The sequence below is a fragment of the Paenibacillus gorillae genome, from assembly GCF_000513275.1.
In the GTDB taxonomy this organism is placed as follows: Bacteria; Bacillota; Bacilli; order Paenibacillales; family Paenibacillaceae; genus Pristimantibacillus; species Pristimantibacillus gorillae.
Map to the genome: position 1 here is coordinate 1 of NZ_CBVJ010000089.1, position 55520 is coordinate 55520.

A 55520-nucleotide genomic window follows, 5' to 3' on the forward strand; every position below is an offset into this window, starting at 1 on the left:
CAAAATCCGTAAGGCGGAGGTATCTGACAATGTCAGCTGGTAATGATCAGACGCAAAACCCTTGGGCATCGTATTACGGGCCCAACCTTGGTTATGTGCAAGAACAATATGAATTGTACAAGCAAAATCCCGAATCGGTCGTAGCGGAATACCGCGATCTGTTCGCGCGCTGGGGCGAGCCGCCTCAATACGCCGGACAACAAAGCGCTCCAATTGGAGCCGCTTCTGAAGGCACTTCCCACATTAACGCTAAAGTATTGCAAAATCTCGTAGCCGCAGGCAAATTCGTATGGAACATACGTGCCTTCGGCCATTTGGCTGCGGACATTGATCCACTGGATATTAGTCCAAAGTCGAACACGAATATGCTGGATGCGGCAACTTACGGCTTAACATCAGCAGACCTCGCAGCGTTGCCTGCCGAGCTCGTATGGACAAAAGCCCCTTCCGACGTATCCAACGGTCTGGAAGCGATAGAGAAGCTTCGCAAAGCCTACACCGGCACCCTCGCTTACGAATTCAGCCATGTTCATAATGAAGAAGAACGCCTGTGGCTGAAACAAAAAGTCGAGAAAGAAATTCCGGACTTCTCCATGAAGGCAGAAGAACAGAAGCAGCTGCTTAAAAAGCTTTACGAAGCCGAGCAGTTTGAAGACTTCCTGCAGCGTACTTTCGTCGGTCAAAAGCGGTTCTCCGTTGAAGGCAACGACGTACTGGTCGCTCTCGTGGACGAAATGGTTCATGAGCTTTCCAATGACGGAGTCAGCCATATCCTGATGGGGATGGCGCATCGCGGCCGCTTGAACATTCTGGCCCATGTCCTTGGCAAGCCATACAGCAAAATTTTCTCTGAGTTTCACCATTCACCTAACAAAAAACTTATTCCGTCCGAAGGTTCCATCGGCATCAACTATGGATGGACCGGCGACGTTAAATATCACTTGGGCGCCAACCGCTCGTTCAAAAACGGCGAGACGGTCGAAACCCGTATTACGCTTGCGAACAACCCGAGCCACTTGGAGTTCGTCAACCCTGTCGTTGAAGGCTTCACTCGTGCGGCACAAGACGACCGCAGCAAGCCGGGCTACCCGCAGCAAAACCTCGAAGCAGCTGCTTCGATTATTATGCACGGCGATGCAGCCTTCCCTGGCGAAGGCATCGTAGCGGAGACGCTGAACATCGCGCAGCTGAAAGGCTACTCGCATGGCGGTACGCTTCACATTATCGTCAACAACCGCATCGGCTTTACGACGGAAAGCCACGACTCCCGCTCGACGCATTATGCGAGCGACGTTGCGAAAGGCTATGAAATTCCGATCGTTCATGTCAATGCCGACGATCCAGAAGCCGTTATCACTGCAGCACGGATGGCATCCGAATACCGGACGGTCTTCAAGAAAGACTTCTTGATCGACTTGGTCGGCTACCGCAAATACGGACATAATGAGACGGATGATCCAGAAACGACTCAACCGCTTATTTACCGCAAAGTGAAAGCTCATCCTACCGTTAGCCGCATCTATGCGGACAAACTGGTAGCAGCAGGCGCGATTACAGAAGCTGATGCTGAAGCTTTGAAGCAAAGCGTTATTGATACGCTGAAAGCCGCCTACGAGGAAGTGAAGGCACGCGACGGCAAAGAGCCTGTCCACCAAACGCCATCCTTGCCTCGCGATCAGGAATTCGGCAAGGATGTTAAAGCCGTTTCCGTCGAGACGCTTCGCGAAATTAATACCGAGCTGCTCCGCTGGCCGGATAACTTTACGGTCTATCCGAAGCTGCAGCGTATATTGGAACGCCGTGCAACGGCGCTTAATGATGGAGAGAAACTGGATTGGGGCCATGCGGAGACGCTTGCCTTCGCTACGATTCTCACCGAAGGCAAGCCGATTCGGATCAGCGGCCAAGACGTAGAGCGCGCTACCTTTGCTCACCGCAACCTGGTCCTGCATGACGCCGAGACTGGCAATACGTTCAGCCCGCTGCATCAATTGCCGCAAGCGAAAGCTTCATTCGCCATTCATAACAGCCCGCTGTCTGAGGCTGCCGTGCTTGGCTTCGAATATGGCTATAACGTTCACGCACCGGAGACGCTCGTAATCTGGGAAGCGCAATACGGCGACTTCACGAACGTAGCGCAAGTGCTGATCGATCAATTCATATCTGCGGGCCGTTCCAAGTGGCAGCAGAAGTCCAGCTTGGTTATGCTTCTCCCTCACGGCTATGAAGGCCAAGGACCAGAGCATTCCAGCGCGCGTCTGGAGCGTTTCCTTCAGCTTTCGGGCGAAGAGAACTGGACAGTGGCCAACTTGTCCAGCGCTGCGCAATACTATCACTTGCTGCGCCGTCAAGCCTCGATTACGGAGAGCGAAGCCGCTCGTCCGCTTATCGTTATGGCGCCGAAGAGCCTTATCCGCAACCCGCGCGTCGCTTCCAGCGTGAGCGAGCTTAGCGAAGGCAGCTTCAAGCTAGTTGTAGAGCAGCCAGGTCTTGGCGCTCGTCCGGATCGCGTAGAGCGTCTGGTGCTTGCCACAGGCAAAATGGCTATCGATATCGAAGAAGCGATTGAAAAAGATGAGAATGGAGACAAGGACTGGCTTCACGTCGTTCGCGTCGAGCAGCTCTATCCGTTCCCGGATAAAGAAATCAAAGCGATTATCGAGCGTCTGCCGAGCTTGAAGGAAATCGTATGGGTTCAAGAAGAGCCGCACAACATGGGCGCTTGGAGCTATATGGAGCCTCGCGTTCGCAAGATCGCACCAGCAGGCGTAAGCGTAAGCTACATTGGACGTCCAGAACGCTCCAGTACGGCAAGCGGCTTCCAGCAGGTACACGCTTTTGAACAACAGCATATCCTTTTGCAAACGTTGAAATATAATCCATCACTTACAACCAACTCGGGGAGGTAGTCGCATTGCAACAAATTATAGTTCCAGCCATGGGCGAATCCATTACAGAAGGAACAATTTCGAAATGGGTCGTTAAAGTAGGAGACGCAGTTAAACAAGGCGACGTGCTTCTAGAGCTTGAAACCGATAAAGTCAATATTGAAATTAGTGCAGAGCAAGACGGCGTACTGCAAGAAATTACACGCAACGAAGGCGACACCGTGCAAATTGGTGAAGTTATCGGCAGCATCGGAGCGGGCAGCGGCGCTGCTCCGGCTCCAGCTGCTGCACCGGCAGCTGAGCCTGCCAAAGCTCCTGCTCAAGAAGCTGCACCTGTTCCTGCTGCGGCACCAACAGCTCCTCCGGCTGCAGATAAAGGCGGTCAAGTAAACGCTTCTCCAGCAGCTAGAAAGCTTGCAAGAGAAAAAGGCATCGACCTGTCGCAAGCACAATCGTCGCTGAGCCGTGTTAGCTCGGACGACGTTCGCGGTTATGGACAACAGCCGGCAGCTCCTGCAGCTGCTCCTGCTCCAAAAGCAGCAGCTCAACCGGCCTTTACGTCGAACAAGCCTTACGAGCGCAAGAAAATGTCCCGTCGCCGGGCAACAATTGCCAACCGTCTCGTTGAAGCGCAAAGAACAGCTGCCATGCTGACAACGTTCAACGAAGTGGACATGACAGCGATTATGGACGTTCGTAAACGCCGCAAACAAGCTTTCTTCGACAAGCATGACGTCAACCTCGGCTTTATGTCCTTCTTTACAAAGGCTGTAGTTGGGGCATTGAAGGAATTCCCTCTTCTGAACGCTGAGATCGACGGCGACGATATTATTGCGAAGCAGTTTTACGATATCGGTATCGCGGTTTCCGCTAAAGAAGGCTTGGTTGTTCCAGTCGTGCGCGACGCAGACCGTCTAAGCTTCGCTGAAATCGAGAAGCAAATCGTTGATCTTGCCGGCAAAGCACGCACCAACTCGCTTGGTCTGGCTGAGCTGCAAGGCGGCACATTCACAATCACGAACGGCGGCACATTCGGTTCCCTGCTGTCGACGCCGATTCTGAATGCTCCGCAAGTCGGCATTCTCGGTATGCACAAAATCCAGCTTCGTCCGATGGCAATCGACGCTGAGCGTTCGGAAAACCGTCCGATGATGTACATTGCGCTTACTTACGATCACCGGATCGTAGACGGCTCCGAAGCGGTTCGCTTCTTAGTTAAAGTAAAAGCAATGCTTGAAGATCCAGAAACGCTGTTGCTGGAAGGCTAATTCCGCAACAATCTGTATAAAGTGAAAGCCCGGCGCAGATGCGCCGGGCTTTTCTTATTGCTATCACTCGCAATTATGTCCGGTAGTTACACGAACTTCCGGCTCGTCTTTTTCCCATCACAGCTAAATACGATTTTTTTATCCTCTACGATCGTCTCGAGATGAACCGATTTCCCCCAGAGCTGAACGACGTAAGGCAGCGTGCGCTCTACATATTTCAGATCCAGCTCTGTCCCCTCATAGCTATGCTTCAAATAAAGCTCACCTACCCGGTTAAAATCACCATCAAATACGACGATGTTCGGGAAACCTCCATTCACTTTAGAATAAACGAGCTGCTCCCGGATGTTTTCCCATGACTTATCGGTTATTTTCCACTCCGGTCCCTTCTTCTCAAAGATGTACAGGTCAAGATCATCCACCAACTCCTTGGTTAAATAATTGCGAAGGAATGAAATGTCGGAATCCGCTTCCCTCACTTCGAACATTTTGCTGCGTCCCTGCCCCGGAACGCGTCCAAAGCGTTCTTTCTCACGGGCAGTCGGATTATCCCAGCGGCGTTCGATGTCCTCAAATATTTTCAAGCCCAAGTAATACGGATTTAAGCTATGCCGGGACGGCACGACGACAGATGAATTCAGCTTGGCAAACTCGATCGTCTCATCACTAGTCAACGAAAGCTCGCGTATGATGCGTTGATGCCAGTACGAAGCCCAGCCCTCATTCATGATCTTTGTCTCGATTTGCGGCCAGAAGTAGAGCATTTCATCTCGCAGCATCGATAAAATATCACGCTGCCAGTCTGTCATTTGTGGTGAATATTCCTCAATAAACCAAAGCAGATCCTTTTCCGGCTCCGGAGGAAACCGCTTGGCGGCTGCCGCTGCCGCGATTGCCTCCTCTTCAGCAGCCTCGCTCTCTTCCTCATCCAGCGACCATAAATCCTCGTAGTCGGATACGCTGTTGATTTTCGAGGAGCGGTTCTTTTCTTTCGTCAAGAGCTCAATATAGCGCATTTTGTCCAACTGGTACGGTTTTATAATTGTTGGATCTACATGCTCCTGGATTGCAAGCACCGCATCGATAAATTTCTCAACCGCCTCCGAGCCGTGATCCATCTCATACTGATGAATGCGGTCAGCCGTTGCAGACATGCTTTCCACCATATTGCGGTTCGTCGCTCCGAAGCGGGCATTGTTTTTGAAAAAATCGCAATGGGCAAGTACATGCGCAACAATGAGCTTGTTCTGAATCAGCGAGTTGCCTTCCAACAGGAATGCATAACAAGGATTGGAATTAATGACCAGCTCATAAATTTTACTAAGTCCAAAGTCATATTGCATTTTCATCTTGTTGAAGGTTTTACCAAAGCTCCAATGGCTGAATCTCGTCGGCATGCCATAAGCGCCAAACGTATAAATGATGTCCGCCGGACAAATCTCATAACGCATTGGATAAAAATCAAGGCCGAACCCTTCCGCGATTTCCGTAATCTCATCAATAGACCGCTCCAAAGCGCGGATATCGTCCTGGTTCATCCGCCATCCCCCTGTACATGTTAATACCGTTCATACCATATGTATGCTTGGCTGAGCTGCGGTATGACGGCTTTGGTATGGGAATGTCAATCAGAGCGATTGCGATCCTTTATCTTTATTATGTTTATGGTAATCTAATCCTGACTGTTGTATTATTAACATAGATTGTACCAGATTGTTTACATATTATAGGTTTTAATTCATGATTTTTAGTCGAAAAGGATGTTGTCTGCTATTATCCCGATACTAACTTCTATTATTCATGGTCTAATGTATATTATGACGGCGGGGTTAATGTTAGTCATTATTACTCCGAGATTCTCTTATTCCCACAATCGCCGCAAGCTTCTATTCATCGCTATTCTAGGACTATTGTCTATCGTCTATTTAGGATTGGAACAAACCGATCCGCTTGTGTATGCGCTGCATCTAACGCCAATTTCGTTGACGCTGGCCGTTTTATACGAAGGAATGCTGCCTGGCATTGCTACTTGGGCGGCCTTCTGCATCGGCGGCATCTTTATTATGCACAATGATCCGCTCACGACCTTACTTTCGAGCGTCGTACTCTTTGCCTCTGGACTTTTATGTCACTATAAGCTCGAAACTGTCTCTCAGCTGCGAATGTCCTTAAGATTTTTTGCCCTTGTCTTCATCCATCTGACGATTTTTACAACGATTAGCCTATTGCAAGGCGGCTCATTCGAATTTCGTACTCTGGCCTTAATTGGCGCAGCAAACCTTCTTTCGTCCTTATTCATCAACTACATCTACTTCCACGTCAAGCATCAGGAACGCTTTCAACAAGAACTGATTATGTCTGAAAAATATCAAATGATCGGCCATCTAGCCGCTTCCATTTCTCATGAAATTCGCAATCCGCTCACAACAACGAGAGGTTTTCTTCAATTAATGGGCAAGGAGGATCTTGATCGTGTAACGCTGGACCGTTACCGGAAATATGCCTTCGAAGGGGTCGATCTCGCTAGTACGATCATTACCGACTATTTAAACTTTTCCAAGCCTAATGAAGAAAAAAGCCAGCTATTAGATGTGCAGATAGAGATCGACGGCATTATCCCTTGGCTGCAGCCCTACTCGGCACTGTCGAACATTGAAATCGATATCCAGCATTTATCACGGGAGAAGCTGCTCATACTCGGTGAGTCGAAAAAATTGCAGCAATGTCTGCTCAACGTGATGAAAAATGCAATCGAATCGATGCCGGACGGCGGCAAATTAACGGTGCAAACTCAGCTGGCACAAAATTCTGTTCATATTATAATCCGCGATACAGGCGCCGGAATGGATAAGTCACAAGTAAAACGACTGGGCAAACCTTATTTTACAACGAAAGAAAATGGAACGGGCCTCGGCCTTATGGTCGTCATGAGTATGATAAAAACGATGGATGGGAAAATTATGTTTCGGAGCAAACCCAATGAAGGCACAATCTGCGAGCTTCATTTTAAACGGGTCGAGCTGCAGTAAGAATTCAAAAAAAACAGCCTTTGAGGCTGCCGGTCGGTCAACCGGTGCTTCAAAGGCTGTTTTTATAATTCTGTTTGGCTGTATACATCGCTTGATCGGCATTGGCAATGAGCTGTCTCAGACTGACGTAGACACCCTGATTGGAGCTCACTCCGATGCTAGCCGTAATGAAAACAGGAACATCATCAGTAAGAAACGGAGCTTCAAACGATCTTTCGATCTTCTCCTTAACCGTGCGAATGCCGCTCTCCTCCGCCAATTGCGGAAAGCAGATCAGAAATTCGTCGCCTCCGTACCGGATGATACGATCGCTTTTGCGCAAATGGCTTCGCAAACGATTCGAAATTTGGATCAGCAGTTTATCACCGGTTTCATGGCCAAATTGATCATTAATCCATTTAAAATCATTCAAATCGATAAACATAACACCAGAAGGCGCTTCCCCATTATCAAACAGCTTATGAAGATAGCGGCGATTGTACAAGCCAGTCAAGCTATCCGTGACGGCCGCATTCTCCAGATCGATAGCATAAGCAATAAAAGCGGCCATCGATTGCAGCTGCATCAATTGCTCATCGGAAGGCTCAAACGGCTCCCTGTGTACGATATGAATCGTGCCGTACGTATGGTTGTCTGCCGTGACAATCGGCACGGAAAGGCGCGGATTGTCCGCTGTCAATCCCATCGTTACCGCATCCGGGTCGCCGGGCTGATCCTGCATAGCCGGCTCAAGGTGATTAAATGCTTTAATAATGCGGTTGTTGGCTCCATCGCAAGCGGTAATGAAAAGCTTGTCCGCCTTTAATAGACGTTTCAAATTATGGATAACGTACGCTAGCGCATCCTCTAAACTGGTGGTGGTGGCATTCATGCCGCTTTTCACTCCCGCTCTATTGATCACCCGCAACTCCCGCTGCTAGATCTAGTTTATTCGAAAAAGATACGATACTCAATAATAGATTATTGGGAAATCTCTGGTTTTGGAACTATTTCTAACCGGTTATTTGTTTACGTTTGATTGTGTTGTTTCGTTTCTATAAAAATACACGGGGTCGCTGCGCGTTTTGGTCCATGCTGCTATTCTTGATTCCTTTCTTCACCGCTAGCACGGTGATAATGGAGAGAATCTGCAAAAAATCATCATGAACTCAAAACGCTCCGCTTACCTCATTCTCACAGGTTCATTTCCATATTTTTAAACCTTATATGTTAGATGGGGTCGCTGCGCGTTTTGGTCCATGCTGCTATTCTTGATTCCATTCCCCACCGCTAACACGGTGATACTGAATAGAATCTGCAAAAAATCATCATGAACTCAAAACGCTCCGCTCACCCTATTCACACAATAAGTTGTTCAAAGAGCAGTGCCAGTCCAGTCCAGATCGAAATCAGCTTCATAAGCATTGACCGCCTATACCAAGTGTAAAACAAAATGTAAAAGTGCAAGTAGATGAGCCTCAAATAGCCGAAAACAGCGATCAAAATGCAAAAGTACATTTGAAATCGCCCTATTTAGCTCCATAGAGTCATTTTAGATCAATCAGCCTGCACTTTTGCATTTTGATTCGATAAATCGCCAAAAATACGGCTGACAACATGTACTTTTACATTTTGATTGGTGATTTGTGACACGCTACAGCTGCACGTCCTGCAAAGAGCCAATAAAACGGTTAAATCCTTAGCTCACCTGCAGGGAATAGAAGGTTTAAGGTGCATAGCACGGATGTGTTAGAAAACGTTAGCAAACATTTCCCACAAAAAAAGAGCCCCTTAATAAAAATTTAAGAGACTCTAACTATGACCGCATGCATACATGATGCATGCGATATTTCCTATTTCATTAGATCAGTTCTGCTGCTCGTGCGTTGGCTTCTACTTGAGCCGGGTCTTTGCAGCCTGGAATGACCGCCGTGACGACCGGATTGTTCAAGCACCACGCAAGCGCCCAGCTAGCCATGTCGACGCCCTGCGGCACTTCCTCACGCTGAATGCGCTCGACCTCCTCCAGCTTCTGCCGCGTATTGTCGGCATCATGCCGGTGGCGCACGTCTGTACTGCCGAATACAGCGCCCGGCTTATACTTGCCGCTCAGATAGCCGCTGGCAAGCGGCACACGAGCAAGGACGCCCAAGTCTTGGCGCTCACAGGAAGGAAATACGCGTTCTTCCGGCACACGGTCCAGACGGTTGTAGACCACCTGAATCGCCCGCGAGTTCACTTTAGTTGAAGCATCAGTCTGATGCAAGTTGTCGTTGCTGCCGATCGAAGTGCCTAGAAACCGGATTTTTCCCGCCTCGACCTGCTTGTTCAGCGTGTCCCACAGCTCGTCATTGTCAAACGCCGCATCAGGACCAGAATGAAATTGATAAAGATCGATATAGTCGGTCTGCAGCGCTTTGAGCGAAGCATCCAGCTGGGCAATGACACCTTTGGCGTCGAATACGTCTGTCCGGGAAAATCGTTCATGAAAATGATGGCCGAACTTTGTTGCAATGATCCAATCCTCGCGGCTGCGGCGGCCAATGTAGCTGCCGATCAGCGATTCAGACAGATGATCGCCATAGCATTCCGCCGTATCGATGAGGTTGATGCCGAGCTCCCGGCCTTTGTCGAGAATGGCGTCCGCTTCTTCCTGCGTATACTCCCGGCCCCACTCGCCGCCGAACTGCCATGTTCCAATCCCAATGACCGATACATTCAAATCCGTGCTGCCAAGTCTTCTATACTTCAACCTCTACACCTCTTCCTGTCGAATAGGTAACAGCTTTATTGTACGATATCGACAGAACATCTTCCAATCCACGCTTCCTTCTATTGGAACCCGGCTTTTTTCAAATTGCGGTAACTGATCGACAAGCTTTCGAACGCATCCGTCGGACCGCCATCCCGCTCCACCAGATACCATTTCACATCCGCTTCCTCACACGCTTTGAAGATATCCGGCCACTCCAGATTGCCTTCCAGCACCTCGGCCATAATCGTCTTCTCATCGACAATCGCCATGTCCTTCAAATGAATGGCTTCGATTCTTCCTTTCATCTTCCGGATCCAGCTGCTCGGATCGGCGCCACCCGCCTGTACCCAATACGTATCAAGCGTAAACAGGAAGCTATCCGGATCGGTGTTTTCCAGCAGCGTTTCGATACCGAGCTTACCGTTATGCTTTTCAAACTCGAAATGATGATTATGATAGCTGAATTTCAGCCCGTTTTGCGCCAGCTCCTTAGCGATCCTATTGAACTTGGCTGCAAATGCCACATATCCTTCTGCATTCCGATATTCTACAGGCAAGCCGCCGATGCCCGCCAAGCCGCAGCCAAGCGTGTGATGATCGCGGATAATGCCATCCAAGTCATCAACAAAGCGCTCATAAGGCATATGTGTCAAAACGATCTGCAATCCATGAGAACGAGCAATGGCAGCCAATTCTTCTGGCGGAATCGGTCCCAGCCCCGAGGCTTGAATCGTCGTATAGCCGATTTCTTTAATTTTGCGAAGTGATTGGTCGATCTCCTCCGGTGTTTTGACAAAATCGCGAATCGTATACAGCTGAGCTCCCGTTATTTTGGACATCTGAATACCCGCCTTTCCATCCTTCTGATTTGCAATCTACTAAAGCGATTATATCTGTTGAACTACCCTTTTAGTATAATAAAATAAAGGCTTTCTTCCATTGCAAATAACAGCATTCACATTGCAAATATAGCGGTATTCTTTTACACTAATAGCAAAGTCGAAGCAGGAGGGACCGTATGGGCAGTGTTCATGAATTACGCACTGATTCTATGATTTACCACTATAGCGTGGATCAGCAGCAAACGGAGGAGTACGCCCTGCATTGCCATCCTTTCTATGAGGTTTTCTATTTCATTTCCGGCGAAGTTAGCTATCTGATCGAAGGAAAGCGCTACGTGCCGACTCCCCATAGCTTGCTTCTCATTCCGCCGAATGTCTTCCACGGAGTGAAGATCGAGAGTACCGTTCCGTATGCGCGTTATGCGCTTCATTTTGTTCCCGGCCTGCTGCCTATCGAGGCGAGGACAGTGCTGTTGTTGCCTTTTCATTCACAGGGTGATTCCAGTAACTGTTACTTTCCGGGTGCTGCGGAATCCAGCATGACCGCCTATTTCGAGCAGCTAATGGATTGTCGTGAAATGGATGAGGACTTCAGAGAGCTTTCCACACGAATCCGGTTGGAGGCGCTGCTCTCGCAATTGCTATTCATGAGCCGTTCCCGCAAGGATCGGCGTACAGCCGAGCTTCACTCGCAGACTATGGCCCCGGTGCTAGCCTATCTGAACGAGCGTTTAACATCCGACATTACACTCGATGAGCTTTCCGCCCGTTTTTTCATAAGCAAGCATCATTTGAACAAAATGTTTCGCAAGGCGACTGGTACGACGATCGGCCATTATATTGTTCACAAGCGTGTCGTACTTGCCAGCCAATTCATGCAGGAGGGCCATCCAGCCAGTGCTGCAGCCATGAATGCGGGATTCCAGCATTACTCTTCTTTTTACCGCGCCTATAAAAACATTTACGGTCATTCCCCTACTGAGCGGAGCAGTAAAATTACATTGCGCTAATTGACGCCAATAAGGCCCGTGCCGTATCCTCTCAGCACGAGCCTGCATTTGATTACACCCGCCGTTTGTATTTGCCGTTATAGGCAATGCTAATATCCACTTCGATCTTCGCCAGCGAATGCTTATCCAGAAACATTGCCGTTCCATTATTACTGACTTCCTTCCAGACCTTCGGGTATTTCCGATACAGCTTATCCTCCAGTCCAAAGACATCGACACCGGTTTGAATGCCTGCTTCATAGGTCGTTTTAATATACTGCTGGATTTCTTTCTCGCATAAACGAACCATATCCTCGTACGACATCGGCTCGATATACTCATACAAGGCTGCTTTATATTTAGCCTTCACTTTGAAGGTAACGTCCGTTCCGTTCAAGACTGGTGTAATTTTCAAATTTGGATATCCCACACTTACCGAACCGTAAATTACACCCTGATCATCCTCTAGCAGCACCTGCAGCCGGCGCAATTTCTGCTGTAAAAAAGGAAAGCCGATGAGCTTTTTATGAGCAATATATTTGAATTTGCCCTCCCGTTCAAAAAAAGCCCCATCGATGCGATGCAAGCTCTGCTCTCGTTCATTAACCGTCCAGTCCTTCTTGTTAATTACAACGTTCGGAAGATATGCCCGGTTCTGCTTGCCATTCAATTCTGCAATAAAACGAAGGGCAAGAACCGGCGGATATAGCGATTCATCGTTATATGAGGGAAGCGGAGCATGCAGGATGGAAGACAACGGCGACTCGTTAAATATCGTATTGGTGCTCAGAAGCTCCTCAATTGAATCCCTCGTACCGTATACCCATGTCGTATATCGGGATTCCGGATAACGGCTGACCATATCCAGCACCTTATGCAAATTTCCGCTCTCAAGCAGCCTTTCGGAGAAAACGATTGAAGTAATATGCCCCCATGTAATGTGCATTTGAGAGGTCCGGTACAGCTCGTTAATTGCCATATCCAGCGTCTTTCCGCTTCCATGGCCCAGCCATATGTTAGGCACCTTCCCGCCTGCCCCTCCCTCGCCTTTCGCCACCGTAGAAAACTCAAGCATTTGCACATATACGGTATAAATACCATTGGAGTAGTCCAGTCCCAGTGCTTTCGCATAGCTGTTGCTTTGAATTTCCGTGGAACTCCAGCAGCCGGCTGTCATGATAATGAGCATAGCTGCAAGAAATACATGCACCATCCTTTTAAGCCTTGCAAGCTTCAATTGCCCTCATCCTTCCTCGGAGACTTCGTCTCAAGATAAAGGGGACGCCGTTTATTCCAGGTACGAGGCAGCTTGAATAAAGCAGCGTAGGCTTGCTTAATGTTAAGCGGACTAAGCGGAGCCAGGTAGGGAACGCCAAATGATTCCAGACCCGTCAGGTAGATCAAAAATAAAATCAGTGACAGAATGAACCCGTATATGCCAAGCGACGCGCTCAAAATAAACGTAACGAACCGGATAATGATCAGCGAGCTCGACATGACCTGATTGACGACCGTCGCTCCGGCAACGATTGTGACGGCAACAACAACAATCATGAGCGGGGAGACGATTCCCGCCCGAATCGCCGATTCACCAATAATAAGTCCGCCAACGACCGTAAGTGTCTGACCGATCGCCATCGGCAGCCGGACGCCCGCTTCGCGGAACAGCTCCATCAGAATCATGATCAGGAACATTTCCACCGCGGTCTCCATCGGAAGCCCCATTCGTCCGGTTGATACCGTGACGACAAGCGAGAACGGCACCTGATCCATATGAAACGTCGTCAGCGCGATATAGAATCCCGGCAGAAACAACGTAATGAACAATCCCATAAAGCGCAGAAGCCTGCCTATATTAACTGAAAACAACGGAAAGTTAGCATCCTCCGGCGATTTCAGAAGCAGGAACAAATTAACAGGTCCGATGATTGCGCTAGGGTTGCCGTCCACGATAATGACAAAGCGGCCGTTAATGAGACATTCAGCGGCAAAATCAGGTCTTCCCGTATAGTGGGTAACCGGGAAAATGGTAAATTGCAGCGGCGAAAGCAGCTCCTCCAGCTGATTGGAAGTTAAGAGTCTCTCGACCTTAATACTCTGAAGCTTCTGGTGTACATGCTGGATCATTTCGTCATTTGCGATATTACGCATATATAAAAAAGCCACTTTATTGGCGGTAAGCGTACCGATCACTTCAAACTTGCAGGCTAATTCAGAGGTCCGCAGACGTGTCCGAATTAAGGCTACGTTAATAGCGAGCGGTTCAATGAAGCCGTCGCCGGAGCCGCGAATCGTCACCTCAGTTCTCGATTCCTCTGGTGTCCGCGTAGGAATATTGGAAACATCGATGCTCCACATCGCTTGCAGCGAAGGAATGCAGAACAGCATATGTCCCTCGAAGACACGGACTGCCATCGCCTCCGCACCAAACTGACTCGTGTTGGGATCTACCTGCACCCATACGAGATTGGCTTCGTTCTCGACATCCACCACCCGCAGAAACTTCGTTTTCTCAAATATCCGGTTCAGCTCGGGAATAATGACATCATTGATCATATTTGTCTCCGCCATGCCGCAGTTATAGACGATTATGGCGGCTACAGGCGGATTGCCTACACGATGGCTATCGACAATAACATCGTCGCAATAAGAGAAAAATTGCTCCAGCGTCCGCTGGGACATATGAAACGGCTTCTGCCCCTGGTCATCCTTATCATTTCCGCTGACGTCGCTGCCGGTTCCCCCTTTGCTGCTGCCGCGGCGATCGGCTTCTCCGCTCTGGCTTATCGCATTATTCAATACACTGGCAGCTCTTGAATCCTCCGGCTTACCGCCCTTTGTATCATCGCTCGCTTGTTTACTCACACTGTCCTTTGTGTTTTTTTCTTTCATTTATGCCACCTCTTTATCTTCTTTGCGCCACCAGCAGAGGAGCGCTAGCAGAATGGTTAAGCTGTAAGCGTAAATAAGCACAGCAGGAAACTGAATATGGTTCACATATTCATAGACAAGATCAATTCGCCACCAAATAATGGAGAATCCGCACATAACGGCCGTAATACATGCGATAGCGATCATCCTTTTATGAGGACGGCGTATATCCAGTAAATCCACAATCAGGTACATCGCAATTGCGATTCGGGCAAAGGAGCCGCTCAGCCACTGGTAAATTGATAAAAAATCAACATGCTGCAGCAGCTTGCCCACGTTAACCAGCTTCCATTGATCATAGGGAGTAATCCGCTGCTTCATCGCTTCCTCTGGCCCAAATTCCGTTATTCCCCCAATGGTTGGACCGAGCGTAATACCGACCATGAAGATACCAAGAATGAGCAGATGCCATAGCTTCACCTTGCTCTTAATCTCATGCTGAAACAACAGCAGTGTCCATACCTCCACCATGCCGGCCAATGCATAGACCATCCCATGCCAGACAGGCTCAATACCATGCTCCAGCATCGGCAGCAGCTGATTATAGTTTTTATATTTCGTATTGGCTCCCATCACAAAATAACCGAGAAAAATTACAAAGGGGAGCAAAATAGCAGAGGTCATCGCAATCGTAGGCAGTCCCCTTAATGCAGCCAGGGCCGACACCAGCGCCCCCCCTATAACGACGACGGATAACGGTGTAAACTGCAAGTAGGTGGATACCGTCCAGTTGGAAGTCTCAAACAAGGTATGGGTTCCGAGGACGAGCAGCAGCAGCGCCGCTGATAAGCGAAGTATCCATGACGGTACGACGCCGAATTGACGGGCAACCCAATCCGTCAGCCTTTGCCCGTGAACCCTTTTCATCACCACATACATAAGGATCATAAACAAAATAAATAACGGGCCAGCCGCGATAATTGACAGCCAGGCGTCCCGGCCCGCAGCATCCAATATAGCTGGGATGGCCAATACATGGCAGATTAAGCCGGCGCCAAGCATGATAATCGAGAACGCGAGCCAGACCGAAATCAGCTTATTGCCATGATTCATGAGCCATCCTCCATATGTTGACAAGTTATTTCTTATCATTCCAAATTTTAGCTTGGCTATTCCTGCAAAAGAAAGAAGAGGATGCCTCCAAGCAGCAAGCTGCTTAAGAGACATCCTCTCCATATTGGGAACGATTCTATGATCTAATCCTCTACTTTCCGCACGTCGACAGTCACTTTAAGCTGCTGCCCGCCATTTCCTCGGTAGACGCCTTTAACTGGAACGATATCCATATAATCGCGTCCGTGGCCCAGCTTCACATAACGCTCGCCAACTGGCGCCTCGTTGGTGGGGTCGAAACTGCACCAGCCGAGGGACGGCACATACGCTTCAACCCAGGCATGGGAGGCTTGCTCGAAATCGGCGATTCCGCCCTGCAGATCGCCAACGAAATGGTAGCCGCTCACATAGCGCGCAGGTATGCCTTGCGCTCGGCAGCAGGCAATCATCAAATGGGCGAAATCCTGACATACGCCCCGTTTCCGCTCTATCATATCGCTTGCTTTCGTCTTCACCGTTGTCGCTTCAGGATCGTAAATAAACTGTTCCCGAATGCTGCTGGACAAAACGGACAACCAGCCTAATACGCTAATATCGGCCTCTTCCTTATCGCTAATGCTGGAGGCAAAGCTCTCCACTTCAGGCGTCACGCCAGTATATTCGGTCTCCAGCAAAAACTCCGCAAAACGGTTGGCTGCTTCCTCCGTTTCCAGCCAAGACCATGCTTCCCGTGCCAGCTTGCCATTCAGCAAGGCAGCTTGCTCCTCTGGGCTTGGCGAATTTTTCGTCACAACGGTCATTTGTGTCCGGATCGTAAGCCTACGGTGCAGCGCATTAACAGAAAAAGAATGGACCCGATTGCCGAAATAATCTTCATAGCTGAAAAGGGAAGCATTCGGCTCGATCCAAATCGCCTGCTGGTAACAGGACTGCCGCTCGTTAGTGCTTGGCGTCAGACGGATTTCATTGACACTGTCCGTAACTGGTGCCTCGTATTCGTATTGCGTCACATGTGAAATATTCAGCTTCATGCGCTTGCTTCCCCCATTCGAAAAAAGGTTTTCGCAAACGCTACCCCCATCGTCTCGCATGCATCCAGCAGATGATCGACAATGGAACCGTTGCGGTCCACGATCATATCATCATGCTCCAGACATGCCAAGTCGGCCTTCACCTTCCCGACCTGACGGATGACCTTCTCATGAGCGGCCCGAAGCTGCTTATCTTGCAGCTCGATCATGCGCATATGCTCGTCGAGCGAGTGGAAAGCGAAATGAACGGAGCGTGGAAAGACAGCATTCAATATGACGAATTCAACAATCGCTTCTACGGACATTCCGTCCGCGTAAAACCTGCGGAATGATTGATAGCCGCTCACCGACTTCAATACAGCTTGCAGGTAAGGGTAAGCGCCCGTATTGTTCCACCCTTCTCCGCTAGCGGCATTGCCGACCGCCTTAATAATGCGCAATGTATTTTCCGCACGCTCCAAATACCGTCCGCATTCGATGAAATGCCATTCATTCTCCCGCGGCATGACCGATTGGCAGAAGCCCTGAAACAGAGCGGTCCACTCCCGGATGCGGCCATAGAACAAATGCGGCGATTCGCGCATAAGATCGTCCGGCTGCTTCTCCCGCAGCCATAAGTAAAAGGCGTTAATCGTATCCCATAGCTCGCTTGGCACCTTCTCGCGAATGGTTCGCAAATTGCCTCTGGCATGGCTGACACAGGACACAAGGGAGTTGGCGTTGTCGCGGTCGAGCGTAATGTAATGGAGAACATCCTGTTCGCTATAGACGCCGTATTGTCCTTCATAGGAATTTCTGCTGCCCAGCGCGTCAACGATTCGCATCCATTTGCAAGGCGCATCCACGGCTTCGTCCCCGGGACCGCTTGTATCTAATCCGCGTTCATCCTCTGCTTGCAAATGGTAATGAACGTCAATCAATCTGGCGTGGTTTTCCGCACGTTCCATATAGCGTCCAATCCAGAATAAAGCTTCCGCATTCCGATTAAGCATAGCGACCCCTCCATTTCTTCGGCCTCGACCGAGGCTCCTTATTGACCGCCTATCGCGTTATCGGCTCAACACCCATGTATCCTTAACACCGCCGCCTTGCGAGGAATTGACGACGAGCGAGCCTTCTCTCATCGCAACTCTTGTCAAACCTCCAGGTATGATGTGTGTCTCCTCGCCCATTAATGCAAACGCCCGTAAATCAATATGACGGGGTGACATGCTTCCGTTAACCATTACAGGTGCCCTCGACAGCTTCATCGTGGTCTGCGCAATATATCGCTCAGGCTCACGTATAATTGCTGCTGCGAAATCTTTAATTTCTTTGGCCGAAGCAGCAGGGCCGATCAGCATGCCATAACCGCCGGACAAAGATGTTTCCTTCACGACCAGCTGTTCCAAATGATCCAGCACATAGTCCCGTTCTTCCTTGCGCGATAAAATATAGGTCGGAACATTATTCAGGATCGGCTCCTCACCCAAATAGTAACGAATCATATCCGGGACGTATGCATACACTGCTTTATCGTCTGCTACCCCTGTACCTGGAGCATTCGCAATCGCAACGTTGCCAGCCCGGTAGGCATTCATCAATCCTGGCACGCCAAGCAGCGAATCCGGCTGGAAAGCGAGCGGATCGAGAAAATCATCGTCGATTCGGCGGTATATGACATCAACTTGACGCAAGCCGCGCAAATCACGCAAATAAATTTTATGGTCCTTATAGACCAAATCTCTCCCTTCTACGAGATGGATGCCCATTTGCTGCGCGAGAAAGGTATGCTCGTAATAAGCGGAATTGAACGCTCCAGGCGTAAGAAGTACGATCAGCGGGTCACGCTTGCCGCTTGGAGCCAGTGAACGAAGCGAGCTCAGGAAATAATTCAAGCTGCGTTCGATACTTTGTACAGCTGAAGACAAATACAGCTCATGGAACAGCTCACTCATAAGCGTACGGCCTTTGAACAAATACGAGAAACCTGACGGGGAGCGCAAATTGTCCTCCAGCACGTAGTAACTGCCTTTCTCATCTCTAATTAAGTCTATGCCGGAAGCCGTAATATAAACGCCTCCCGGAACATCGAGTCCAGACATTTCCGGACGGAAATACGTGTTGGATACGATCATTCGTCTAGGGATAACACCGTCTGCTATGATGCGCTGACCATGGTATATATCATGGACGAATAAATTAAGCGCCTTGATACGCTGGCGGACGCCCCGGTCCACTGCATCCCACTCCTGCTTCGGAATGACTCGGGGGATATAGTCGAACGGTATCGTGCGCTCAAGCGGCTCGTTCTGATTAGGACTATAGAGGGTAAAGGTGATTCCCTCCTCCAGCATCCTTTGGTTGAGGGCATGCTGCCGCATCGACAACTCAGCGTGCTTCATCCGTCCGAATAAACGATGGACGCTTTCATAATGCGGACGAACGGACAAATCCTGCTTGAACATCTCATCGTAAAATGAATGCGAATCATAATACTGCGACTGCGTGGCTGTCGACATGCGAACCGCCTCCTCCATGATGGTGCAGCATCCTCAATCAATGTTCACATTGGACATCCCTTAATATATGTCATGTTTGAGTGAGGTAATGTTAGGAATCTGGATCATTTTTACCTGTAATTGTATCATTTATGTTAGGTTCATCATACTAAATCCGAATTTTAATGTCAACTTATATAACATAAAAAGCAGGGCTTCTATTGGAAGAAGATCCCTGCTTTTATCATATGCCTATTCTTTTGTTATGTATTCAATTCACGCAAATCTTTCGCCACCTGCTCCACCATTTGAACGAATACTGCCAATTCCTGCGAGCGGGCCGCTTGGTTACGGGCTTCTCCGGATGTTTGCTCCGATTCTTTCTGAACCGCTGAGATTTTTTTCTCAATCTCCTCCAGGTTGCGCTGGATCGTCTCCATCGCCGTCCGTGAAGAGGCTGCCAGCTTCCGAACCTCGTTGGCTACAACCTCGAAGCCTCGACCGTTCTCCCCTGCTCTGGCTGCTTCAATGGCGGCGTTCAACCCCAATAAATGCGTCTGATCGGAAATTCCGCGAATCAAGGTTCCCATCTCCGTGATGCCATCCAGCTCAACCTGCAGCTCGCCAAGCAGTTCATGGGCCTTGTCCTGCGACTGCGACGTGGATACTGCCGTTGCTGCGATCGATTGCGCTCCTTCATCCAGCTCGACCATGAGTCCTGCCAGCTTCTCCACGGCGCCTGTTACAGTCGTCAGCATTTCGGACCGTTCATCGGCCAGAGATTGAATTTTCGCCTGTTCGGATTGGTTATAAGCCTCCAAGACAAGCTGTGAATCCAAATTGAACATTTTGCTAAGTGAATGAATGATGCCGCTCCAGCGTTCCGGGATCACCCGCTGCATGACTTGCGTGGAAATATCGAGATAAGTCATATAAGTACCCAAATACCAGTCCGTCGTCAGACCGATCCGTGAGTGAACCAAGCCGATCTTAATCCGGTTCTCAATAAACGGCTCATCGATGACGCCGGAAGCCAGCGACAGCCAATAGACGCGCTGTGTTTCTTTCAGCCGCTCAATATTGCTGACCCGGTTAATGAGATCCATCATTTCAGGATATTGTTCGATGCTGGAGTAGAAGCGGTCCACCACTTCCTCCACAACCTGCTCGAATATCAGGCGGCAGGCCGACAGCCTGTCCAGGTCTTCTTGGGTTATTCTTGTATAGTCCAGCTGCCGTTGACGATGCGCCGAAACGTTAATCATGTTGAAGCTCCCCCTATGTTAGGCAATATTATTCTGCTTCCTATTATATCGACAAAATAGGGTATAAAGTAACCCTTATTTGGAAAAAGAAAACCAGCGGCACCATTCTCCGCTGGTTTTTGTTCACAATTTAGCGATTCAACAGGCTGCCTACATACCGGAGAAGCTCATTGGCGCATACCGGGCAGTAGCCGTGATCGTCAATCAGCCGCTTTGTTACTTCATTAATTCGTTTCAATTGGCTTTCATCCGGCGTTTTCGTTGACGTCGTAATTTTGACAATGTCCTTCAGATCGGCGAACAGCTTTTTCTCCACCGCTTCGCGCAAACGCTCGTGACTGGTGAAATCGAACTTTTTGCCTTTTCGGGAATAGGACGATATCCGAATAAGAATTTCCTCGCGGAACGCCTTTTTCGCATTCTCGGAGACACCAATCTGTTCTTCAATCGATCGCATCAGCCGCTCATCCGGGTCCATCTCTTCGCCGGTCAGCGGGTCTTTAATTTTCGCCCAGTTGCAATAGGACTCAATATTGTCGAGGTAGTTCTCAAACAGGGTGCGAGCAGACTCCTCAAAGGAGTAAACGAAGGCCTTCTGAATCTCCTTCTTCGCCAGCCCGTCATATTCCTTACGGGCCACAGAGATGAAGTTCAAGTACCGCTCCCGCTCCTCCTTCGTAATCGACGGATGCTGGTCGAGTCCGTCCTTCAGCGCCCGAAGCACATCCAGCGCATTGATGCACTGTGTATCCTGCTTAATTAAAGCGCTCGAAATCCGGTTGATGACGTAACGCGGATCAACGCCGGACATGCCTTCTTCAATATACTCGTTTTGCATTTCCTTCAGATCCGCATCCTTGAAGCCCTCAATCTCCTCGCCATCGTACATCCGCATCTTTTTGACCAGATCCATGCCCTGCTTCTTCGTTTCCTTCAGGCGGGTAAGTATGCTAAAGATCGCAGCCGAACGCAGCGCGTGCGGCGAAATATGAATATGCTTCATATCACTTTGGCCGATTAGCTTCGTGTAAATCTTCTCCTCCTCCGACACCTTCAGGTTGTACGGAATCGGCATGACGATCATCCGGGACTGCAGCGCTTCGTTTTTCTTATTGCTAATAAATGATTTGTATTCGGATTCATTTGTATGGGCAATTATGAGCTCATCAGCCGAGATCAAGGCGAATCTGCCCGCTTTAAAATTGCCCTCCTGCGTCAGCGAGAGAAGGTTCCATAGAAACTTTTCATCGCATTTCAGCATCTCCTGAAATTCCATCAGTCCCCGGTTCGCTTTATTCAACTCGCCGTCAAACCGGTAAGCGCGCGGATCGGATTCAGAGCCGAATTCCGTTATGGTGGAGAAATCGATGCTGCCAGTCAGGTCAGCGATATCCTGAGACTTCGGATCAGAAGGACTGAATGTGCCGATACCGATCCGGTTATCCTCAGAAATAAGGACGCGCTCGACGAGCACATTTTCGATCTCACCGCCATATTCAGTACGCAGTCTCATCTGGCAGGACGGGCAGAGATTGCCTTCAATACGTACGCCAAGCTCCTTCTCAATTTCCGGCCGGAGGTCATGCGGAATAAGATGCAATGGCTCCTCGTGCATCGGGCAGCCTTTAATCGCGTAGACAGCGCCGCGTTCCGTTCTGGAGTAGCGCTCCAGTCCTTTCTTGAGCATCGTCACAATCGTTGATTTGCCCCCGCTTACAGGGCCCATTAACAGCAATATCCGTTTACGGACATCCAGCCTTCTTGCAGCCGAATGGAAATATTCCTCCACCAGTTTCTGAACCGCACGGTCAAGCCCGAAAATCTCCTGTTCAAAAAACTTATACCGCTTGTTGCCGTTCGTGTCCTCCACACCAAATGATTCAATCATGTCATAGACGCGCGAGTGCGCTGTCATGGCCGGTGTAGGATCCTGCCTCAATGAATCGATGTATGCCTTGAACGTTCCTGTCCATTCCAGCTTCTCACTCTCTGTCCGGTACTCCGATATTCGCTTAAAAATGTCCATGCCGTGCCTCCTCCCATCGCTTCCGCAATCCGCATTTTTCACTCCGCCCGGGATTTTCTCTAGCCTATCTATCGAGGGAACAACTTTTTATTGAAGTATTACATTCCTATGCTTAGTCCTGTAGGAAATTGACCACTATTTTAGTCGGCAATCCATCAAATTGCGACAAGCGTGAACAATCCTTTGTTATAATAGGTGGAAGAAAGCGAGGGATTTTCCGTGGCCGTTACGAAGGAAGAAGAGCTGTACAGCCCTATTAAAGCTTACTATGAGCGGCTTGGATACACGGTGAAAAGCGAAGTTCTGCACTGTGACCTGGTCGCAATGAAACCGGATGCCTCCGATGCGGTTGTTGTCGAAATGAAAAAAACGTTCAACCTCGCGCTGCTGCTGCAGGGAGTTGAACGTTTGCGAATCAATGACAACGTCGTACTTGCTGTAGAACGCAACCGGAAAAAGAGCGGCGCCCATAACCAGCGCTTCAGCGATATTACCGAGCTATGCCGGATGCTGGGCCTCGGTTTTATGACCGTTACGTTCTTCAAGACAAAAGCGCCCGTTATTGAGTTTCTTTGCGAGCCAGGCGATGCGCCACAGCGCGGTATCCGGCGAAAAAAACAAGCACGGCTGCTTCAGGAATTCCGCGAGCGCAGCGGCGATTACAACGTTGGCGGCAGCACCGGCCGCAAGCTGGTCACGGCTTACCGTGAAAAAGCGCTTCGCTGCGCCTATGCGATGCAGCGCTACGGCCCGCTCTCCCCGAGCAAGCTAGCCGCGATAACTGGGTTTCCCAAGTGCGGTGACTTGCTCCGCAGCAACTACTACAACTGGTTCGAGCGGGTCAAACGAGGCAGCTATGGTCTGACGCCAAGCGGCGAGAAAGCGCTAGAGGAATACGCAAGCGTCATCGCCGAGTGGATAGCAAAACTGCCGCCCGACGCCTAATGCGTCGATGCGGCAGTAATTGAATAATGGCTGTACGCTACGCTGGAATGAATAGAATTCCGGCGAAGGGATGTTGAACGTTTTAGCTGCGTGCCGTGAATTCACGAATGGCATCCGCCAGACGCTGAACACCCTGCACCGTTTTTTGCCCTGTATTATGGGTGAAGTTAAGTCTGGCCGTATTTCGCTGCGGGTCATATGCATAGAACGAGCTGCCCGGCACAAACGCCACTCCTTTTCGCACAGCGGCTTTTAACAACACCTCCGCATCAAGCCCTTCCGGCAGCTGCGTCCAAATGAACATGCCGCCCTTCGGCTCGATCCAGCTGAAGCCCTCGATGTTTTGCTCCAAAAGCAAGCTCTGCATCTCAATCATTCGGTCCCTATACGAGCGGCGAATCGTTTGGATATGATCGTCTAATGGAAAATGCGCCAGCAGCTGGCTAAGAATTTGCTGATCCATTGAGCTGGAATGAATGTCAGCAGCCTGCTTCGCCTTCGCCATCATTCGAATGACCCGCTCATCTCCAATAGCCCAGCCGGTACGCAGCGCCGGAGCAACCGTCTTGGAGAAGGTGCTGGTGTAGATTACAGCTCCGCCTTGCTGCTGCTGATCAAGCGAGAACAACGTCGGATACTCTGCCGTTTCATCAAATTTAATTTCTCCGTACGGATCATCCTCCAGAATCGGAATACCGTTACGCAGACATAGACCCAGAATCTGCTGCCTTCTTTCCAGACTCCATACGTTGCCTGTCGGGTTTCCGAAGGTCGGAACCGCGTACAGCATCGCTGGCTTATGTTCACGAATGAGACGCTCTGCGTCTTCCGGAATGATGCCATGCTCGTCGCTTTCCACTGCAATGACACGCAAGCCGTACAGCTCAAATACTTGCAGGCAAGCAAGATAAGTCGGCTTCTCTACCAGGATAACGTCGCCAGGCTCTGTTAACACTTGCACGAGCAAGCTGATGGCTTGCTGTGAGCCTGTCGTCAGAATCATTTCATCCGGGCTAACATTCATCCCTTTTTGCGCCATACGAACGCAAAGCTGCTCGCGAAGCGGCAAATACCCTTCGGTCAATCCATATTGCAAAGCGCCGGTCCCAGCATCTAATACACGCTCAGCCGCCTCACGGACAGCTTGTACAGGAAACAGTTCCTCTGCTGGCAAGCCTCCTGCGAACGAGATCATATCCTTCCCTTGCGTCAGCTTCAAAATATCTCGAACAGCTGATGATTTCACCTCAGAAACTCGCGATGCAAACCGATAATCCATTACGTTTGCGCCTCCTCTTTGTTAGGTCTGAATCCTTTTATTTTAGCAAGGTGTCTGCAACTTTTAAAGTTTTCTTTTTGCGCATCGTTGGGTATAATAAAGAGGATGTAGCGGAATTAATCGGAGGTGTCTGCGCAATGTCTATTACCATGATCACCGTACTGACGGTCTTTGTTTTATTCGTGACAGCGATGTTAACGTCCTCTTACAACGAAGACAAAACAAAAGGTCTTTAATTTGGCCATTGTGCATCCCAGTACCCGGGGTTAAAAGAAGGAAGCTTCCTATACTAAGCGTGTTGGCGCTTGATACAGGAAGCTTCCTTCTTTTTGTTTCGCATGCTATGGATTAACGGCGAAGCTGATTCATCTCGCCTACGCATTGTCCGCATAAGTATCTGTCTTTAAATTCACGTACCTCTTCCATCGAACCGCAAAATACGCATCTCGGACGGTAACGCTCCAAAATAATGTGATCGCCTTGTACTAATATTTCAACGGGATCTCCTTCATTCATCTGATACCGTTTGCGAAGAGACTTTGGCAGTACAATTCGTCCAAGTTGATCTACTTTTCTTACCACCCCTGCTGGTTTCATCGTTTTCACCTCTTCTGTGTCTAGATTTGCAAGCTTTCCAGTGAAACCTTTGCTTTAATAGCTTTCGATGAGCAATCGGCAATTCCTTCTGACATTCTCATATTCTTAACATTCTGCAATTAATGAAGGGATGGGAAATGATTTTGCCGAAGCGCCTCGTAGATAACAATCGCTGCCGAGTTCGATAAATTAAGCGATCTGACGTCTCCAGTCATCGGCATCCGGATACAAGTATCCAAATTCGCATCAATCAGCTCTTGGGGCAGCCCTTTGGTTTCTTTGCCAAACACAAAAAAATCGCCGTCCCGATATTCGAATTCCGAATAAACCTTAGTAGCGCGCGTGCTGGCATAGAAAAAACGACCTTCAGGGTTCTTGTCCAGCACTTCCTGGAACGAATCATGGTACTCAATGTGAACCGCGTGCCAATAATCCAGACCCGCCCGCTTTAAGGTACGATCATCTGTTTGAAAGCCTAACGGCCGAACAAGATGCAAATGCGCTCCCGTAGCTGCGCATGTTCTTGAAATATTGCCCGTATTTGCCGGAATCTCAGGTTCTACCAATACAATATGGAATGCCACTCTCTTTCACACCTCTCATTCTTGCCTATACATTATACATGAAATGATAGATTTGCGCATTTTCTCGAAAAATTTTACACATCGTTAACTTACGGTTAATCTTCGGTTGAATGTACTCCTTCATAATGGAATCATTAATGGGAGTGTAAAGGAGAATTGTGCGATGAAGAAGAAAATATTAGTCGTCGATGACGAGCCATCCATCTCCATGCTCATCGAATTCAATTTAAAGCTTGCCGGCTATGAGGTTCGATGCGTCGGAGACGGCGAAGCCGTATTTGATATGCTTAAACCGTTTCGCCCTGACCTGATCGTGTTGGATCTTATGCTGCCGAAAATGGATGGCCTTCAAGTGTGCCGCGAACTGCGTAAACTCAACAATGCTGTACCGATCGTCATGCTGACCGCATTGCAGGATGTTACTGACAAAATCGCTGGACTGGACAATGGTGCCGACGACTATATGACGAAGCCGTTTAGCCCGCAGGAACTCATTTCCCGTATCCAGGCTATTTTCCGCCGCATACAGGCTTTGCCTAGTCATGTTGAAAGTTCTGCCTTCGACATCGGCCGGCTTTCGGTAAGGCCTGATCAACGCGAGGTTATCGTGGACGGAAAGGATATTGAGCTTACTCCGAAAGAATTCGAGCTGCTCTTGTTCCTATGCAAGCACAAAGGAAAAGTACTGAGCCGTCAGCAGCTGCTTCACGGCGTCTGGGATTATCATTTCCTCGGCGATACGCGAATCGTTGACGTTCATATTAGCCATCTGCGGGATAAAATCGAGAAAAACGCCAGAATGCCTGAATATATTATGACCGTGCGCAATGTCGGTTATAAGCTGCTTGGCCCGAACGGCATCGACGCCTCATCCCTGGCTTAACCGGTTGGAGTCAACTTAATTGCCATATTCACACAAAGAAAGGACAGCCGTCAAGCGCTGTCCTTTCTTTGTATTGTTGCATTAGCCGTTCCGTTTTTGGAAATCAGCCATAAATTCTGCAAGCGCTTTGCAGCTTTCAAGCGGAACCGCATTGTAAGTCGAAGCGCGCAAGCCGCCAACGTCGCGGTGTCCTTTCAGACCAACAAAGCCATGCTGCTCCGATTCCTTCACGAATTGCTTCTCCAGCTCTTCAGTGTGAATGCGGAACGTAATATTCATGACCGAACGGCTGTCTGCATGAGCCGCGCCGGTATAGAAGCCGCCGCTTTGATCGATCTGATCGTAGATCAGCTTCGTCTTATCGCGGTTGTACTGCTCTATTTGCGAAACTCCGCCTTTGCTTTGAATCCATTTCAGAACGAGATTAACCATATAAACCGAGAAGGATGGCGGCGTATTGTAAAGCGAGCTGTTGTTCGCATGCGTATCGTAACGGAAAATAGCCGGGATATGTTTAGGGCTTTCGGCAACGAGATCATCACGGATGATAACAACAGTTACACCGGATGGCCCAAGATTTTTTTGAGCGCCAGCATAAATGAGGCCAAATTGACTCACATCGACAGGACGGGACAAAATATCACTCGACATATCGGCAATCAATGGCACATTTCCGCCAATGACCGGATATTGCTGGAATTGCGTACCACCAATCGTTTCGTTGGAAGTCAAATGTACATAAGCTGCGTTGTCAGGTACAACGATTTCGCTTTGGCTAGGCACGCGCATAAATTTGTCGCTTTCCGTCGTCGCCGCAACTACAGTCTCACCGATCAGCTTCGCTTCCTTGATCGCTTTCTCCGCCCAGTTGCCCGTCATTACGTATGCGCCGGGACGTCCTTCGCGAAGAAGGTTCATCGGAATCATAGCGAACTGCTGGCTTGCTCCGCCTTGCAGGAAAAGCACCTTGTAATTGTCGGGAATTCCGAACAATTCGCGCATCAGCGCTTGCGTCTCATTATTTACATTCTCATAAAGGGCGCTACGGTGCGACATTTCCATGATGGACATGCCGGCACCTCCGTACTCAACAAACTGCTCTTGTGCCTGCTGCAGCACTTCAAGCGGCAAAGCGGCTGGTCCAGCATTGAAGTTATAAGCTCGTTTCATCTCCGTTACCCACCTTTTTGTTTGGTTACATCCGAGGTTAATCTCACATGATAACGCTAATGATAACAAGTTTATGGCGATGCTTCAAGTGTATTTCGATGAATATTGTTGACAAAAAGTCGAACGCTAAAGGTTTAGATTCTGTAAATCATTCGGATTTTGGATAAAAGGTAAAGGATTGCTCCCAACAATTCGCCAATAACGTAAATGTTGGGCTGATGCTGCTTTTGGTGAGTTTGTTTTTTCACTAATCGGTATTAAACTTCCTTATTATTAAGATTTAAAAGTCTTATATAAGGAAGAACGCCAAAAAGTTCATAAGGGCGGAAATCCATTTCCTTATTAAGAAAAAAGTATCCTTGTTCGGATGAATTAGGTTAAATAATGCTTATCGGTCAGTTATTTAGAGAAAAAACTGCAGATATTAACGAAGCTTTCTTCGTTAGGACAATTGCTGAACAAAAAAACGAGCTCCCGAAGGAGCCCGCTTGGTCAGGCTGCGATTAGCAACCGAAATAAAGGCTGTATTCATGCGGATGGATACGAATCGATACCGCTTTAGCTTCGTTGCGTTTAACTGCAACGTAGTTGTCGATGAAGTCTTTAGTGAATACGCCGCCTTCAGTCAAGAACTCGGAATCAGCTTCCAAAGCGTCAAGCGCTTCGTCAAGCGTACCAGGTACGCTGCGGATTTCTTTCTTCTCTTCTTCTGGCAGTTCGTAAATGTTTTTGTCGAATGGACCATAGCCCAAAGCAACTGGATCCAATTTACGTTTAACGCCGTCCAGACCAGCAAGCAGCATAGCTGCAAACGCCAAGTAAGGGTTAGCTGTGGAGTCCGGTGTACGGAACTCGATGCGGCAGCCTTTAGGAGTTACCGAAGCGATAGGAATACGGATCGCTGCGGAACGGTTGCCTTTGGAGAATACCAGGTTAACCGGTGCTTCGTAACCAGGCACAAGACGTTTGAACGAGTTCGTGCTTGGGTTAGTCAAAGCGATCAGGGCAGGTGCGTGGTGCAGAATGCCGCCGATGTAGTGCATAGCCAGTTGGCTCAGGTTGCCGTAAGCGCCTTTTTCATAGAACAAAGGAGTGTCGCCGTTGAAGATCGACGAGTGAACGTGCATACCGGAACCATTGTCACCAAACAGCGGTTTAGGCATGAATGTTGCTACTTTGCCGTATTGGCGAGCTGTGTTGTGAACGATATATTTGTAAACCATCAGGTTATCAGCTGTTTTTGTCAGCGTGTCGAAACGGAAGTTGATTTCCGCTTGGCCTGCAGTCGCCACTTCATGGTGGTGACGTTCAACGCGAAGGCCAACTTCTTGCATCAGACGAACCATTTCGCTGCGGATGTCTTGTTGTTGGTCAACTGGAGCTACTGGAACATAGCCGCCTTTTACAGGAACTTTAAAGCCCAGGTTGCCGCCTTCTTCTTTACGGTTCGTGTTCCAGCCTGCCTCTTCGGAATCTACATAGAAGCTGGAGGAGTTCATTGTGCTTTCATAACGAACTTCGTCGAAAATGAAGAACTCGGACTCAGGAGCGAAAAATGCTGTCGTACCAACGCCAGTCGTTTGCAGGAACTCTTCAGCCTTTTGAGCGATGCTGCGCGGGTCGCGCTCATAGCGTTCGCCGTCCGGCGTGTGAATGTTACACATGATGTTAAGTGTTGGGTGGTCGGTAAAAGGATCGATGAATACAGATTCCGTATCAGGCATCATCACCATGTCAGATTCTTCGATACCGCGGAAACCTGGGATCGAGGAACCGTCGAACGCTACACCGTTTACGAATGTGTCGCTGTCGACTTCTGTCGAAGGAAGAGTGATGTGGTGCGCTTTACCGGAAAGATCCACGAAGCGGAAATCTACGAACTGAATGCTGTTTTCTTTGATTGTGTCCAAAACATTTTGAACTGACATCTGATATTTCCTCCATTTCCGAACATTTGCATATTGTTGAACAGTTATTGTTCAATTTTCGTTCCAAACTATGAGGTAATTATAAAACTCTGTTTTCGCACCGTCAATACTTATGTAAGGTATTTTTTATTGGCATGTCAGGTTTACTTACAGCTTTAAACATTTGTTCACAAATGCCCCTTTTTATCATGAAAAAAGGCCCAGAACCCTTGACAACCAAGGACTCTGAACCTTTGAAAAAGCAATGATTTATATTTTCCATTCCAGGAAAGCATCGGCCGGCGCCTTTGGCGTATCGAATTGCTTGCCAACAAGCGGTGCTAGCTTCTCTAAATCCTTTAACAAATTGGCGAACTGATCCGGGAACAGCGATTGTACGCCATCACCCGTCATCGAGTTGTCCGGGTCGGTATGCATTTCGACGATCAAGCCGTTGGCTCCAGCCGCCACGGAAGCTTTCGACATCGGCTCGACAAGCTCGCGGCGTCCTGTACCATGGCTCGGGTCGGAAATGACCGGCAGATGGCTTAGACCTTGCAGAACCGGGATCGCCGACAAGTCGAGCGTATTCCGTGTGTAGGTTTCGAATGTACGAATTCCCCGCTCGCAAAGCATAACGTTCGGATTGCCGCCCGCCAAAATGTATTCAGCAGCATTAAGGAACTCATCGTACGTCGAGCTAAAGCCGCGCTTCAACAATACTGGCGTTTGGATCGTGCCGAGCTTGCGCAGCAGATCGAAGTTTTGCATATTCCGAGTGCCGACTTGCAAAATGTCAGCGTACTCCGCGCACACATCAACATACTCTGGCGTCATTACTTCTGTAATGGTGAGCAGACCATGCTTTTTGCCCGCCTCCGCCATCATGACAAGACCTTCTACGCCAACGCCTTGGAAGCTGTATGGTCCCGTACGAGGCTTGAATGCGCCGCCGCGAAGCACCTGTCCGCCAGCCGCTTTAACCAATCTTGCAATTTCATCGATTTGCTCTGGCGTTTCCACCGCGCAAGGGCCGCCCATAATAACGAGATTGCTACCGCCGATTTTCACACCTTTAATATCGATAATCGTGTCGTCCGGATGAAAGTCACGGCTAGCCAGCTTGTAGGACTTCGAGATTTTGATAACATTCTCAACGCCCTTCATTTGACGAAGGTGCTCCGCAAGCTGCGGCTCCGCTTTGCCAATGATACCGATGACAGTCCGATCAGTTCCTTTGGATACATGCGGCTGTACGCCAGCTTTCTCAATATAGTTAACGATCTCCTGTATGCGGTCATCCGAAATATTCTGATTAGTAATTACGATCATGTCCATCTCTCCTTTTTCACTTCAACGCTTATACGCTGCTTCGCTTTTATGCTGTTATGCTTTTTGGCTTTTATGCTTTTACTCGCTAAAGTTAATATACACGATTACCCTGTATCTCGTCAAGCAAAAATACAATTGTATTTTTGCTTCTCTTGTTATTAGGTTCAACATGCCTTACGTGATCACTGCTGCTTACCGTTCCTCATTAGGCTTCATGCTGCACTCTGACCGCACAACTAATGTTACTTAGCTAACCAACGCACTTTGGGCTGCTGATCCACCGTTATTTAACTAACCAACGCACTCTCGGCCCATCAGCTACTGTTACTTAACTAACCTGCGCACTTCCAGACGCTGAGCTAACATTACTTAACTATTCAACGAAGCTGCTTCGCTATTTTGCGAAGCAACTTTCGCTCTATATAGCCTCATATACTCATTCTTCGGCTACAGCGAACCAAATTTCGTTGTTCGTGAACCTAAGTTCACGGATTGCGAAGTTTGGTTCGCTATTTAATTTGGGCAGTTCCCAGTGCAGCGCCCACAGCGAAATCAGGTTCGCTGTTTTGCGAACCTGGTTCGTTAATCCCCCATGCACGACCAAGGTAAAAAAAATCATATAAAGCAAAAGCCGAGCAAAGATAAACCGCCTTCAGCCACAGTAACTCCCAACGCCTCTATGGCAGCTCAGCTACTATTACTTTACTAATCAACACACTTTTGGCCATTCAACTGCTACTACTTAACTAATCAACGTACTTTTGGCCATTCAACTGCTACTATTTACTAACCAACGAAGCTGCTTCGCTAAATAGCGAAGCAACTTTCGCTCCACACAGCCTCATATGCGCATTCTTTGGCTGCAGCGAATCAAATTTCGTTGTTCGTGAACCTAAGTTCACGGATAGCGAAATTTGGTTCGCTAACTAATTAGATGGTTCCGAATGTAGCACCCGCAGCGAAACCAGCTTCGCTATTTTACGAATCTGGTTCGTTAATAGTCCGATTAATGCACGGTGGGGCGCGAGGTAATGATCATGCAGAGGGAGACGCCTACTAAACAATCAGTTAATGAAGCTGCTTCGCTAAATAACGAAGCAACTTTCGCTCCACGCAGCTCACATGCGCATTCTTTGGCTGCAGCGAACCAAATTTCGTTGTTCACGAACCTAAATTCACGGATTGCGAAGTTTGGTTCGCTAACAAACCAGGCGGTTCCTAATATAGCACCCGCAGCGAAACCAGCTTCGCTATTTTGCGAATCTGGTTCGCTAATGCCCAAACCACGAGCGGCGGGGCATGTAGCATTGAACCTACAGAGGAAACGGCTAATCTGCGTGGAGCGGAATAATGAGCATGGAGTAGAGGGATCACCAATAGAAGATAGGCACCCGCGCCTGCATCCCCAGATGCAACGTGGCATATGAACGAGTACTGCCCGCAGAGTTGGAATCGCATACCGAGACGGCATCACGCACCACAATAAAAAAAAGAACAGGAAAGCCGACTGCGTCGGCTTCCCTATTCCCGTCTGTTGTGTACTTATATCGTCTTTGCTGCCGCATCGCCGCCGGCAGGTGCCGATTTGGTGCGAATGTTCGGCAGCAGCTTATTCATATTAATAGTGCGCTTAATCTCCCACGTAGCAGGATCAGCGTTATCATATTGCTCCAGATAAGCAATAACTTCCTTTGTAATCGGCGTCGGTGTAGAAGCACCGGAAGTGACAGCTACACGCTCAATGCCAACCAGCCACTCCTGCTTAATCTCTGATACATCCGATACGCGGTAAGCTGTTACTCCCGCAATTTCTTCCGATACTTGGGCAAGCCGGTTCGAATTGTTGCTTCGCGGATCGCCAACGACAATGCAAAGCTGGGCAGCGCCCGCCTGCTCGGCGACCGCTTCCTGACGTACCTGGGTTGCAAGGCAAATTTCGTTATGAATTTCAGCCTTCGGAAATTTCTCCAGCAGCTTGCTCATAATGATACGGATATCCCATTGCGACATCGTCGTCTGATTGGTAATAATGATCTTGCCGTCAGGCACGTCAAGCGCATCGATTTCTTCCACTCGTTCAATAAGATGAACCCGATCAGGCGCGACGCCAATTGCCCCTTCCGGCTCGGGATGCGCTTTTTTGCCAATATAAATGATATGGTAGTCCTCGGCAACTTTCTCCCGGATCAAATCATGCGTCTTGGTCACATCCGGACAAGTCGCATCCACTACTGTCAGTCCCTTATCGCGGGCGCGCTGACGCACTTCCGGCGAAACGCCGTGGGCGGTAAAAATAACCGTCCCCTTCTCTACCTGATCCAATATTTCCAAACGATTCTCGCCGTCCAGCGTAATAACGCCTTCCTGCTCAAACGCTTCCGTCACATGCGAATTATGAACAATCATGCCCAAAATATAAATTGGCCGCGGCAAATCCAAGTTTTTAGCCGTCTGCAAGGCGAGCACCATTGCATCGACAACGCCATAGCAATAGCCGCGCGGCGATATTTTAACGATTTCCATCTGTTGCACCTGCTTTCCGACCGTGCTGCAATTAATGTTCCTCTCGGTCCTCTGCTTCTATTATAGTCGAAGAGTCCGGTTCAGAAAAGTGCAGCGGCAGCCATATGACGAAAGTCGACCCTTCACCTTCAATGGTCGTCACCTCAATGGAACCTCGATGTTCATCAATGATCCATTTGGCGATCGATAGGCCCAGCCCGGTTCCAACTGTTTTTCCGCGGGATTCATCAATCCGGTAGAACCGGTCAAAAATATGCGGCACTTCCTCAGGATCCATGCCAATTCCCGTATCGCGGATAATAACCCCTACCTGATCATCCGTCCGCTTTGCACTTAGCTCGATATAGCCTTCAGACGTGTACTTGAATGCATTTTCGATAAAAATGAACAGCAATTGCTGCAAATATTCATGATTACCTATCACCGTCGCTCCGCTAAGAACAGACAGGTCCCCAACACGCCATTCCGCTGTACGAGGCAATAATTGCGCCCTCCGCGCTACTTCTTCAACAAGCGGGAACATCGGCAGCGGCACCTTCTCCATAACATAGCCAGCATCCGCACGTGCTAAAGCGAGCAAGTCGTTGACCAGCGTCGACATACGCTTCGCCTCAGCAGAAATGTCCTGCATCGCCTCATTGGACATTTCCAAACGCTGCGCGTCGAGCGCCAGTACGATGCCATCCGCCGCCTTCGGGTCCATCGTCTTCGTCCACATTCGCTGAAGCAGCTCAATATTGCCGCGAATGGTCGTCAACGGCGTGCGCAGCTCATGCGAAGCATCCGATACGAAACGCCGCTGCGCCCGATACGATTCGTCCAATCCGTTGTAAGCCATTTCTAGGCGTGCAAGCATAATGTTCAGCGTATAGACAAGTCGGCCGATTTCATCCTTGGGTCCTTCCATCGGTATGCGCACACTTAAATCGGAGCCGTTTTGAATTTTTTCCGTGGACCGGATAACGCGTTCAATGGGCTGAAGCACCTGCCGGGCTAGAAATAAGCCGACGGTAAAGGCGATCAGCAGTACGGCTAATGAAGAAAAGATTAATATCGACCGGACTCCGGCAAGAAAACGTTCCTCGCTGCCTACAAATGTACCAACCTGTGCCAGGCCTACCAGAGAGCCGTCTTCAAGATACAGAGGCCTCTGATAGATAAGAAACATATACGAATGACCGTTGATCGATACTCTTGCTTTTTCAAAGCCTCGATCGGGATTTTTCGATGCTTTCGGGTATGGAAATTCCAGCCCCATTTGCTTCATTGTCGTATCAAGTGATATATATCCTTCCCGGTAATTCACGATTTGCAAATAAAGATCGGGCTCGTACAAGCCGCCAACGCCTCCGAGCTTCAACTCATTAGAGAAATTTTTCCCGTAAAATTGAATGCTGTTCGACTGCTGCCGAAGCGAGTTCTTAATCTCGCCATACGTATTCATATTGACGAAAAAATAAATGGCGCAGCCGAATACAATAAGCGTAGCGGCAAGCAAGCCCGAATACCATAATGTAAGCCGAAGCCTAATCGTCATTCGTTAATCAGCCCTCTCCGCGCAGCACATAACCAGTGCCCCGTACCGTCTGAATAATCCGATTGCCGCTGCCATCCTCAAGCTTCTGGCGAAGCATCGCAATATAAACCTCCAGCACATTGGATTCGCCGCTAAAGTCGAAGCCCCATATTTTTTCCATAATCGCATCACGTGTCAATACTCTGCGCGGGTTTTGCATGAAGAGCAGCAGCAAATCATACTCTTTAGCCGTCAGCTCGATTCGCCGTCCCGAACGGATCGCCTCGCGAGAATCTTGATCCAGCGCCAAATCGCCATAGACGATTTTACTGCTTGACTCCTCAATCTTATCCGCTTTGCGCCGCAGCAGTGCACGTACCCTTGCAAGCAGCTCTTCCAGCGCAAACGGCTTAATTAAATAATCGTCCGCTCCGGCATCCAGACCTTTCACGCGGTCCGATATATCATCCTTAGCGGTCAGCATCAGAATCGGAACGGCGCTTCCTCCTTCACGTACCCGGCGGCATACTTCCCACCCGTCCACATGCGGCATCATGACATCCAAAATAAGCAGATCAGGATCTGCCGTCAGCAGCAGCTTCAGCCCCTCTGCCCCATTGTTCGCCGTCATTACTTCATAGCCTTCAAAAGCCAAGCTTCTGCGCAGCAGCGAAGTAATCTTCTCATCATCATCTACTACGATAATTTGTGATCTCATCACGCACCCCCATGTGCCTCTATACGCATAAAACAAGCGCAGAGCATGCAACACTCTGCGCTTGTTTGCACAACGCTCTTCTTATTTACTCCGCATTGAATTTGTTTTTGTCGCCAATTTCGACCGGCACATTCATTTTTTCCCCTCTGCGGATAATGTTCAGTTCGATTTTATCGCCGACCTTTTTCGTTTGAATCTGCTTGATCAGCTGTTGCGTCGAATTGTATGCTTTTCCATCGATACCAAGAATGATATCGTATTGCTTCAGATCCGCCAAGTATGCAGGCGAATTATAGTAGACGTTGCTGACGATTGAGCCTTCCGCTTTCTCAAGTCCCAGCTGCTTCGCAATGTCTTCTGTTACGTCTGCGAGACCTGCGCCGATGAACGGAACCGGTGTTTTCGGAACCTCTTTATTGTTTTTCAGATCATTCAACACGTTTTGAATCGTGCTGGTCGGAATCGCGAAACCGATGCCTTGCGCTTGCGAGCTAACCGCCGTATTAATGCCAACGACCTCGCCATTTACGTTAAGCAGCGGACCGCCGGAGTTGCCGGGATTAATCGATGCATCAGTTTGCAGCAAGTGCTCGTAATTGCGAGTGCCCTGCGAATCCGGAATGTCGATCGGACGCTCTTTTGCACTCAGTACCCCTACAGTAACGGTATGGTCAAAGCCGTACGGGTTGCCGATCGCCACGACCCAGTCACCAATATTGATGTTGTCTGAGCTGCCTAGCGGAAGTGTAGGGAACGCTTTTTCTCCCGTTACTTTCAGAACAGCAAGGTCAAGCTGATAATCGGAGCCCAGAAGCTCAGCCGTAAACGGCTTATCATAGCCCTGTACTGTCACTTCGATTTTGTCCGAGTTGCCAACCACATGCTGATTCGTCAAAATGTAGCCGGTAGAGTCGAAGAAGAAGCCTGTGCCGATGCCGCTTGCTTGCAGATCGCTGTCATTGCCTTTATCCTGCGGCTTCGTTCCCGGATAGTCATCTCCGAAAAACTGGCGGAAGAACGGATCATCAAGAAAGCCTCCGCCGCTATTGTTTCTCGATGGCTTCACGTAAGTCTCGATTTTTACAACTGCCGGACTTGCTGTTTTGAACAGCGTAGAGATGTTATCCGGCCGCGCAGCTGCTGTAACCGGAGACGAACCGCCGTTGCTCGCTGTCTGACCGTTTGATGATTCATTCGTTTGCCCTGGCGCCATCGCCTGCGTCCCTTGCGTGAACCAGTTCTGCCGGTCCGACGTATACATGAGACCACCTACGACGAGCACCCCTGCAAGGAATGAGATAAACATCGAGCGGAAGGACGTTCCCCGCTTCGGCTCGCGCACTTGCCAATTACCCTTAGCGGATTGTTGATTCGATGTAAAGGAGCGAAGCGCAGGAGGCTGTGTAACCTCAGCTCTGTCATTAGCCGCTTGAATAGGCTCACCTGTATACTGCTGCTGCGATTGAACTCCTGCCGTGCTGCCCGCTGCCGCCGAAGCATAGGACGGATTTTCTTGAGGCTTGTTGAATGCCGGCTCCGAAGGATTGCTGCTATATGGCGATTGCGACGGCGAAGTGCTGCTCTCATCCTGTGCGCCAGGTCTATAAGGACCGTAAGAATAATAATAGGAGGTTTTGCTTGCTCCATCCTGTTGTTCCGGCGAGCCGCTTTGTCCGCTGCTTTCCGCTCGTTCTGTCCCCTCCGTCTTATCGACGGTTTTTTCACTATTCTCAGGATTTTGGAAAAAATCGTCAAATCCGTTCTTTTTGTTTTGATCGTCCATAATTGTTTCTCCTCCTTAGGTATACCATTTCCATCAAGCAGCCAAATTCCCTGATGGGCTGCTGCGTATATGTTGTATTCCTATCATGCACATTCTACCTTAAAACAAACTTAAAAGTACATGAAATTAAAATAACTTCTGTAGGCGTGAAAGTATTGTTTTAACAGTATTTAACGAAATATACCGTCATTAAAAGGAGAAAAAAACAGATATAATTGTGGGCAATATGTGGGCAAAAAAAATGAGCTGATCAGAAGGTTACACGCTCTCCCTTGATCAGCTCATATTCAATTTCATCTAGCTCTGACCGCAATTAATCCAATATCCGCTCTGCTTCCGACAGGGCTTCTTTGGCTTGGTCAAGCCATTTCGGCTCGATATTGGCATCAGGATCAACTGGTGTTTGAAACTGATCAAATAAAGCGCCTACAAGATGAGCTTTTGCTTCCGGATCATTGCCTTCGTTATATAAATGCTTCAATACATAGGGTGTGCCGAGCCGAATAACAGCATCGGTATCTTGGGACGAATCATCTATACTGCCGGATATGACTTGAAAGGGCAGCCGCAGCCATACTTTATTGGCATCATCCAGCGCCCGGTCGAAGGAGCCGCTCGTATAGTCCCAGTTGCCGCCCAGCGAAAACTGCTGTTCTTCCAGCTGGCTGCGCACCTCGGTATAGCGGTTCTGATAGGATTCCAGCGTTGAGGACAGTGGCATCATTGAATAGATTCTCTCCTTTAGCATGCAGCGGGTGCATCATAGTTGGTACGGTTTCGTACCGCTAAAGGATAGTATAGCCCCAATAATGACCGATTATGATTGTTTGGCCCAGCCTTTGCGATGTGCCAGTACAGCCAGCTGCGTCCGGTCCTCCAGCTCGCATTTCATCAATAGATTGCTTACATGCGTTTTGACAGTCTTAACACTAATATGAAGCTCCTCGCCAATCTCTTTGTTGGACCTGCCTTCAGCAATCAGCAGCAGCACTTCCTTCTCACGCTCCGTCAAGCCTTCGTCGCCAGCCTGCGCCGTACGCTGCCGAAGACCGCGCGTCAACGCTTGCGATACATCCGCCGTCATTACCGGCATCCCCCGCATTGCTCCATTCAGCGCGTAGATGAGCTCCTCCGCCGACACCGTCTTCAATACATAGCTGACAGCACCCGCTTCAATGGCGGCATATACCTTGTCATCCTCTAGAAAGCTGGTCAGCATAATGATCTTCATATCCGGAAAATGCGATATGATCGCCTTGGTCGTATCAATACCGTTCATGCCAGGCATCATTAAATCCATCAGGATCAGATCCGGCGTACTGCCGGACATCAGCAAGTCCAATGCAGCTTGACCGCTGCCCGCTTCCGCAACGACCTCAAATTTCGGTTCCAGCATGAGATACGTACGCAATCCCGTTCTTACCATGTCATGATCGTCTACAATCATGATTTTTAACTTGTCATTCCCGTTCACTGCGCTCATCCTGCTCGCTCCCTCGCCAAATTTTCGGAATGGTCACTTTCACTCTCGTCCCGCTGCCGGGCTTGCTTATAATCTCAGCCGTGCCGCCCAGCTTCTGAGCCCGTTCCTGCATCGTCGACAACCCGTATGACCCCCGTCTGACCTCCTGTACCCGAAAGCCCGATCCGTCATCCTGGAGATTAAGCGTAATTTGCCGCTCGGTTTCAGCAAGCGTCAACGAGCAGCTTTGCGCAGCCGCATGCTTGACGATATTGGCCATCGCTTCCTGCACAATAAGGAACAGCTGATGTTCCTTCGCTTCCGTTAATGGCTCTTCAATCCGCCACTCCAGCGCTCCCTGCAGGCCGTTCTGCCTGCAATAATCAGGGAACCATTTGTCCAAGGCTTCACGCAGCGTCTGCCCCTCCAGCTCCAGCGGGCGAAGCTGCGCAATAAAGACGCGCATTTGCTTCTGCGCCAGCGTTGACATATGAATAAGCTGATCCAATACGGATGCCGCCCGTTCGCGATCAATCTCCTGCAGCTTGGGCAGGGAAGAGGCACACATATGCATCGCGAACAATTGCTGACTTACCGTATCATGAAGATCACGGGCAAGGCGCTTGCGCTCTTCCAGCACCGCCGCTTCATTAGACGTAGCGATCATAACCTGCTCCTCGCCTACCATCTGCAGCCGCTTCATCCGCTCCTGCATTTGAACAGCAAGCTCGTTGAATTCGCGGTACAGCACCATAAAGTTAAGATCGCCCGTCTCGGTAATACGGACCTCATAGTTTCCGTTGTTAGCTTGCTTCATAGCAAGCTGCAGCGTATCCAGCCGTCTTTGCAGCCGCTGCCCGGCCCAATAACCGAAAGCGGCGCTTACAAGCAGAAAGACGGATGCGGCACCTAGCCGCGTCTCCGTCTGCCCTGCTTCAAACGACAACCCGAACCAAACCGCAAACCCAAGCAGCAGCGCAGCAACCGAAGAAGCGACGAACATAATAATGAGCTCCCACTTGCCGCTGCGCAGAAATCGCACCATCATTAGTCTTTACCCCACCTTCGTAACTCGAACGTCGCCAACGAATGTGCTAACGACTAATTTAATCCGCTTATCCGTCTCGCCATAGGCTGGCGTATAAATATTTACACTTTTGAAAAAGCCGCCTTCGCGTTCTCCCAAAATTTTCACATCACCTACAAATGCACTGGATACCACTTGAATGCCCACTTCATAATCATTGGGAACATACACTTTGACATCACCAACGAAAGAGGAAATGCAAAGCCTTGTTTCCCCGAACGGAATTTGGGCTTTCGTCAGATCGACAACCGTGTCTCCGATAAAATGCGAGATGTTCATCGGCTTCAGTTCCCAGTAGTCGTGACCGATATGAATATCGCCGATAAAGCCGGAACGTGTCTGCGCGTTGGAATCATAATTCCAATATTCGGTTTCATGATGATGATGGTGATGACGGCCATGCCGTTTCGAATGATCGTGATGCTTTTTATAATCATTCTCCTTATACTCAGCTTGCTTCGGCTCGTTCCGATCTTCTTCATGATCTTCACCCGGCTTTGTCGGATCAGGATGAAGCGGAGGCGCTGGCGGCACATGTCCTTGCGGATCTTTGTACCCGGTATACGATTTCCAGTCATCCTTTGGCTCAGAATGCGAGCGGCGCTTGCGTTTCTTAGGCCGCCTGATCATATTGATCCCGATTAAGATGATGATAATAGGCCAAATATAAGGAGCAATATCACCTGCCGACCATGAAAACCAATCCAGATTGCGTCCGAGAAAAACAAATCCGATCAACAGCATAATTCCGCCCCACCAGCCGGAGCCGGAACCGTTGAAAGCACCGGACAGCACCCCCTGCAATCCGAAATAGATCAGAATGACAGGCCAATAAGTGGATATGAGATGGCCTATGCTGAAATCGAAGTCGAGCTGCCCCGTCTGCCGCAGCAGAAAGAGTACGCCAACCGCAATAACGATTACCCCTATAAATAGCCGGTTTATAAAATTTCCATTCATATACTTTCATCTCCTGCCTATGCATTCATTCTTTGTATATTTAGTATAGCTAAAGCTGCCATGCTTCAAAAGGGACGGCCGATTGAACTTGTTCTCCGTCTCTAGACGGAGAAGGAGCGTTTCATCCAGTTCAGCAATGACGGATTTCATAGCTTACATGTCACGAAACATTACGTTAATTCGTTGACATAGCTAACTTCGTCTATTTATAATGATGAACGGATTGGAAAGCAGAGAAAAACCTTACATCAGATTACTCACAGAATAGAGGTTGATCAAAAGATGGACATTACCGAGCTGTCCAGAGGCCTGGATACGGTATGGGTCGTACTAACAGCGGCGATGATCCTGCTGATGGAGGGCGGATTCGCTCTGCTGGAAGCTGGCTTCGTCAGACAGAAAAATGCAGTCAGCATCATTATGAAAGTATTTGTCGATATCTGTTTTGGAGCCCTTGTCTTCTATTTAGTCGGTTTCGGCATTATGTATGGTAAAGATATCGGCGGGCTGTTCGGAGCGAGCGGTTTTCTCATGAAAGGCGATCTCTCTCATATCGTGCTCAACATTTCTAATGAGACGTATTGGCTGTTTCAATGCGCCTTCGTTATTGCAGTCATCTCGATTGTGTCAGGAGCAGTGGCCGAACGTATTCATTTCCGCGCCTACATTCTGTTTACGATCGCAATGACCGGCTTGATCTATCCGCTGGCAGGCCACTGGGTATGGTCGGGCAGCGGCTGGCTTGGCAAGCTTGGCATGATCGACTTTGCAGGTTCGGCGGTTATTCACGCCCTTGGCGGATTCGCTGCTTTGGCAGCGGCAATCTTCATCGGACCGCGGATCGGCAAGTTTATGCCTGACGGCAAAGTCAATATCGTTCCCCCGTCCAACCTTCCCCTTGCATCCGTAGGCGCCTTCATTCTATGGTTCGGGTGGTTTGGCTTCAACGCAGGCAGTACGCTTAGCGCTACCCATTCCGGAATCGGTCATATTGCTATCACAACCATGCTCTCAGCAGCCTCCGGCGGAGCAATTTGCATTTTGTTTACGATGCTGCGTTATAAGAAAGCAGACCCGCCTATGGTGATCAACGGATCACTAGCCGGACTTGTCGGCATTACGGCGGGTTGTGCTTTCGTCTCCGATACCGCCGCTATTCTAATCGGTGCAGTATGCGGCATCGCGATGGTGCTTGCAACTGAGATGCTGGAGCGGAAAAAAATCGACGATCCTGTCGGCGCTTTCGCCGTTCACGGCATAAGCGGAAGCATAGGCACACTAGCCGTCGGTTTGTTCGCCGTTCCAGAGCTGGCGGCGAATTCAGGACAAGGCTATTACGGCCTGTTCTATGGCGGAGGCTGGAGCTTACTGGGCGTACAAGCCCTTGGGCTCGTGACCGTTGCCGTCTGGGGATTCGCTATCACTTGGCTGTTCCTAAAGCTGATTCGTCTCATCATGCCGGTAAGAGTATCCAAGGACGAAGAGCTGGTAGGTCTTGACGTCGGCATTCACGGTGTACCCGCCTATAGCGACAACAGCGACTTCATTGATCTCGACCGGGTGAAAAGCGGAAATTAAAACATTCCATTACAAAAAAAACGTTGTCACCGCTTCATACGGTGACAACGTTTTTTCGTTTCGTTTATTAAAGTCGGGCAAGAGGTTATTACGGAATAAGTGAAGCTTAGCGCAGCTCATTAGCCAGCTCTGATGATACCGAAACCATATCACCAGGTGACGAGCTTAACTGAATCGAACGGGCATTCTCGATCTCTTGACGCAGCTCCCGTACTTTCTCCATCGGTTTTTTAACAAAATGAATGTATTCGACAGCCAGATGATGGTCGGGCTTGCGGCCGGACAGCAGGCGGCGAAAAGCGGACATCGACTGATAGGCGCGCTCTTCCTTCATCCGGCGTTTCTCGTAGCGCTCCACCATCTGCTCGATTTCGATAATTTCCTGTTCTTTCTTTACTACATAGGCATCGATGAATGGCAATACTTCAGCCGCTTTGCGGTGGTATGCAGCTGTATAATTCGTATAAACAATCGGATCCGTCATAACCGTTCACCCAACTTGTATGTTATATTTACTAACATCATCTATCATACAATAGAAGGGCCAGTTTTGAAAACTGTTTTTTTAGATGAAATAAAAGAGAAGCCGGACTAAGCCGGCTCCTCTTTTATTTTTCCCAATACGGGATTACTTTTGCGTATTTTGTGTTGCGTTGTTTGCATTGTTGTTTGCATTGTTGTTTGCATTTTTGTTCGCTGCGTTGCCTTGGTTGAATTCTTCTGCGAATTCAGCATTCAAGTTGCTGTTTTGATTTTTGTTATTTTTGTTTTTAGCCATTGTTATCGTCACCTCCCATACTAGTATGGCAAAGCACCCGATTAATATGCGTTCATATTTCACGATTCAACGTAAGCTTGAGGCAGCGGTTTTCCCGCTTCCACCGCCCGATTTATATCGTTCAACCAAGCCTGCGAAAGCTTGCCGGAGCCTTTGCGCAGCACCTGGACCGTGACCGTTTTTTTCCCCCACTCCGCATACACCTCTTTTACCGTCTCAAAGTAAAGATCGAGCCGATGCCCCTTGATGGCGGAGCCTGTATCGGCTACAACGCCGTAGCCATATCCGGGTATATAGAGCAGCGTTCCGATCGGGAACAGCTTTGTATCGGCGGCAACCGTCGACACTTGACCCCGATGAACCTTTACGCCTGAGTACGTAATGCCGTATTGCGGATGGCCGGGTTTTTTGCCGGTAGATTCGACACCAGCCGTGTAGCCTGTCGCCACCACCTTCACGGAAGCAACCGCCTGCTCCTTATCCTCTTGCGAATAGGCTGGCGGTGCAAATGCGAGCGTTCCGAAGGCGATGAGCATTATAATCATCATCCGTATCGTCTGATTCAATAACAAAAAAAAGCTTGTAACCATTTGGGCAGCTTCCTCCTCAGAAGAAGATTTCCCTAATGGCACAAGCTTTATTCGGTATTTAACCTTTTTGACGTCTTAATTAGATCGTCTTAGAATTGATCTCGCCTTGCAGCAGCTCAATCAGCTCAGCAATTGGCTTGGCGCCGATATCGCCTTCACCGCGCTTACGAATCGATACGGAGCCGGATTGCGCCTCATTGTCGCCGACAACGAGCATATACGGAATTTTCTCCAGCTGCGCTTCACGGATCTTATAGCCCAGCTTCTCGTTGCGCAGGTCGCTTTCAACGCGAACGCCGGCGTTGCGCAATTGCTCTTCCACATCACGGGCATAAGCCTCGTATGCAGTCGATACCGGAATGATCTTCGCTTGAACCGGCGACAGCCACAGCGGCAATGCGCCTGCAAAGTTTTCCAGCAGGAAGGCAGTCATCCGTTCCATCGTACTGATGATCCCGCGGTGGATAACGACCGGACGGTGTTTTTTGCCGTCATCGCCGATGTATTCCAGCTCGAATCGCTCAGGCAGCAGGAAGTCCAACTGTGCAGTCGACAGCGTCTCTTCTTTGCCAAGTGCTGTCTTGATCTGAACGTCCAGCTTCGGACCGTAGAACGCTGCTTCGCCTTCCGCTTCGAAGAACGGCAGACCCAGCTCCTCTACAACCTCGCGAAGCATGCGCTGGGACGTTTCCCACATTTCATCGTTTTGGAAGTATTTCTCTGTATCCTGCGGATCACGGTAGGAAAGACGGAAACGGTAATCTTTAATACCAAAGTCTTCGTATACTTTGCGGATAAGGTTCACGACACGCGCAAACTCTTCCTTGATTTGATCCGGTCGGCAGAAAATATGCGCGTCATTCAGCGTCATCGCGCGTACGCGGTGGAGGCCTGTCAGCGCACCTGACATCTCATAGCGGTGCATCGTGCCCATCTCAGCAATCCGGACCGGCAGGTCACGGTAGCTTCTCATATCGCTTTTGAACACCATCATATGGTGAGGGCAGTTCATCGGGCGGAGTACCAGTTCTTCATTATCTAGCGCCATTGGCGGGAACATATCCTCGCTATAGTGCTCCCAGTGGCCGGAAATTTTATAAAGCTCTACATTCGCCAATACCGGCGTGTAGACATGCTCATAGCCCAGACGCTCTTCCAGGTCCACGATATAGCGCTCCAGTGTGCGGCGAACCTTCGCACCATTCGGCAGCCACAGCGGAAGGCCTTGGCCGACCTCGCGGGAGAACGTGAACATTTTCAACTCTTTGCCCAGCTTGCGGTGATCGCGTTTTTTCGCTTCCTCCAGGAAATGAAGATGCTCGTCCAGCTGTGCTTTTTTCGCAAAAGCAGTACCATAAATACGCTGCAGCATTTTGTTCTTGGAATCGCCGCGCCAGTATGCGCCCGCAACACTCAGCAGCTTGAACGATTTAATACGGCCTGTAGACGGCAAGTGCGGTCCGCGGCACAGGTCGAAAAATTCGCCTTGATCATAAATTGTAAGCTCAGTATCAACCGGCAAATCGCGAATCAGCTCAAGCTTCAGGTTATCGCCGATATCAGTGAAGATAGCGATCGCTTCATCGCGGCTCACAACGCGGCGGCGGATATCCAGATTTTGCTGGACGATGCGTTCCATTTCCTTCTCCAGCTTCGTCAAATCCTCAGGCGTCAACGAATGCTCCATATCAATATCATAATAGAAGCCGTCTTCAATAACCGGACCAATGCCCAGTTTAACGTCGGCGTCGCTGTAAAGCCGTTTAATCGCTTGAGCCAGCAAATGTGCAGTACTATGGCGGTAAACCTCAAGGCCGTCCGCTGATTCAACGGTAACGATCTCAACTGCGGCATTCTCCTCAATTGGCGTATATACGTCCACAACTTTGCCGTTCAGCTTACCGGCAATTGCGTTTTTGCGAAGTCCGGGGCTGATAGAGCCTGCAACCTCTTCGATCGTCGTTCCTGCGGCGTACTCACGAACGGCGCCGTCTGGGAAAGTAACTTGAACAGACATGTTATTCATCCTTTTCTGATCATAAATTTAGCTGGCAGGAGAGCCTGCGTTCAGCGTTCAATGAACGCAAAAAAAGCACGCATCCCGCAAAGGGACGAGTGCTTCTATACCCGTGGTTCCACCCTACTTCGACTGCGACCGCTTCTTAACAAGCCAACCGCTGTCCTTGTATGCTCTGGTAACGGAGAGAATCCGGTACGGCTTACAGACGGTTTCCCGCTTTCAACCGCACAGCTACAAAGGGGTACATCTGCTCCTGCCTGAAGGAAATTTCAGCCTTGTTTCCTCTCTCTGAACGGGCATTAATGAGACAAATGCATATCTTCGTCATTGCTGTTTGCATTTCAATGCTTATGTCCCATATTATAGTCCTCAATGACTTCCCGGTCAATAGTCATATGGAATATATTGGACTTTTTTCAATCCATTAAGGCTGAATTCCGTCATTAATCGTCTCAAACGATGGGCTGCATGCGCTGCATTGCGTACAGACCGACACCCTGTTGTCGAAAATCGTCTCGATCGTACGAATGACCTGCATGTCGGGCTGCCTCGTATGAACCATGATGCTTTTCGGCGATACGGCAATTAAGGAGCTGATGACCATATCCTCGATGTTCATCTCCGTCTCCAGCATTTCTGCGACCATCCGATCCGAATGAGGCTTAGGCTCAAACAGCTGAAACTTGTCATTGTACATGACAAATTCATGATTGCCTTTATGGACAAGATGAACGATCGGCACCTTCGACTCCTGCAGACCGACAAAATATTTGAGCAGCGAAATAAACTCCTGGTACTGTTTATCCAGTACATATTCATCCAACGCATATTCGACAATTTCAGCCAGCTCCTTGCGATAATGCTGAAGCCTGAATGTCGTTAGGCCTGTGAGATCCAGCCATGTATTCTCCTGCAGGAAAAGCTCGATCTCATCTGCGACCTTTGTTTTTCGCCGCTGCCGGTCAGCATCAAGAAACTTTGTCCCGAGTCCATCCCATTCTTTTCCATGCAGCAGCTCATGGCAATACTTCTCAATCATCGGCGCATCTACCGCATAATTGCCCTTATATTGGCGGCGGATCGTGACAGCCAATATTTGCGGCTCCATGCGGGCTACGATAAACTCGGCAATCGCTCTGGAGGCCGACAGATATACCGATTGACTATGTTCGGCAAGCTGAAAATGGGGCAAGAGCGCATGACAGCTTACATGGGGCTCTCCATTCTTCAAAAGCTTGAATTGAATCAACGGTTCATTCGTTTTTGCTTCGATATGTAAATCGTTGGCGGCATAATCATTCATCAGCTGTGCCAGCCCGGATGCTTCATGTTCCAGTGCGGAAGGCAGTGTTACGGTAAACAGCTCCATGAGCTCACCCCTTTCATTCCCCTTCTTAAGTATATGGCCCTAGGCTGGGGGATATACGATGAAGAGTTTGGGAAGTGAAGGGGGGGTTACCCTTTATTTTTGGCGTAAAATAAAGTCAGCCTTGATCGGGAAAATTGCTTCTTCAATTATTTAAGCTTTGCTCATTTGAAGGAACAATCTGTTCGAAACGTATCATTCATGTATTATCCGATTAGGCTGGAAGTTTTCAATTCAATGTAATTAGACTACCCTAGTAATTTTAATACATTTTGGGGGGAGGCATTCGCTTGAACGAGAATTGCCTGTCCCGCATCAGCCAATAATTGTAATTTGGTTAACGCCATCATTTCTTTAGCCATGTCCGCATCCCTAATTCTTGATTCTGCAGACGTTAGATTCTCTGCATAATTCGAAGCATTTTTCTGGGTATGCTCTAAGCGATTTTGATAGGCTCCTAGTTTAGCACGTCCTGTTGAAACTTGATTTATCGAATTTTGCAACGATGACATAGCACTTGAAGAACCTGCTATTGTGGAAATATCTAAGTTATTTATTCCTATAGCCATGCTGGTCATGTTTGGCATATCTAGACTTAGCGTGTCACCAGTACGTTCTCCTGTTTGAATAACTATACCTTCTTGAGCCGTTTCAGATGTTGTAAATTGAAACTTTAAAGTATCGTTGCTGTTCCCGATATCGCCAATATAAATGAAATCACTCTCATTTATATATTGGGTGAACTTATACACATAGTTATCATTCACATCACCCTGAAAAAATAGGTTTGGGCTACCTCCTCCTAGAAAGAAACCATCCCCTGATATACATTTAAGCAATAAATTATCATTATCATATGCGAGCACAAATTTGCTCGCTACCCTCTGCGTATCACTGTCTCCAACTGCTCCTGATTTTACTTTATTGAATGCACTTATTATATTATTTAATGTTTCTGAAACATTGTTTCCTGCTTTAGAAGTTATAGTAATTAGTTTATAGTTCTGTGGAGTATCCGTGGATATTGCTTTCACATATCCTGATGACCCTCCATTTAAAAGCTTAATTCCATTAAATTGTGTATTTTCTGCAATATTATCAATACCGCTCTGTAACTGTGAAAACTCAAATTGAATATTTGCCCGGTCCTTATCGCTATATGTACCATTTGCCGTCTGCACAGCTAACTCATTCATTCTTTGCAGCATAGCATGTATTTCCTGCATCGCACCTTCAGCTGTTTGAATCAGAGATATTCCATCTTGTATATTTCTTGAGGCTTGCTCTAATCCACGAATTTGACCTCGCATTTTTTCAGAAATCGCTAAACCAGCGGCATCATCCGCAGCACGATTAATACGAAGACCAGAAGACAGTTTTTCCATTGTTTTGGATTTGTATTGATTTGTTGTTCGTAATTTATTAGAAACGTTTAACGCTGATATATTCGATATGATTCCCATGACTTACCTCACTAGTAGTATAGTCCCACTCATACATTATTATCGGCATATACTGGGAAATAATTAATGTTAATAAAATAATTTAAATATCTGACCGGAATCATCTATTATACAAATAAGCCCAAAATTATCTCCGTCAGATAATAAAAAAAAGCTTGTTCATATTAATCCCTTTAATTGGACTAATGATGAACAAGCGTAGTAATCATAACTAGCAGATAACAATGTAAGATTAGTTCTGCATAATAAAATCATTTTCAGCCTTCTCCGACTCGGAGTAGACCTTCAAAGTGTTATATTTCGTATCGCGCTGCGCCGGCGTTTTACCAGCCTCGCGGATTAATTGAAGAATAAGTTCAATATTAACTTTATGAGTCGTGCCCGCTGCCGATACGACGTTCTCTTCGATCATCGTGCTGCCGAAATCGTTACAGCCGTAGGAAAGCGACAATTTGCCCATTTCCGGCCCCATCGTTACCCATGAAGATTGGAAGTTATCGATATTATCCAGCATGATGCGGCTTACTGCGACGACTTTCAAATATTCCTCGGGCTTCGCTTTCTCCCGCTTCATATTCGTGTTGTCCGGCTGGAACGGCCAAGAAATAAAGGCCAGGAATCCTGTCGAATCATAGCCGTTGGCAATGCACTCGTCTTGTGCGTCGCGGATGCGCAGCAAATGCAGCGCTCTCTCTTCCATCGTTTCGCCAAAGCCGTAAACCATCGTAGCCGTTGTATTCATGCCGTGACGGTGTGCGGACTTCATCACGTCCATCCAGTCCGTCCATGAGCCCTTCATCCGGCTAATTTTACGACGGGTGCGATCGTCAAGAATTTCCGCTCCGCCCCCAGGCAGAGAATCAAGTCCGGCTTCATGAAGCTGACGGATCACCTCATCCAGTGACAGCCCCTCAGATACGTCTTTCATCTTCTGAATTTCTGCTGGAGAGAATGAATGCATCGTAATATCAGGGAAATTCGTTTTGATTTTACGAAGCAGATCCGTGTAATAAGTGAAAGGCAAATCCGGATTCGTACCGCCCTGCATCAAAATTTCGGTACCGCCAACGTCGATTGTTTCTTGAATTTTGTTCAAAATCGTCTCGTCTGAAAGCACGTAGCCTTCCTTGGAGCCCGGCGCACGGTAAAATGCGCAAAACCGGCAATAAACATCACAAACATTTGTATAATTGACGTTGCGTCCTACAACGAAGGTCGTAACCGGATCAGGATGTCTTCTCAGCATGAGCTGGTTGGCGACATGCCCCATCTTTTCAATTTCATCGGATTCAAACAGAATAACGCATTCTTCTAAGCTTATACGTTCGCCATTCAGCGCTTTATCTAAAATATAGTCAATCGTTGCCACTACGCAACACCTCCTAATTAACCGTTCATTACATGCTACAATTTCATCCTAACATAATTCCTACTAGTCTGACACCCCTGTGAATGTGGCAATTAAACGAACGCATTCTCAGCAAAAAAGGAGTATAGCTGCCCTGTACAAGGAAGCTATACTCCACTATTTATTATGCGCGCAATGCCGCATCCAGATCAGCAATGAGATCCTCTACATCCTCAAGACCAACGGAATAGCGGAGAGTGCCATCTGTAATTCCGCGCTGAAGACGTACTTCCCGCGGCATTGCCGCATGCGACATCATCGCAGGATAAGACAGGATGCTCTCTACCGCGCCAAGGCTGACCGCTACGAGCGGAAGCTCAACGCGGTTCAGCAGTGCTTTGGCAAGGTCGCCGCTGCCAACGTCGAACGAGACAACCGCGCCATACCCTGCCGATTGACGTTCATGAATCTCACGTCCCGGGTGATCTGGCAGACCCGGATAATAGACACGCTCAACATTCGGATGGTTCGAGAGCCATTCCGCCAGTCTCCGGGCGCTGCGTTCGCTTTGCTCCATCCGTGCCTGCAGCGTCTTCATGCCGCGCATCAGCAGCCAGCATTCGTGGGCGCTCAATACGGAGCCGAGGCCATTCTGAAGTGCATAGAGCCTTTTGCCCAGCGCCTCATCCTTCGTTACAGCCAGACCAGCCAGAACATCGCTATGGCCACTTAGAAACTTCGTCGCACTGTGCAGCACGATATCAATGCCGAGCTCCAGCGGACGCTGATGATAAGGTGTCATGAACGTATTGTCGAGCAGCGACAGCAAACCATTCTCCTTAGCCCAATCAGCTACGAGCTTGATGTCGGTAATTTTCAGCGTCGGATTGGAAGGCGTCTCAATAAATACCGCTTTTGTGTTTGGCTTGATTGCAGCTTTTATCGCCTCGAAATCCGTCATATCGACAAAGGTCGTCTCAATGCCAAGACGGCTGAGCACCGTTGTCAGGAAACGATAAGTTCCGCCGTATACATCCTCTGTCACGATGAGATGATCGCCAGCCGAGAACAACAGGAAAGTCGTCGAAATAGCGGCCATGCCGGACGCGAAAGCAAATCCGCGTGTTCCGCCCTCAAGCAGCGCAATGTAATTCTCAAGCGCTTCGCGGGTCGGATTGCCTGAACGGCTGTAATCATGATGCGGCGGGTTAAAGACATCGTGATGATGGAACGTTGATGCTTGGAAAATCGGCGTGCTCGAAGCGCCTGTCTGCTCATCGATTTCGGCGCCGAAGTGAAGCAGCTTTGTCGAAAAACTGCGGCTAGCGATTTTGTCCGGGTTGTTTCTGTCTGCCATCCTGCTATTCCTCCCCAATTTCCTGTTTCGCTGCGGCTAACGCCTGTTCCAAATCTCCGATCAGATCATCCACATGCTCGATGCCCACGGAGAAACGGAGAAGCCGGTCGTCAACTCCGATTTGGCGGCGAATTTCTTCCGGAATGTCCGCATGCGTCTGTACTGCCGGATACGTCATCAGTGATTCCACGCCGCCTAGGCTCTCAGCGAACGCAATGAGCTTCACATGGCGTAAAATCGGCTCTATATAACGGGCATCCTTCAAACGGAAGGAGAAAATACCGGTGTTGCCGGAGGATTGCTTGTTCTGGATATCATAGTTCGGATGATGCGGCAGTGCCGGATAATAGACTTCTTCAACTGCAGGATGAGTCTGCAAATATTCCGAAATTTTCGTTGCATTATATTGATGACGCTCCATGCGCAAAGCGAGTGTCTTCATGCCGCGCATCAGCAGCCAGGAATCCTGCGGCCCAAGTACGGCGCCAATCGAATTATGAAGGAAAGCCATTTGTTCCGAAAGCTCTTTGCCTTTCGTTACGATAAGTCCAGCCAGCACGTCGTTGTGGCCGCCCAAATATTTGGTCGCACTATGAATAACGATGTCCGCTCCAAGCTCAATTGGACGCTGGAAGAATGGCGTCAGCAGCGTGTTGTCGACAATCGTCAGCAGCCCTTTCGCTTTTGCCCATGAGGCTACGCGCTCGATGTCAGTAATCATCATTAACGGATTCGTTGGCGTCTCAATGAGAACAGCTTTCGTATTCGGCTGATACAGCTCGTTGATCCCATCCAAATCATTCGTGTCCACATAAGAGGCTGTTACGCCAAATCTCGACATGATCCTCTCCAGCAGACGGTATGTACCGCCATAAAGATCAAGGGAAACGATAAGATGGTCGCCTTGGCTGAACAGCGCAAAAATCGTTTGCAGCGCTGCCATGCCGGAGCTACAGGCAAAGCCTGCATCCCCGGATTCGAGCTTAGCCGCTGCTTCTTCCAGAACGGAACGCGTCGGGCTTTTCGTACGTGCATAGTCAAAACCGGTGCTTTGTCCCAGCTGCGGATGACGAAAAGCTGTGGATTGGTAAATAGGGAAGCTTACCGCTCCCGTAACTGGCTCCTTAATGGAACCGATCTGCGCCAAATGACTTTCGATTTTCATAATTCGATACGCTCCTTCGTCTCTCTTATATGCCCGCGCCTAATTCATAAGGCGTTTGCTGGTATACATAATAGTTGAGCCAGTTCGAGTAAAGCAGGTTCGCATGCGCGCGCCATGTCGAAAGCGGCAGACGCTCCGGGTTATCACCCGGGAAATAGTTCTTCGGCACATCAATAGCCAGTCCTTTTGCCTTATCGCGATCATACTCGAATTTCAGCGAAAGCGGATCATATTCCGAATGGCCGCTGACAAAAATTTGTCTGCCATCCTTGGAAGCTACAAGGTATACACCGGATTCTTCCGATTCCGACAATATTTCAAGCTCCTCGATTTTCTTGATATCCTCCCGCCGGACTTCTGTGTGACGAGATTGCGGGACGAAAAACATTTCATCAAAGCCGCGGAGCAAGTTAATATTCCGCTTCTCGATTGTGTGCGGAAACACGCCGAAAATTTTATCGTCAAGCTCATATTTCGGAACGCCGTAATGATGGTAGAGTCCCGCCTGCGAGGCCCAACAGATATGGAAAGTCGAAGTAACGTGTTTTTTGCTCCATTCCATAATGTCCTTCAGCTCATCCCAATAGTTGACATCTTCGAAATTCAAATGCTCGACCGGCGCACCGGTTATGATCATCCCGTCATAATACTCATGGGAAATTTCGTCGAAGGTTTTGTAAAAGGACTCCAGATGATCCGCCGACGTGTTCTTCGACGTATGTGTCTTCGGATGGAGCAATACCGCCTCCACTTGCAGCGGCGTGTTGCCGATCAGGCGCAGAAGCTGCGTCTCGGTCGTTTCTTTGGTCGGCATCAGATTCAGAATAACAATTCGTAAAGGACGAATATCCTGATGGTACGCGGTGCTCTCATCCATCACAAAAATGTTTTCGTTGTTCAATACTTCTTTCGCTGGTAAATGATCTGGCACTTTAATCGGCATACGATTCACTCCCTTATCTCAGTCTGGGTATTTAAAGCGCAAAAAATGACCCTTTCTGCAGTGAGAAAAGGTCGTACGCTCAAGAAATAAAGCTTCCGCCTCTCTCATCTCTCAGAAACCTGTAACCATTGGTCTCCGCAAGAATTAGCACCGTGCTTACGCCGGTTGCCGGGCTTCATCGGGCTAGTCCCTCCGCCTGCTCTTGATAAGAAAGTTGATCTATTTGGTTATGCACTTCAATTCCAGTTCTTATTCTTAACTTTAATGGATTCTGGCATTCGCGTCAAGAAGGATTGTAGCATAAGCTATAGCAATCCACAGCCTCTTTTTCTTCTTGAATGTAAATGCACAGCAGGAGTATACTAGACAAGGATTGTGGATTATACCCGATTCTAGATGAATTAGCAAAGGAGTGCATACGGACATGGAAGGCGACCGACCTAAGCCTGACAACAATCGAATACGGTATCTGCCGGATCGAAAGCTAACCTGGGCTTTACGGTGTCTTACGTAACCGTCCCGAAAGCACTTTTCATCCGGCAGTTCTCCGTTAATCAAGAGAGGAGATGCAAGGGATGAAAATTCGTCTCGTAAATAATGGAGTATTTACTCCGATTGAGGATATTAATGAAACGCTGCTTCCCGCAGCAAAAGGCTTCTATTGGATAGACGCAGACGTGGAGGATTTGGCTGTTCTGCAGCCCCTGTTCGGCATGCATGATTTGGCGGTAGAGGATTGCTTGAGCGAAGAAGAGCAGCGTCCAAAAATTGAGATTTATGAAAATCATTATTTTATCGTAATTAACAGCATCCGGTTTGACGATGAGGAAATTTTTCTCCGGGCATTGAACATTTTTCTCGGACGCCATTATATTATAACGGTCACGAAACAAAAAATTAACGAGCTCCGCTCCTTGAAGCCTGTCTTGTGGGAGCAGGAGGTTAGCAGTCCCGATTACTTCCTGTATCATCTGGTCGATATTGTGGTCGATAACTATTTCCTGGTTGGCGACCGAATCGATACCCGGATTGAGACGCTTGAAGAAGATATTCTGATGCACACGAAAAAATCGCATCTGAATGAAATTATCGGTTTGCGCGGCGAAATACTATGGCTCAAAAAAGTGCTTGGTCCGCAAAAGGATGTAATCGCTACTTTAAATAAGAAGGATTTAAAGCTGATTGACGATCAGCTGCAAAAATATTTTAGCGATATTTATGAAAATGCGGTCAAAATCGCGGAGTCCTTCGATACGTACCGCGAGCTTATGGGCAACTTACGAGAGGCTTATCAGTCCAGCATCTCGGCCAGAGCGAATGAAATTATGCGCGTGTTTACCGCGATGACGACGATTTTCATGCCGCTTACGTTCATCACGGGGATATACGGAATGAACTTCGATTTCATTCCCGGCCTGCATTTGCGCGGCGGCTCGTATATTTTGCTCGGCATTATGATGCTGCTGGGCTTCGGCATGTTCTTTATTTTCCGCAAGAAAAATTGGCTGTAAACGGCTTGAGCCGCCGCCGCTACTGCAGTGCCTCAATTCCGGGCAGGCGGCCGGCCAAACTGCAAAATTGCAGTTTGTTTAGCCAATTTCGGTCATTTTCATAGCTCAAAATGTAAAAG

General features: G+C 48.7%; 44 protein-coding genes and 1 riboswitch. Of the genes, 8 read left to right on the plus strand and 36 right to left on the minus strand.

The features are described 5' to 3' along the window. Positions 1-29 precede the first annotated feature (29 nt). Both TY10_RS15245 and odhB read left to right on the plus strand, forming a co-directional pair. Positions 30-2909: a 2-oxoglutarate dehydrogenase E1 component gene (locus tag TY10_RS15245; RefSeq protein WP_042165129.1), complete on the plus strand. Its 2880-nt coding sequence runs from the start codon at positions 30-32 to the stop codon at positions 2907-2909. A gap of 5 nt (positions 2910-2914) precedes the next feature. Continuing rightward, entirely contained in the window at positions 2915-4156 is a 1242-nt protein-coding gene (gene odhB / locus TY10_RS15250) for a 2-oxoglutarate dehydrogenase complex dihydrolipoyllysine-residue succinyltransferase (RefSeq protein WP_081735302.1), read from the plus strand. Positions 4157-4242: 86 nt separating this feature from the next. Here odhB and TY10_RS15255 read toward each other — a convergent pair whose 3' ends face one another. Beyond that, positions 4243-5694, minus strand: a complete 1452-nt coding sequence (locus TY10_RS15255) for a SpoVR family protein (protein WP_042165133.1) — start codon at positions 5692-5694, stop codon at positions 4243-4245. 294 nt (positions 5695-5988) lie between these two features. Between TY10_RS15255 and TY10_RS15260 the strand changes: the two genes are divergently transcribed. Next, the gene (locus tag TY10_RS15260) at positions 5989-7185 is read left to right on the plus strand and encodes an ATP-binding protein (RefSeq protein ID WP_238327656.1); all 1197 of its coding nucleotides are present in this window, start codon (positions 5989-5991) and stop codon (positions 7183-7185) included. Between the two features lie 49 nt (positions 7186-7234). Here TY10_RS15260 and TY10_RS28895 read toward each other — a convergent pair whose 3' ends face one another. The 3 genes from TY10_RS28895 to TY10_RS15275 all read right to left on the minus strand — a co-directional run bounded on the left by TY10_RS28895 (position 7235) and on the right by TY10_RS15275 (position 10758). Further along, entirely contained in the window at positions 7235-8086 is an 852-nt protein-coding gene (locus TY10_RS28895; protein WP_155985884.1) for a sensor domain-containing diguanylate cyclase, read from the minus strand. A gap of 939 nt (positions 8087-9025) precedes the next feature. Beyond that, positions 9026-9916: an aldo/keto reductase gene (locus tag TY10_RS15270; RefSeq protein WP_042165135.1), complete on the minus strand. Its 891-nt coding sequence runs from the start codon at positions 9914-9916 to the stop codon at positions 9026-9028. Positions 9917-9996: 80 nt separating this feature from the next. After that, positions 9997-10758 carry a sugar phosphate isomerase/epimerase family protein gene (locus TY10_RS15275; protein ID WP_042165137.1) on the minus strand — a complete coding sequence of 254 codons (762 nt, stop codon included), beginning with the start codon at positions 10756-10758 and terminating at the stop codon, positions 9997-9999. Positions 10759-10937: 179 nt separating this feature from the next. Between TY10_RS15275 and TY10_RS15280 the strand changes: the two genes are divergently transcribed. Further along, positions 10938-11771, plus strand: coding sequence for a helix-turn-helix transcriptional regulator (locus TY10_RS15280; protein WP_042165140.1), 834 nt, complete (start codon positions 10938-10940; stop codon positions 11769-11771). Between the two features lie 52 nt (positions 11772-11823). Here the strand turns inward: TY10_RS15280 and TY10_RS15285 are convergent, their stop codons facing one another. From TY10_RS15285 to TY10_RS15320, 8 genes are all read right to left on the minus strand, one after another. Continuing rightward, positions 11824-12987: a Ger(x)C family spore germination protein gene (locus TY10_RS15285; RefSeq protein WP_042165142.1), complete on the minus strand. Its 1164-nt coding sequence runs from the start codon at positions 12985-12987 to the stop codon at positions 11824-11826. Beyond that, on the minus strand, positions 12984-14642 hold the full coding sequence (locus TY10_RS15290; protein WP_238327659.1) for a spore germination protein: 1659 nt from the start codon (positions 14640-14642) through the stop codon (positions 12984-12986). Before TY10_RS15290 ends, TY10_RS15285 begins: the two co-directional genes overlap by 4 nt. Beyond that, positions 14643-15734: a GerAB/ArcD/ProY family transporter gene (locus tag TY10_RS15295; RefSeq protein WP_042165143.1), complete on the minus strand. Its 1092-nt coding sequence runs from the start codon at positions 15732-15734 to the stop codon at positions 14643-14645. Positions 15735-15877: 143 nt separating this feature from the next. Further along, a complete protein-coding gene (locus TY10_RS15300) occupies positions 15878-16765 on the minus strand; it encodes a transglutaminase family protein (RefSeq protein WP_042165145.1) in 888 nt (295 codons plus the stop codon). Further along, positions 16762-17757 (minus strand): alpha-E domain-containing protein, encoded by a 996-nt coding sequence (locus TY10_RS15305; RefSeq protein WP_042165147.1) that lies wholly within the window; start codon positions 17755-17757, stop codon positions 16762-16764. Before TY10_RS15305 ends, TY10_RS15300 begins: the two co-directional genes overlap by 4 nt. Before the next feature lie 57 nt (positions 17758-17814). After that, entirely contained in the window at positions 17815-19266 is a 1452-nt protein-coding gene (locus tag TY10_RS15310) for a circularly permuted type 2 ATP-grasp protein (protein ID WP_042165150.1), read from the minus strand. Between the two features lie 242 nt (positions 19267-19508). After that, positions 19509-20510: a globin-coupled sensor protein gene (locus TY10_RS15315; protein ID WP_042165153.1), complete on the minus strand. Its 1002-nt coding sequence runs from the start codon at positions 20508-20510 to the stop codon at positions 19509-19511. A gap of 130 nt (positions 20511-20640) precedes the next feature. Continuing rightward, complete coding sequence (locus TY10_RS15320) at positions 20641-22536, minus strand: PrkA family serine protein kinase (protein ID WP_042165156.1); 1896 nt, start codon at positions 22534-22536, stop codon at positions 20641-20643. A 219-nt stretch (positions 22537-22755) separates the two neighbouring features. On the opposite strand from TY10_RS15320, the gene TY10_RS15325 reads away from it, so the two are divergent. Next, positions 22756-23481: a DUF2161 domain-containing phosphodiesterase gene (locus tag TY10_RS15325; RefSeq protein WP_042165159.1), complete on the plus strand. Its 726-nt coding sequence runs from the start codon at positions 22756-22758 to the stop codon at positions 23479-23481. Between the two features lie 82 nt (positions 23482-23563). Here the strand turns inward: TY10_RS15325 and TY10_RS15330 are convergent, their stop codons facing one another. From TY10_RS15330 to trmL, 3 genes are all read right to left on the minus strand, one after another. Beyond that, entirely contained in the window at positions 23564-24760 is a 1197-nt protein-coding gene (locus tag TY10_RS15330) for an aminotransferase-like domain-containing protein (RefSeq protein WP_042165162.1), read from the minus strand. 348 nt (positions 24761-25108) lie between these two features. Next, positions 25109-25357: an AbrB/MazE/SpoVT family DNA-binding domain-containing protein gene (locus TY10_RS15335; RefSeq protein ID WP_042165166.1), complete on the minus strand. Its 249-nt coding sequence runs from the start codon at positions 25355-25357 to the stop codon at positions 25109-25111. Positions 25358-25476: 119 nt separating this feature from the next. After that, a complete protein-coding gene (trmL, locus tag TY10_RS15340) occupies positions 25477-25941 on the minus strand; it encodes a tRNA (uridine(34)/cytosine(34)/5-carboxymethylaminomethyluridine(34)-2'-O)-methyltransferase TrmL (protein WP_042165171.1) in 465 nt (154 codons plus the stop codon). Between the two features lie 163 nt (positions 25942-26104). On the opposite strand from trmL, the gene TY10_RS15345 reads away from it, so the two are divergent. Continuing rightward, positions 26105-26824: a response regulator transcription factor gene (locus tag TY10_RS15345; RefSeq protein WP_042165173.1), complete on the plus strand. Its 720-nt coding sequence runs from the start codon at positions 26105-26107 to the stop codon at positions 26822-26824. Between the two features lie 81 nt (positions 26825-26905). Here the strand turns inward: TY10_RS15345 and serC are convergent, their stop codons facing one another. From serC to liaF, 11 genes are all read right to left on the minus strand, one after another. Next, positions 26906-27994, minus strand: a complete 1089-nt coding sequence (gene serC, locus TY10_RS15350) for a 3-phosphoserine/phosphohydroxythreonine transaminase (protein ID WP_042165175.1) — start codon at positions 27992-27994, stop codon at positions 26906-26908. A gap of 503 nt (positions 27995-28497) precedes the next feature. Next, positions 28498-29922, minus strand: a complete 1425-nt coding sequence (gene glnA, locus TY10_RS15355; protein ID WP_042165178.1) for a type I glutamate--ammonia ligase — start codon at positions 29920-29922, stop codon at positions 28498-28500. Between the two features lie 249 nt (positions 29923-30171). Beyond that, positions 30172-31233, minus strand: coding sequence for a 3-deoxy-7-phosphoheptulonate synthase (aroF, locus tag TY10_RS15360; protein WP_042165181.1), 1062 nt, complete (start codon positions 31231-31233; stop codon positions 30172-30174). 1542 nt (positions 31234-32775) lie between these two features. Then, entirely contained in the window at positions 32776-33756 is a 981-nt protein-coding gene (locus tag TY10_RS15375) for a 4-hydroxy-3-methylbut-2-enyl diphosphate reductase (protein WP_042165188.1), read from the minus strand. 31 nt (positions 33757-33787) lie between these two features. Next, positions 33788-35293 carry a sensor histidine kinase gene (locus tag TY10_RS15380; RefSeq protein ID WP_042165191.1) on the minus strand — a complete coding sequence of 502 codons (1506 nt, stop codon included), beginning with the start codon at positions 35291-35293 and terminating at the stop codon, positions 33788-33790. 7 nt (positions 35294-35300) lie between these two features. Continuing rightward, positions 35301-35990, minus strand: coding sequence for a response regulator transcription factor (locus TY10_RS15385; RefSeq protein ID WP_042165193.1), 690 nt, complete (start codon positions 35988-35990; stop codon positions 35301-35303). Between the two features lie 85 nt (positions 35991-36075). Next, complete coding sequence (locus TY10_RS15390; RefSeq protein WP_042165196.1) at positions 36076-37773, minus strand: S1C family serine protease; 1698 nt, start codon at positions 37771-37773, stop codon at positions 36076-36078. 313 nt (positions 37774-38086) lie between these two features. After that, entirely contained in the window at positions 38087-38497 is a 411-nt protein-coding gene (locus TY10_RS15395) for a YugN family protein (RefSeq protein WP_042165199.1), read from the minus strand. 93 nt (positions 38498-38590) lie between these two features. Beyond that, complete coding sequence (locus TY10_RS15400) at positions 38591-39256, minus strand: response regulator (protein WP_042165202.1); 666 nt, start codon at positions 39254-39256, stop codon at positions 38591-38593. After that, positions 39234-40283: a sensor histidine kinase gene (locus TY10_RS15405; RefSeq protein WP_042165204.1), complete on the minus strand. Its 1050-nt coding sequence runs from the start codon at positions 40281-40283 to the stop codon at positions 39234-39236. The genes TY10_RS15400 and TY10_RS15405 overlap by 23 nt, the downstream gene beginning before the upstream one ends. A gap of 6 nt (positions 40284-40289) precedes the next feature. Continuing rightward, positions 40290-41282 (minus strand): cell wall-active antibiotics response protein LiaF, encoded by a 993-nt coding sequence (liaF, locus tag TY10_RS15410; protein ID WP_042165206.1) that lies wholly within the window; start codon positions 41280-41282, stop codon positions 40290-40292. 282 nt (positions 41283-41564) lie between these two features. Here liaF and TY10_RS15415 point away from each other — a divergent pair, with 282 nt between their 5' ends. Continuing rightward, positions 41565-42860 carry an ammonium transporter gene (locus TY10_RS15415; RefSeq protein WP_042165208.1) on the plus strand — a complete coding sequence of 432 codons (1296 nt, stop codon included), beginning with the start codon at positions 41565-41567 and terminating at the stop codon, positions 42858-42860. Between the two features lie 106 nt (positions 42861-42966). On the opposite strand, the gene TY10_RS15420 is transcribed toward TY10_RS15415, so the two are convergent. From TY10_RS15420 to metA, 10 genes are all read right to left on the minus strand, one after another. Next, positions 42967-43344 carry a hypothetical protein gene (locus TY10_RS15420; protein WP_042165210.1) on the minus strand — a complete coding sequence of 126 codons (378 nt, stop codon included), beginning with the start codon at positions 43342-43344 and terminating at the stop codon, positions 42967-42969. 144 nt (positions 43345-43488) lie between these two features. After that, a complete protein-coding gene (locus TY10_RS31035) occupies positions 43489-43638 on the minus strand; it encodes a hypothetical protein (RefSeq protein WP_202903192.1) in 150 nt (49 codons plus the stop codon). Positions 43639-43697: 59 nt separating this feature from the next. Next, positions 43698-44228, minus strand: a complete 531-nt coding sequence (locus TY10_RS15425) for a 3D domain-containing protein (protein WP_042165212.1) — start codon at positions 44226-44228, stop codon at positions 43698-43700. Positions 44229-44307: 79 nt separating this feature from the next. Then, entirely contained in the window at positions 44308-46245 is a 1938-nt protein-coding gene (gene thrS / locus TY10_RS15430) for a threonine--tRNA ligase (protein ID WP_042165214.1), read from the minus strand. A gap of 427 nt (positions 46246-46672) precedes the next feature. Continuing rightward, entirely contained in the window at positions 46673-47617 is a 945-nt protein-coding gene (locus TY10_RS15435) for a putative sporulation protein YtxC (RefSeq protein WP_042165216.1), read from the minus strand. Positions 47618-47862: 245 nt separating this feature from the next. Beyond that, positions 47863-49077, minus strand: coding sequence for a flagellin N-terminal helical domain-containing protein (locus TY10_RS32090; RefSeq protein WP_042165219.1), 1215 nt, complete (start codon positions 49075-49077; stop codon positions 47863-47865). 232 nt (positions 49078-49309) lie between these two features. Continuing rightward, positions 49310-50446: a cyclic dehypoxanthinyl futalosine synthase gene (gene mqnC / locus TY10_RS15445; protein ID WP_042165221.1), complete on the minus strand. Its 1137-nt coding sequence runs from the start codon at positions 50444-50446 to the stop codon at positions 49310-49312. A gap of 163 nt (positions 50447-50609) precedes the next feature. Then, complete coding sequence (locus tag TY10_RS15450) at positions 50610-51782, minus strand: trans-sulfuration enzyme family protein (protein WP_042165224.1); 1173 nt, start codon at positions 51780-51782, stop codon at positions 50610-50612. A 4-nt stretch (positions 51783-51786) separates the two neighbouring features. Continuing rightward, a complete protein-coding gene (locus tag TY10_RS15455) occupies positions 51787-52947 on the minus strand; it encodes an aminotransferase class I/II-fold pyridoxal phosphate-dependent enzyme (RefSeq protein WP_042165227.1) in 1161 nt (386 codons plus the stop codon). A 25-nt stretch (positions 52948-52972) separates the two neighbouring features. Then, complete coding sequence (gene metA / locus TY10_RS15460; protein ID WP_042165228.1) at positions 52973-53890, minus strand: homoserine O-acetyltransferase MetA; 918 nt, start codon at positions 53888-53890, stop codon at positions 52973-52975. A gap of 101 nt (positions 53891-53991) precedes the next feature. After that, positions 53992-54102, minus strand: a riboswitch (SAM riboswitch). A gap of 363 nt (positions 54103-54465) precedes the next feature. Between metA and corA the strand changes: the two genes are divergently transcribed. Further along, entirely contained in the window at positions 54466-55401 is a 936-nt protein-coding gene (gene corA, locus TY10_RS15465; RefSeq protein WP_042165230.1) for a magnesium/cobalt transporter CorA, read from the plus strand. The last annotated feature ends 119 nt before the right edge of the window (positions 55402-55520 follow it).

Coding starts and splice junctions, on each gene's coding strand:
- TY10_RS15330 (WP_042165162.1), bottom strand. CDS start 24,760: ATGGATTATCGGTTTGCATCGCGAGTTTCTGAGGTGAAATCATCAGCT.
- TY10_RS15280 (WP_042165140.1), top strand. CDS start 10,938: ATGGGCAGTGTTCATGAATTACGCACTGATTCTATGATTTACCACTAT.
- corA (WP_042165230.1), top strand. CDS start 54,466: ATGAAAATTCGTCTCGTAAATAATGGAGTATTTACTCCGATTGAGGAT.
- TY10_RS32090 (WP_042165219.1), bottom strand. CDS start 49,077: ATGGGAATCATATCGAATATATCAGCGTTAAACGTTTCTAATAAATTA.
- TY10_RS15315 (WP_042165153.1), bottom strand. CDS start 20,510: ATGATTAACGTTTCGGCGCATCGTCAACGGCAGCTGGACTATACAAGA.
- TY10_RS15380 (WP_042165191.1), bottom strand. CDS start 35,293: ATGACGATTAGGCTTCGGCTTACATTATGGTATTCGGGCTTGCTTGCC.
- TY10_RS15455 (WP_042165227.1), bottom strand. CDS start 52,947: ATGAAAATCGAAAGTCATTTGGCGCAGATCGGTTCCATTAAGGAGCCA.
- TY10_RS15295 (WP_042165143.1), bottom strand. CDS start 15,734: ATGAATCATGGCAATAAGCTGATTTCGGTCTGGCTCGCGTTCTCGATT.
- TY10_RS15335 (WP_042165166.1), bottom strand. CDS start 25,357: ATGAAACCAGCAGGGGTGGTAAGAAAAGTAGATCAACTTGGACGAATT.
- thrS (WP_042165214.1), bottom strand. CDS start 46,245: ATGTCTGTTCAAGTTACTTTCCCAGACGGCGCCGTTCGTGAGTACGCC.
- TY10_RS15400 (WP_042165202.1), bottom strand. CDS start 39,256: ATGAGCGCAGTGAACGGGAATGACAAGTTAAAAATCATGATTGTAGAC.
- TY10_RS15310 (WP_042165150.1), bottom strand. CDS start 19,266: ATGTCGACAGCCACGCAGTCGCAGTATTATGATTCGCATTCATTTTAC.
- liaF (WP_042165206.1), bottom strand. CDS start 41,282: ATGAATGGAAATTTTATAAACCGGCTATTTATAGGGGTAATCGTTATT.
- TY10_RS15415 (WP_042165208.1), top strand. CDS start 41,565: ATGGACATTACCGAGCTGTCCAGAGGCCTGGATACGGTATGGGTCGTA.
- aroF (WP_042165181.1), bottom strand. CDS start 31,233: ATGATCGTAATTACTAATCAGAATATTTCGGATGACCGCATACAGGAG.
- TY10_RS15390 (WP_042165196.1), bottom strand. CDS start 37,773: ATGGACGATCAAAACAAAAAGAACGGATTTGACGATTTTTTCCAAAAT.
- TY10_RS15375 (WP_042165188.1), bottom strand. CDS start 33,756: ATGGAAATCGTTAAAATATCGCCGCGCGGCTATTGCTATGGCGTTGTC.
- glnA (WP_042165178.1), bottom strand. CDS start 29,922: ATGTCAGTTCAAAATGTTTTGGACACAATCAAAGAAAACAGCATTCAG.
- serC (WP_042165175.1), bottom strand. CDS start 27,994: ATGAAACGAGCTTATAACTTCAATGCTGGACCAGCCGCTTTGCCGCTT.
- TY10_RS31035 (WP_202903192.1), bottom strand. CDS start 43,638: ATGGCTAAAAACAAAAATAACAAAAATCAAAACAGCAACTTGAATGCT.
- TY10_RS15345 (WP_042165173.1), top strand. CDS start 26,105: ATGAAGAAGAAAATATTAGTCGTCGATGACGAGCCATCCATCTCCATG.
- TY10_RS15255 (WP_042165133.1), bottom strand. CDS start 5,694: ATGAACCAGGACGATATCCGCGCTTTGGAGCGGTCTATTGATGAGATT.
- TY10_RS15260 (WP_238327656.1), top strand. CDS start 5,989: ATGTTAGTCATTATTACTCCGAGATTCTCTTATTCCCACAATCGCCGC.
- TY10_RS15290 (WP_238327659.1), bottom strand. CDS start 14,642: ATGAAAGAAAAAAACACAAAGGACAGTGTGAGTAAACAAGCGAGCGAT.
- TY10_RS15420 (WP_042165210.1), bottom strand. CDS start 43,344: ATGACGGATCCGATTGTTTATACGAATTATACAGCTGCATACCACCGC.
- metA (WP_042165228.1), bottom strand. CDS start 53,890: ATGCCGATTAAAGTGCCAGATCATTTACCAGCGAAAGAAGTATTGAAC.
- TY10_RS15305 (WP_042165147.1), bottom strand. CDS start 17,757: ATGCTTAATCGGAATGCGGAAGCTTTATTCTGGATTGGACGCTATATG.
- TY10_RS15320 (WP_042165156.1), bottom strand. CDS start 22,536: ATGGACATTTTTAAGCGAATATCGGAGTACCGGACAGAGAGTGAGAAG.
- TY10_RS15275 (WP_042165137.1), bottom strand. CDS start 10,758: ATGTCCAAAATAACGGGAGCTCAGCTGTATACGATTCGCGATTTTGTC.
- TY10_RS15300 (WP_042165145.1), bottom strand. CDS start 16,765: ATGAAGCTGAATATTTCACATGTGACGCAATACGAATACGAGGCACCA.
- TY10_RS15450 (WP_042165224.1), bottom strand. CDS start 51,782: ATGGCAGACAGAAACAACCCGGACAAAATCGCTAGCCGCAGTTTTTCG.
- TY10_RS15245 (WP_042165129.1), top strand. CDS start 30: ATGTCAGCTGGTAATGATCAGACGCAAAACCCTTGGGCATCGTATTAC.
- TY10_RS15425 (WP_042165212.1), bottom strand. CDS start 44,228: ATGGTTACAAGCTTTTTTTTGTTATTGAATCAGACGATACGGATGATG.
- TY10_RS15395 (WP_042165199.1), bottom strand. CDS start 38,497: ATGATGCCACTGTCCTCAACGCTGGAATCCTATCAGAACCGCTATACC.
- TY10_RS15435 (WP_042165216.1), bottom strand. CDS start 47,617: ATGGAGCTGTTTACCGTAACACTGCCTTCCGCACTGGAACATGAAGCA.
- TY10_RS15405 (WP_042165204.1), bottom strand. CDS start 40,283: ATGATGGTGCGATTTCTGCGCAGCGGCAAGTGGGAGCTCATTATTATG.
- TY10_RS15385 (WP_042165193.1), bottom strand. CDS start 35,990: ATGAGATCACAAATTATCGTAGTAGATGATGATGAGAAGATTACTTCG.